The organism is Alkaliphilus pronyensis (genome assembly GCF_009017275.1).
GTDB classification, from domain to species: Bacteria; Bacillota; Clostridia; order Peptostreptococcales; family Natronincolaceae; genus Alkaliphilus_C; species Alkaliphilus_C pronyensis.
The window spans coordinates 1-42074 of the sequence record NZ_WBZC01000011.1 but is presented as its reverse complement, the minus strand read 5'-3'; the positions used below and the strand labels follow the sequence as shown (position 1 = coordinate 42074).

Below are 42074 nucleotides of genomic sequence, written 5' to 3'. Positions count from 1 at the left end.
TCTTCATTTGCAGTACCATGCCATGCCTTGCCAAAGGCTGTACCATGATCTACTGAGGTTCTTATTATTGGAAGTCCAACAGTTATGTTAACACCGCTGTGAAAACCTAGAAGCTTTAAGGGTATATGACCTTGATCATGATACATTGCCACAACCATGTCAAAACTTCCCTCAGCAGCCCTTAAAAAAACTGTATCGGGAGCTTCTGGTCCCTCTACCCTTATGCCCTCTTTTATTTTAGTCCTTATAGCAGGAATTATTTCTTTTATTTCCTCGTCTCCAAAAAGGCCCCCTTCTCCTGCATGTGGATTGATTCCTGCTACTGCAATTTTTGGATTTTCATACCCTAGCTTTAATAGGGTGTCATGGGCAAGCTGAATTACCTCTTCAACCCTTTTCTTATTAAGACCCTTTATAGCATTAAGTAATGAGACATGGGTTGAAGCATGGATAACCTTAAGCTTATCATCATATAAAACCATGGCATAGCTTTTAGCTCCAGAAAATTTTGCAAGAATCTCCGTATGTCCTGGATACAGGTGACCTGCAAGGTGCATAGCCTCTTTATTTAAAGGGGCTGTAGCAATAGCATCTATTTTTCCAGCTTTAGCTAATTCCGTTGCAAATTTTACGTAGTGAAAGGCTGCATTTCCAGCCATAGCTTGAACCTTACCAGGCTTCAGCTTTTCTATATCTACCTTTGCTAAGTCATATACATTAAGTAGGTCATTTCTAAAAACACAGTGATTCAAGTCTACCACCCTATTTAACCTATAGGCAGGAAAGTGCAGCTTAGACTTCAATAGCTCCATTACTTTAAAATCACCAATAACTATAATTTTCAAATTATTAATATTAATATTATTAAAGCTTTTTAATATTATCTCTGGTCCTATACCAGCTGGATCCCCCATAGTGACTCCAATTATTTTATCTTGATGCATAATTATCTCTCCTTAAGATACTCAACAATATTTACAAGGGCATCTTCCCTTCCAAAGCCCCCGGCCTTTGTGACTACGGGTAAATTACTGTAATCCTCATGAATAAAATATCCACATGGAATACCAGGAAGTATTTCTTTGTCTATTATAGTACCTAATGCCTTTACTCTTTCTGCCACCTTGATGGCTATATCTCCACCTGTTAAGAATAATCCCTTTATTCTAAGCTTTGACATTAGAACAGAAGTAAGCTTTCCAATGAATATTGCAATACTATCGCTTGTTTCATAGTTACTTAAGCCTAAACTCTTACCAATCTCAAATGCCCTCTCTACATCTATTTTTGATGTTGAGGTTCTAATAAGTACGTCCTTTTTTTCCTTTGAATAGGTTAAGCATAGGTTTACAAGTCTATTAAGCTCTATCTCCTCATTGTGGAAAAGTTCCTTCAAATTAATATCTACAATTTCTACCGGTAGCTCCTTTTGAAGATATTGGATTTGCTTTGTTGTAGTAGTACTTACACTTCCTGCAATCATCAGTATAGTCTCTTCTTCTTTAGTCAGCCCTAGTGGTATTGGAAGATATTCTGCTAATCCAGCAGAACCGATTAATACTTTATGACCTTTAATTTGAGAAACTACTTCTGCAATAATTTCAAGCTCATCATCCATTATAGCATCAATTACAACTATCTCCACACCCTGATCCTTTAGTTGATTTATTCTTGATATTAAAGCTTCTTTTCCTAGAATAACATGATTATGATTAATTATTTCTACCCTCTTATTTGTTTGATGGGTAATTATATCAGGTATATATGAATACTTAACTGGAGTTTTAGGATCCTTTGCATATTCAGTATTAGAAATTAGGACATTATTTACATAGATGAGTCCGTTTAATGTTGTCCTACCTGCCTTTGGATATGCAGGTGCGGCTATTGCAAAATCTATTCCTAATCCATCCATCAATCCAGCTATTTCAGCGCCAACATTGCCTCTAAAGGTTGAATCTAGCTTCTTATAAATATATAGATTAGCTTTTTCTTTAGATAGCTGCTTTCCAATGCTTTTAGTTTTTTCAAAGGCTTTATCCTTCTTATCAAATCTACTTTCCGTGTCTATTACCAGTACATCACATGCTTTACTGGTTTTTTCAATAGAATTTAAGTCTGTTATAACAATTGTTTTTAGGTTGCTTTTGCTAAATTGTACCCCTGTATCATTTGAGCCTGTAAAATCATCTGCTACAACTATTAACCTATTCATTAGAATCACCCTTTTCAAGATAATAATGTCAAAAGGGAGAGTAGCACCCTCCCCCTATTGTATTAGCTTTTTTCTAGTGCATCCTTGTTTTGCTTGTTTTTATTCCTCTTAGCCACATATGAGGTTAAAACTGGTGTTAGTAAGGCTGTAGTAATTGTTGACGCTGCAACCTGTGGTGTTGCTACTGTAGCTATTGCCTTTAAAGCAGGGTCAGCCATTGCTATTGCCATTGGAGTAGCAACTGCATTACCTGCTGTTGAGGATACAGATGCACCAGCAATTCCACTTCCTCCCGTTAGCTTATCTGTATAAATATTAAAGAAGCCACCAACGAATACCGTCATTAATCCAAGTAATACCCTGGTAGACCTGCTTTAATCAGCATAGCAAAATCTATTCCTGCACCAAGGGCAAAGGCAAAGAATGGAATAAGAACTGGGCCACCTGCAACTAAAAACTTCCTCATATTATCGTCAAGGTTACCTAGTATCATACCTAGAACTATAGGTACTATTACTGCTACTAAAGACATGAAGGGAATATTTGCTAAACCAGCTGTTCCTAATGCCACCATTGTTAAGAAGGGTCCGTCATTAATTGATACTACTGCTATTGCACCGATATCTGTTTCATCTCCGAATTCTCCTGTAAGGGCTGCATATAATCCACCATTACTATTAGACATAGCTGAAATAATTGCTAGTGATGATAATCCTAAGAAACCGTTTTCTCCAAAAAGCTTTGCTACTAAAAGGCCTAAGGCAACTGCAACAACAAACTTAGAAAGGGTTATGGCTGCCCCCTTCTTTAGGGCCTTAGGAGCTGCTTTTAAGCTAATTCCAGCCCCCATACAAAATAAAAACATACCGATTAAAGGACCGGCTCCATTCTTGAATAACGCTGTTGTAAAACCACCAATTTCAAGGACCTGTGGAAAGAAGGTGTTAATAAATGCCCCAAGTATCAATGGAATAACCATCATGCCACCAGGTATATTTTTCTATTGCAGCTTTAATTTTCATTACACTACCTCCCCTTTTAAATCTCTTTTAAATTATTATTAACTATACTTAGAAGGTATAGCCTATTCTAAATATTCCGAATTCTTTATGTCCTAAAATTTCTGCCTTGGTTAGCTTACCATTTGATACCTTTACTATCTCATCAAATATTTCCTGTCCTAGCTCTTGAATAGATACTCCTTCTTCTATTATCTTGCCTGCATTTATATCGATATTGTCTATCATTTTTCTGTAGGTCTCACCATTTCCTGTAATCTTTATAACAGGTGCTATAGGTGATCCTGTAGGAGTTCCCCTACCGGTGGTAAATAAGACGATTTGCGCTCCTCCAGCCAGCATACCAGTTATAGAGTCTATGTCTTCGCCAGGTGTATCCATTATATATAGGCCCTTGTTTTTACCTACTAGTTCACCATAGTCAAGTATTTCTTGTACGGGTGCTTTACCTGCCTTATAAATACATCCTAGAGATTTTTCCTCGATTGTTGATAAGCCACCCTCAATATTACCTGGAGTAGGTTGGCTGCCCCTTAAATCTTCACCCATCTCAATTGCTCTATTTTCTGTTTGATTAACAATTTCTATTAGCCTATTGGCAACCTCATCACTTACACATCTTTTGGCTAACAAATGCTCCGCTCCAATAAGCTCTGTTGTTTCAGAGAGTATTGAAATCCCCCCCCGTTCTATAAGTAAATCAGATGCTGCTCCTACTGCAGGATTTGAAGCAATCCCCGATGTAGGGTCTGAGCCGCCACATTCCAAAGCCAAAACTAATTCACCTACATCAAATTCTACCTTTTCTTGCTGTGACAAGGCCTGTGACATAGCACTTGCTAGTCTTGTTCCCTGTTGAATTGCCCCTAGGGTTCCTCCACATTCTTGAATAACAATAGCTTCAACAGGTTTTCCAGTTTTACTGATCTCCTCAGCCACTTCATTAGGCTTTATTTGCTCACATCCTAGTCCAATAACTAAAACTCCTCCAACATTTGGATTTTTCCCTAATCCAATCAGAGTTCTTAAGGTTTGCTTGTAATCCTCCCCAACCTGACAGCAGCCGTGCTGGTGGGGTAATGCTACTGACCCAGGAACCAAGTAACTAATCTTCATAGCAGTTTCACTTGCACAAATTGATGCTGGAATTATTGCTAAATGATTTCTTATACCATAAGCTCCGTTTTCTCTTTTATATCCCTTTATTTTCATGTTTTCACCTCCCTTCTAGCTTTTTATATCACCTCTACCTCTGGTGCTTTCAAGATTATGAATGTGTACATAATCACCTCTTTTAATATCACTAGAGGCTTTTCCAATAACTTCACCATACTTAATTACAGCTTCTCCTTTTTTAATGTCAGCTAAAGCAACCTTGTGATAGCAAGGAATATTGTTATTTACTGATATATCCATCCTTTGGCTGTTTTCTCCAATTGTAATAACATCCCCTGGAGCTACGTCCTGTACTATGGTGGCTACATTGTCCTTTGTATGTGCTATTATCAATCTCAACATATTAACACCTCCTTTTACTTTTATTAAAGCAAAATACATGCCATATTTATTATTTAATTATACTTTGGTACAGCCTTATCCCTATAGCAACCAATTTTTAAGGTAAATAAAAATAGTAATACTTTTAATTCCATAAAAAAAAGATAAAAAGCTTCTTTAATTGGAGCTTCTTATCTCAAACTTGTATATTTTTTATACCTTAATGTTTAATATTTATACGTCTTTTAGCTTATTATTGAGGGTTACTCTAGTAATTCTTAGTCTTTCTGCTGTTTTGGTTTTATTATAGTTTTCTTCTTCTAAAACCTGTTTTATTATTTTCAGCTCTATCTCCTTTAGGCTTCCTTCTAGTAAATTTACTTCTATCTCTGATTTATCGTCTGCTAAAAGGTCCTTAAAAACTAAAGCTGCACTTTCCTTTTTAGATATTTCCTCTTCTCCAACTATAACTAGTTTAGCAATTACATTTTCTAATTCTCTAACATTGCCATACCAGTAATATCTTTTTAAAACTTCAACCACATTATCACTTAATTTATTCATTGTTTTATTGTACAGCCTACTATACTTTTCTATGAAATGCTTCGCCAATACTTCAATGTCTCCTTCTCTTTCCCTTAGTGGAGGAATATTGATTATTAGGACATTAATTCTGTAATACAAGTCATTTCGGAAGCTCTTCCTCTTTACTTCCCTTTCCAAGTCCTTGTTTGTAGCAGATATAATTCTTACATCTATAGGGATTATTCTATCGTCACCTATTCTCATGACTTCCATCTCTTGAATAACCCTTAATATCCTTGCCTGTACTTTAATATCCATCTCACTTATTTCATCTAAAAATATAGTTACGCCGTGGGCCATTTCAAAAAGCCCTTTTCTTCCCCCCTTACGGGCCCCAGTAAATGCTCCCTCAGCATAGCCAAATAATTCACTTTCAAGAAGATTTCCGGGTATAGCAGCACAATTAATGGCAACAAAGGGCTTGTTTCTTCTACTACTATAATTATGTATTGCTTGGGCAAATACTTCCTTCCCTGTTCCACTTTCACCACACAATAAAATAGTAGAGTCGGTTTTTGCATATTTTTTCGATAGTTCAATAGCTTTTTTAATTATTTTACTCTCCCCAAGAATATGATCGAAGGTTTTTTTAGCAGTCAAGCCCTTTTTATGAAGCTCTTCTCTTATTCTTTGCTCTACCTCCTGTATCCTTGTTATATCTTGAAAGGTAACTACCACTCCCTTAACTTCACCCTCTACAATAATAGGAACTCTGTTGGTGGCATTTCCTGTATATTGAATATAACCTAGCTCTGGTTTACCTGTTCTTAATACATTTGGTATTCTGGTATTGGGTATTACATCAGAGGCCTTTTTATACATTACCTTATCTTTTGGTATCTGAAAGATTTTTTCTGCTACTGGATTATATAGAATAACCTCTTCATTTTTATTAACTGCTATTATACCTTCTTCTATAAAGTTTACGATTGTCTTATATCTCTGCTTTTTCTCACTTTCCCTTTCTATAGCTTCATACAGCTTTTGAGCTTCCTCATAGGCATTAATAATTGCCTCTTTACCAGATTTTATTAATTCGTATTCCATTCCCATACTATTGGCTGTTCTAACAGATATAGTATCTCCTATAATAACATCTATACCTAAATCATATGCCAGTTGCACCTTTTCAACAACCTCATGTTCAACATCTATTGGAAAATACTCTACGTTAAATCCCAGTATATCAGCTATAACCCTTGCTCCACTAATAACGTTGCCATATCCTATAACCGCTACCTTCTTTTTTGAGTATTTGTACTTGTTTAAAACCCTAAGAAGGTCATAGCCTGTTACTTTAATTTCAACTACTGGGATGTCCACCTGCTCTTGTATTACTCTGGCAGTGCCTCCTCTACTTATAACGATTTTTTTACCTTCCTTCTTGGCTTTTATTGCATTATTTACTCCTCGCTGCAAATCACCTACATAGGTATCTATGAATATACCCATTTCCCCCATTGCTTCATCTGCAATCTTTTTTAAATCTTCATATGGAGCTATAAAGGCAATTCTATCATACATCTTCACTCCCCCAATTCATACTCAGCTTACTATCTCACCAGAGTTACTAATACAGCCATTTTTTAAGGGAGATAAGTAAGGTAGTATTAATTAACAGAAATAATTTTAGCTTTCATCCTTTATGCTATTATAACTTGTATTTTCTATTTTTATCTATTAAATCCTCTATAGTTTTCATAATTTTCTTTAAATTGAGGAAGCTGATGGCAATAAACTATAGTAACGGAGGTTTTTATTCTAACTTAGCTTAAACTTTAAAACACTGTCCTGCATTTTCGAAGCAAGGGTAGCCAGCATATCGGCAGAGCTTGCTATTTCCTCCATTGATGCTGATTGCTCCTCTATAGCTGCCGAAGCCTGCTGGGTGCCAGCTGCATTTTGCTGAGCTATGGCCGATAAGCTCTCCATAAGAGTAGCTAACTGGTTTCTAATATCATCCATGTTTTTTGCTGAGGCTAATGACCTTTCCACAGTTGTACTAACCGTTAAAACCTCATTTACTATATTGCTAAACTCCTTTTCAGTCTCGTCTACACGAAGGGTTTGCAGCTTCATTACCTCCATAACCTTTTCCATAATCTCCACAGATTTCTTTGAGTTATCTTGTAGGTCTAAAAGCATAGTGTCGATTTCCTTCGCTGAGCTGGTAGACTGCTCTGCAAGCTTTCTTATTTCATCTGCAACCACAGCAAAGCCCTTACCTGCCTCACCTGCTCGTGCAGCTTCAATTGCTGCATTTAGAGCTAAAAGATTAGTTTGTCCTGCAATGCTTTCAATTAGTTTGCTAGCTTCTCCTATTTTTAAAGCACTAGAATCTGTAGCTATGGTTGTTTCATAAATTGTTTCAATAGAAGAGCTACTTTCCTTCACTATGGCGGTTAAGCTATTAACCATATTTAAGCCCTCATTTTTATGTTGGTTTAGTTTGTCCACCGCTTCTTGTAGTCTAAACATATCCTGTATATCCTCTTCTATAATGCTACTAAGTTCTTTTGTCTTAATTGCACCATTTTCTGTCTCCTTTGCTTGTTGATTAGAGCTCATCGCCACTTCTTCAATTGTTGTAGCCATTTCTTCAGCTGCAATAGATGATTGTTGAGTGGTAGCTGTCATTTCCTCTGAAGACACTGTCAACCGTTGAGATGAGTCGGCAATATCCTTTATCAATGTAACAAGGTTATTTTGCATAACCCCTAGAGCTCTGGCAATAGTACCTATTTCATCTTTATTTTTAATATATCTTGAAGCCTCTTTATTATCCATTGAAAGATCATAATTAGAAAATCTTTCTATAGTCTTAGACAAATTGGCTACGGGAATACCTATTTTTCTATTCAATATTGTAGCAATGATTATTACACTTATGATAGCTATAATTATAAAGCTAAAATTTATTATTTGAGCTGTTCTTTGTATACTTTTAATTTCCTGTTGAAGACTTGTGGTATGGTTTATTTTAGCATTTTGTAGCTCCTTTAGGTGGTATTGTACCTCCTCTACTGCTGGAATTGCATCTCTTTGGAAAACTAATAGAGCTTCATTCTTCCTATCAGCCTTAAAAAGATCAATTAGCTGATGTCCACTTTTATGGGCTTTAATATGGGGTTCCTCTAAAGCAATATACGCATCTCTATTATAGTCTTGTGGCTCGTAAGAATAATACCATTTACCTAAGTTACATTGGGTATGGTCTACAGACTCTGGTATATCTCCAGTAATAAACATTAGGCTAATATTATTCAGCCATCTTTAGTGGTCTACTTCCTTTTCAATTAGAAAGCTTATTTCATCCTTAGCCACAGCAATAGTATTGTTAAGGTTTTCAATTCTATTGGTGTTGATGGCTGTTACTGTTAAAATTGCTAACATAATAAACACAATTACTAAAAATGAAGTTACTAGTTTTTTAAAAATTGTCATTTTAAAACCTCCGCTCGTTTCAATTTAATTGTTGAATGATGTTGCTATTTAAATATACCATCCCTATAGCCATCCCAAACAAAAACTTGTAACATTTTGCATTTTTTTGTGTAAAATTGTTTTATATAGCAACAACTATTTACCAGCAGGAGAAGTAGTGTTTTTAGCAATAAAAAAACTTGTAGAATTATTACTACAAGTTTTTTATTGCTATTTCAATTGTATTTTAATCTTTAATGTAGCTACGCAAAACAGCATAATTAGAGGAGTGTAATCTACTATTTTATTTTGCTTTTGTGGCTTCCTCTGTAGCTACTGCTTCTGTAGCACCTTTTCCTTTAGATAATCCATAATGCTCTCTAATCTTATCTTCTACTTCATTCCAAATATCGGGATTTTCCTTTAAAAACTGTTTAGCATTTTCTCTACCTTGACCAAGTCTATGATCTCCGTAGCTATACCAAGCTCCAGCCTTCTTAACTATATCTAAATTTACTGCTGAATCAAGGACATCACCAGTTTTTGAAATTCCCTCTCCATACATTATATCAAACTCAGCCTGCTTAAATGGGGGCGCTACCTTGTTTTTAACAACCTTTACTCTAGTACGGTTACCCATAATATCATTGCCTTGTTTAATAACGTCTATTCTTCGTACATCTAACCTTACTGAAGCATAAAACTTTAATGCCTTACCACCTGTGGTTGTTTCTGGATTACCAAACATAACTCCAACCTTTTCACGTAGCTGATTAATAAATATAGCAGTTGTTTTTGATTTATTAACAGCACCTGCAAGCTTTCTTAAGGCCTGTGACATTAAACGGGCCTGTAGCCCAACATGAGAATCTCCCATTTCCCCTTCAATTTCTGCTTTTGGGACAAGGGCAGCCACAGAATCTATTACTATAATGTCTATTGCTCCACTTCTTACCAGTGCTTCTGCAATTTCCAGCGCCTGTTCGCCTGTATCTGGCTGTGAAACTATTAAGTCATCAATATTTACTCCTAGCTTTTTAGCATATGTGGGATCTAATGCATGTTCAGCATCTATAAAGGCTGCTGAGCCACCATTTTTTTGAGCCTCTGCAATAATATGTAGGGTTACAGTAGTCTTACCGGATGATTCAGGACCATATATTTCTACAATTCTTCCCCTAGGTACTCCACCTATACCTAATGCAATATCTAATTCTATTGAGCCAGTAGAAATGCACTCCATATTGGCCTTTGAATCTTCACCTAATTTCATTATGGAGCCTTTGCCAAACTGTTTTTCTATCTGATTAATAGCCATCTCTAATGCTTTCTTTTTCTCAATCATTTTAATACCAGAGCTATCTCTGGTTCACCTACCTTTCATTCTTTTCGAACATTTGTTCTTTTTTATAATTATATATTATTTAAAACAAAAGGTCAAATACTATTTAAATTTTTTATTGCTCATTATGTAAAATTTAACATTTGCTAATTATTGCTTTTCTTAATAGATTTAGTGCTGTTAAGGTTGTAAGGTTTTGTATTCTTCTGCGATTTCCCGAAAGTCTAAGCTGTATAACCTCATAATAATCTTTTAAATTAATACCCACAAAAACTGTTCCTACTGGTTTTGTAGCCGTACCCCCCTCTGGCCCAGCAATTCCAGTTATTGATATACCACAATTACATAAGGTTCTTTTTTTTAAGCCCTTTAGCATTGACATAGCAACCTCATAGCTGACAGCCCCCTGATGGCTTATTAACTCAGATGGTACAAATAAATCTCTAGTTTTCGAATTGTTGCTGTAGGTTATAAATCCACCTTCATATACCTTAGAAATACCTGGTATTGAAGTAAGCTTTGAAGCTAATAGGCCTCCTGTACAGGATTCAGCAGTTGCTAGGGTTAGACCCTTTTCCAATAGAGCTTTAAAGACCTCCTCCTCTAATGTACTGCCATCAATACTATATATATAATCACCTATTTTTTTTTCAATTTTATTGGTTAAATCTTTTAAAAGACCTGCACTTTCTAAATTAGTATCCTCTTCGGCAGTAATTGTTAAAGTAATATGCCCATCAAGAGCATAGGTTGCAAATGAAAAATTTTTATATTCTTGGATAAAATCCATTAGCTCTTCTTCAAGGGCAGACTCACCTATTCCAACAATTTCGTAGCTCTTTATAATTAAGCTTGAATTTCTAAAGCCTTTTAGCATAGGCAACACGTAATCATTAAACATAGGCTTCATTTCATTAGGTGGACCTGGGAGAACAAAAACTTTTTTACTATTAAACTCAACTAAAAAGCCTGCAGCAGTTCCATTTTTATTATCTATTATCTGGGAGCCTTTTGGAAAATAAGCTTGACGAAAATTATTAACAGGGCATTTTTTATGATTTTTTTCCAGAATGTCTATTATCTTTTTCTTAATTGATCCATTCATTTCTAAGGGGTATCCTATAGCATTTGATACTGCTTCTCTTGTAATATCATCTAAGGTAGGTCCTAGTCCCCCTGTTAATATCAGAATGTCGGAGGTGGATAATGCAAAATTTATAGAATTAGTAATGCTAATTAATTTATCTTCCACTGTAATTTTAATACCAACCCTATAACCATGTGTAATTAGTTTTTGTGAGATATAATATGAGTTTGAATCTTTTGTTTTACCATTAACTAATTCTGTTCCTATACAAATAATTGAAGCTAGCATTTTTTTACTCCTCTTTATGTATTTATTGCATCTAAAACAAAATGCCAATTTATATTGGCAATAGGGTGTTAATGTGTGTTAAATGATAATTACTATATTTTAATGCTTTAGAATATGTTTATTAATTTTAATATAATCAAGCCCTGAAATTACTGTAAAGATAACTGCTACCCATATCATTATAGTGTCGAATGGAAATCCCACTAGACTGAAGGGAAAATTATTAACTAAAACAGCTATAATTGCAACAATTTGTGTTATGGTTTTTACTTTACCCCACCAGCTTGCTGCTATTACCACTCCTTCGGCAGCTGCCACAGCCCTTAATATACTGATGGTGAATTCTCTAGCAATTATAATAACAACCACCCAAGCTGATAGCTTACCAAGTTGAACTAAGGATATTAAAGCTGCTGAAACTAAAAGCTTATCAGCCAATGGATCCATAAACTTACCAAAGTTTGTTACTTGGTTTTTCTTTCTTGCAATATATCCATCAAGAGTATCTGTAATAGCTGCTATTATAAATATACTTGCAGCAATTTCAACTCCATAGGGTATATGATTTAACAGAAAAAGCATAAATACAGGTACTAATAAAATTCTAAGTATAGTTAACTTATTTGCTAAATTCATCGAATTACATCTCCCATCAAGTCATATTCTAATGCTCCACTTATAATTACCTTAACTATTTCACCTATTTTTATATTTCTTGATGAATGTACATATACAAGTCCATCTATCTCTGGAGCGTCGCCTTTGCTTCTACCTATATACTCTTTACCCTTAACTAAAGTTTCTTCAACTATAACCTCCATCTCCTTGCCAATTTTTGATTGGTTCTTTTCGAGAGATATTCTTTGCTGTATTTCCATTATTATGTTCTTTCGGGTATCTTTTATTTCATCCTCAATTTGATTTGAGAGCTTAGCTGCTGGTGTACCCTCCTCTTTAGAATAAGAAAATACCCCTAGCTTATCAAATCTAGCCTCTTCAACAAAATCCTTTAACTCTTGAAAATGATCCTCTTCTTCACCAGGAAAACCAACAATCAAGGAGGTTCTCAATACAATATCGGGAATTTCACTTCTTATTTTTTTTATTAAATCAATTAAGTATTTTCTAGTTGTTCTTCTATTCATAAGCTTAAGTATAGCATCGCTGGAATGTTGAATAGGCATATCTAAATAATTGCAGATTTTATCGTTATTCTTTATGGTTTTAATTAAATCATCTGTAATCATCTCTGGATACCCATACAATAGTCGTATCCATTTTATACCCTCTACTTGACATAGCTTTTCTAGTAGATTAGAAAGCATAAATTCACCATAGATATCAATACCATAGCGGGTGGTATCTTGAGCAATAAGTATAATTTCCTTTACACCCTTTTTACTTAGCTCTTCTACTTCATAAATAATGTTTTCAATTTTTCTACTTCTATATTTCCCCCGTAGCTTTGGTATAATGCAGTAGGTACAAACATTATCACATCCGTCAGAAATTTTTACATAGGCAGTATGGGTAGGAGTAGTCTGAAATCTAGGTAATGCTTCGTCAAAAACTTGATCTAGGTTCCCTATCTTTGTAACCCTATTACCCTTCATAGCTTCGTGTATGGTTTCTACTATTGTATGATAATTGCCTGTTCCAACTATAGCATCCACCTCTGGTAGCTCCTTCAGCAGCTCATCTGGATACCGTTCACCAAGACACCCTGAAACCAGTAGGAGCTTTAACCTTTTTTCCTTAAGGCTTCCCAGCTCAATGATTTTATTAATTGATTCTTCTTTTGCTGCATCAATAAAGCCACAGGTATTAACAATTATTATGTCGGCATTGCTTTTATTCATAGTTAACTTATAGCCGTATTTATTTAATATTCCCAGCATTATTTCAGCATCGATTAGGTTTTTAGAGCACCCAAGGGATTCTACATATACTGTAAAGTTCATTACCTCGTCTTCCCTTCTATTTCTTTATAATATCTACTAATTACTTCTATTGCTTCTTCAATTCTATCATAATTTATTATAATGTCATAATCATATTTTTCGATAGAGAAGTTATAAAGAGGATCATAATAATGCTCCAATAAAGCCTCAGCTAACAGGTCATATTTTTTTTCATTAATAAGCTTAATGTAGCTTTGTACCTTCTCATGTCCTAATCGTTTTTTTAATTTATTGACAGCATCAATTAGCTTATGGTCATTTCCTTCTCTCTTATTTACATAATCATTAACAAGCCTATTTTTTCTATTATCTATACTTGTTTTTAATAGAACATGATGACCATTAATCATATTATTATATATAATTTTTGGAATTGTAACGTTTCCTAAGCGTTGACCTTCGCTTTCTATCACAATAGGCTTATCTTTACTTACTATAATCTCCTCTGCAATGCTATTTTCAAAGTTCTTTTGTGTTGTAATACCATTAAAGCCAATATTACCAAAAACAGAACCTTTATTTTGGGCTAGCTCCTCTAAGTTTATTGCTGGTATACCTTTTAGCTTCAGTTTTTCAATAATATCAGTTTTACCAACCCCTGTATGACCATGTATAACAATAAACTCTATTTTTTTTAAATCCATTAGACTTTTAAGAATAAAGCTACGATATTCTTTAAATCCACCCTGTAGCTGATATATTCCTTTTGCTCCTAATAAATCCATAAGCTTTACAAATGTGGTGCTTCTTAAGCCTCCTCTACTGCAAAACACTATTAAATTTTTTGAGTTTTTCTGCAGCTCCTTTACTTCCCTATAGAAGCTAGTAAGCTTAGGGGAAATAAAGTCCAAGCCTTTGATTTTTGCAGCTTCAGCCCCCTCTTTTTTGTAGCTTTTACCTACCTCTATCCTTTCATAATCATCTAACAATGGAATATTAATAGCCTTTGGTATAGTACCATTATTAAACTCATAGGATGACCTTACATCAATAATAGCCTTATCCTCCAGCTTAATTACATCTTCAATTTTTATTTGGTTCATCCTTAGCTTCACCTGATTCCCGTTTTTCATTACTCATTACTAATTACTAATTACTAATTACTCATTGATTTTAAGGTTTTGAATTTTAATTTTCTTTTTATGGTTTTTATTCTTTACCTACTTATTCCTTATTCCCTATTACATATTACTTGCTTTTATGGTTTTCAATTTTCAATTTTATCTTTGTCTTTCAACTTTACACTCTTAACTCTTAACTTTTAACTCTTAATTCTTAATTCTATGCTTGTCTTTTATCTTTTGATTTTTCCATTTTCCATTTTCAATTTTCAATTTTCCATTATATGTTTGTCTTTCAACTCTTAATTTTTAACTTTTCACTCTTAATTTTTAACTCTTAACTCTTAACTCTTAACTTTTCACTTTTAATTTTTCACTTTTCACTTTTAACTTTTCACTTTTAATCATCTTTTTATGTTTTTATTCTTTACCTACTTATACCTTATTACTTAATCCTTATTGACTATTACTTACCTATAAGGTCTTCACCCTTAATAAGCACCTGTCTTGGTTTACTACCCTCATGCTGCCCAATTATACCTTTTTCCTCCATTTCGTCAATTAATCGAGCTGCTCTGTTATATCCAATTCTTAATCTTCTTTGCAGCATTGATATTGAAGCCTGTTGGTTTTCTAAAACTAGCTCTACTGCATTATCAAATAGTTCATCAGAGCCATTCATATCTAATGTATTACCCTGATCTATTTTGCTAATAATCTCTGACTCATACAGTGGTTTTTCTATTTGATTTTTTATAAAGGCTATTACCCTTTCTACCTCTGCCTCTGATACAAAGGCCCCTTGAAGTCTTATTGGCTTATTGGCACCTATGGGGTAGAATAACATATCACCTTTACCCAATAATTTTTCTGCTCCTCCCATATCTAAAATTGTTCTGGAATCAGCTTGGGATGCAGTAGAAAATGCAATTCTCGATGGTATGTTGGCCTTAATTACACCAGTTATAACGTCTACAGAAGGTCTTTGGGTAGCTAATATTAGATGGAGTCCAGCTGCTCTAGCCATTTGTGCTAGACGACAGATTGCATCCTCAACATCATTAGCTGCAACCATCATTAAATCAGCCAGCTCATCAATTATTATTACAATAAAGGGTAATTTGTGCTCTAAATATTTTTCGTTGTAGGATTTAATATCCTTTACATGTCCATCTGCAAAAAGCTTATATCTTTTTGTCATCTCTTGAACTGCCCAGTTTAATGCACTGGTGGCCTTTTTAGGGTCTGTTACAACGGGTATCAAAAGATGGGGTATTCCATTGTACTGATTAAGCTCCACTACCTTAGGGTCTATTAAAATTAATCTTACATCCTCTGGCTTTGAATTAAACAAAATACTTAAAATTAATGAATTTATACAAACACTCTTACCTGATCCAGTAGCTCCTGCAACCAATAAATGAGGCATTTTACTTATATCTGTAACTACTGGATTACCGGATATATCCTTACCTAGAGCAAAGGGTATGTTGAACTTATTAGACTTGTAATTATTACTATCAATAACCTCTCTTAAGGTAACATTGGCAGCATCATCATTAGGTATTTCAATACCTATAGCTGCTTTCCCTGGTATTGGTGCTTCGATTCTTATTGCGGGAGCAGCCATATTTAATGCTATATCATCACTGAGATTTACGATTTTGCTTACCTTAACTCCAATGCTAGGTTGTAGCTCATAACGGGTTATTACAGGCCCTTTACTAACCTGTATTACCTTTGCATCTACCCCGAAATTTTTTAATGTTTCCTCTAGTACCTTTGCTTTTTTAATTATTTTTTTCTTATCATCCTTTGAAGCCTGTTGGTCTAATTGGTTTAACAGACCTATGTTAGGAAGTATGTATTCTATTTGAGTATCACTATAATTGCTAACGTCTAATTGTAGCTCTTCCTCCATTCCATTAATGGAGTTTTTTGATTTTATATCATCTATGCTTTTATCCTTTAGCTCTTCTTCAGCCTCTTTAATAGCTTCTGTAGTAAAATCAAGGACCTTTATCTTTTCTTCCTTTTCATCTAAATCTTTACCTACAGCAACTTCTAGTTTAATATCATCTAAATCATCTAAGCCATCATCAAATTTATTAGATTTTTTATTTGAAGAGACCATAACAAACTCACCTATAAACTCTCTTGAGCCTTTAAACAGCTTTAAGAAAAGATTCTTTACATTGCTTAATAAAGTTAATAGTGATATTTTTGTGTACATCATAGTAGAAATAATCAATATACTAATAACTATAATAATGCCACCTATTTCGCCAAAAAGCTTAACCAATAGGCCAGTGATCATATTGCCAATTAGTCCTCCCCCTATTCCTTCTTTTCCTAATCTAAAGCTTAAAGCTAATGTATTATTGATGGATTCACCAGCTGCACCCTCTATAATTAGTTTTATATCCCTTAAGGATACAATAATTAATAGGGAAATAAAAACTAAGCTAAAATACAGGATGCTACTCTTATTTTTCCAAAAGAAGGCGTTGCTTAATACTAATACTCCACACAGAATTATAATGTAGGATAATATATAAGCAGCTGTTGAGAATAATCCAGTTGATATATCCTTAATGAACTCACCAACTGATCCTGCTCCGGTTGTATGCATTGAAACAACTAAAATAAGGCCTATTGCTATTAAAAACACACCCTTTATTTCATGGTTAAACCTTGATAAATAACCTACTTCATCTGATTTTTTTCTTTTTGTTCTCCTACTCATTTTTATCACCCCGGAATTTAATCTGTTATGTCATGTTAATAATTGCGTTACCAATTATTGATTATTGCATTAAGTAAAGCGCAGATTTCTGCGCTCCATTTAATCTTGCTATTACCATTTTACAACATAATTTGAAAATCTACAAACCTTTACGGGGGAATTTTATATTGATTTAATATTAATTTTTAATGATTTGCTCCTCCCTTGCAGCTGTTCTATAGCTTATTAGCTCCTTTAGCTTCTTTAAGGAGCTTTCTAGTCCACCAACCTCGTTTATCAAGTTATGTTCTACTGCTTCTTTACCCACTAAAATTGTTCCAATGTCATTGGCAAACTCATCGGTTGAGTTCATTAGATCTATAAGGGTTTTTCTGTTTACTTTAGAGGTTCTCACAACAAAGTCTATTATTCTATCTTGCATCTTACTAAAGTAATTAAAGGTTTGGGGAACACCTATTACTAGACCATTCATTCTTATAGGGTGAATTGTCATAGTACCAGAAGGAGCTATAAAGGAGTAATCTCCTGAGGTTGCTAGGGGTACACCTATACTATGGCTGCCTCCTAAAACAAGAGTTACCTTTGGCTTCGACAAGCTATTTATTAGTTCGGAAATAGCCAAGCCCGCCTCAACATCACCACCAACTGTGTTTAGAACAACTAAAAGACCTTCAATTTTTGGATTTTCCTCCACTGCCACCAGCTGGGGAATGATATGCTCATATTTAGTGGATTTATTTTGTGGTGGAGATACCATGTGTCCTTCTATATGACCTATAATTGTTAGTATATGAATGTTTTCTTCCTTTTCAGGTATGTTATTTGTTCCTAATGCTGTTATGTTCATTAAATCTGAATTGGGATTCTGTTGCTGTTTTGGTAGTTCACTTGGATTGTCAGGATTATGCTGTTGATTGTAATTATTCCCATCTAATCTTATTTTGCCAAAATAATCGAAGCCTGTGAATTCTTTAGTCATAATTTCACCTCTATTTGTATTATATAGCTATATTTTTACCTAATCTCCGCCATATATTCTACAAATAAAAAACCTCTGTTTAGAGGCTTTATTGTTATAAAAAAATTTTCTTTTTTTCTTCATCCTCGACTTCAATTATAATCATATCATTTCCTATTTTTTTGATTGCCTCCCACGGAATTTCTAATAGTGTTCCATTAGATAAAAAGTTGAACATGCTTCTTTCATTAGGCACTAAAAGAGCTAATATTTTACCAGTTTTTTCATCTATCAGCATATCTGAGTCGCCTATTACTCCTAATCGGCTACCATTACATAAATTAACTATTTCTTTACCTCCTATTTCACTAAATCGCATACTTACTCCTCCTCCTTATGTATAGTAGTATATATATATTGTTGAGGAGAAGAAAACATTACTTTTAAATTAAGCATAGAAATTAAAAAAACCTCAACTAGCTTAATGGCTGAGGTTCTATAATACTACTTTATCATTAATTACTATTTTTAAATACCCTCTCAATTATATTTCCTTGATCCTCCTTACTTAAGCTTGCAATTGCTACAGAATCAAGCTGAATAACCTTTTCAATAACAGCTTCTATTTGCTCCATACTTATTCCATCAACTTTGTCAATAATTTCTTTTGGACTACTTATTTTACCAAGTAAAAGCTCTGATTTACCAATGCTAGTCATTCTACTGCTGGTGCTTTCTAAGCCTAAAATGTAATTTCCCTTTAATTGCTCCTTAGATTTTGTCATTTCAGCATTAGTTAAGCCATTAGCTCTTAAATTCTCAAGCTCCTTATAGACTAGTCCAGTAACCTCCTCAAGCTGCTGGGGGTTCATACCACCATATATAGTTAAAAGACCACCCTCCTTATAAAAGGATGGGTAAGAATAGATGGAGTAGGCAAGACCTTTTTCTTCTCTAATTGTTTGGAAGAGTCTAGAGCTCATGCTACCCCCAAGAATATTATTTACTACCATTAGTGGATATAGATCCTTATGTCCTAGAGAAGTTCCTTTAAATGCCATACATAGGTGGGCTTGCTCTACATCCTTTGTTCTATGAACCTTCTTAAAATTAAAATTTAAATCAAGGTTTTTTTGCTTATTTTCTTTATGATTCCAATTGGCAAACTTTTCTTCAATAGTGCCTAGGATTTCTTCTTCTTTAAAATTACCTGCTATAGCTATAACTGTTTTTTCTGGAAGGTAGTGTTTCTCCATGTATTCTCTTAATGCAGCCTGATCAATAGTATTCAATGTTTGAGCTGTACCTAAAATTGGTAGACCTAGTGAATTATTTTTAAACACTGTCTGTGACAAAAGGTCATGTACAAGGTCTTCTGGAGAGTCCTCATACATACTTATTTCTTCCATAATAACACTTCGTTCCTTATCAATATCTATTGGATCAAGCTTTGAGTTAAACAACATATCCGATAGAATATCAATTGCTAGCTTATAGTGGGAATCTAAAACCTTAATATAATAGCAGGTACATTCTTTACTTGTAAAGGCATTTATCTGTCCACCTACTCCGTCAATTATATCTGCTATGTCTAAGGCGGTTCTTGTTGTGGTGCCTTTGAATAGCATATGCTCTACAAAGTGTGAAACACCGTTTGTTGTAGTATCTTCATTTTTAGAGCCAGTTTCAATCCATATGCCAACTGAAATTGATTTAACATATGGAATATGCTCGGCAACTATTCGTAATCCGTTATCTAGAGTATATTTCTTATACATGTTTTCCTCCTGTATCTCTTATACATAGTTAATTTTTATATAATTTTCACTGTTATATTCATACATTATAATGTAGTTTTAAATTATATGCAACTTATTCATTGAGTATATTAGATACAGTTCCTATCTCTAATCCTTTTTCTCTTAGGGCATCTATTAGGCGTGGTAAAACCTTTGCAGTTTCCTGCATTGGATGCATTAGAACAATAGCCCCCTTATGATTTTCCTTATCCATTACCCTTTTATATATAACATCGCTAGTACTTCCTTTTCTCCAATCAATTGTATCTATAGTCCATAAAATTGTTTTATAATTATGCTTTTCTGCTGCTATCAATGTATTGGTGTTATATGCACCAGATGGTGGGGCAAAATATTTTGGTTTTTCTTCTGTATATTTCATAATCTCTTTTTCAGCATTTAAAATTTCTTCTTCATTTTTATTTAGTGATAGAGTACTGTAGTCCAAATGATAATAACCATGACTTCCAATTTCGTGACCCTCTTCTACAATACTCATAAATAAATCTGGAAACTCCTTAACCCATCTTCCAGTCACAAAAAAAGTTATTTTAACCTGTTTTTCCTTAAGAATTTTTAGCATTTCTGGTATTACTTCATTGCCCCAATCTACATTACAGGTGAAGGCTATGTAATCTAAATTTACTCCCTTATCTATAGGTTTAGTTAGATTATCAGTAGTCATTACAGAGGTTGTATCATCTCTTGTTCCCCAATATAGTAAGGCTGTAACCAGTAAAGCAATAATAATTATTAGCCCTATTATTACTTTGACTACATTTTTATTAACTATGATAATCATGTAATTCCCTCCTTTTAATTTGTAAAGCTGATAATATATTATTCTAAAATGCTTTACTTATTCTTATAATCTATATAAGGAGGCTGAAAATATAAAAAAAACATAAACCTTCTTTGGTTTATGCTTTCTCATTGTTTTTATCTTCTTTTTTAGGCTTTGGTAATAGAGCTTTTATTGATAGGCTTACCTTGCCCTGTTGGTCAATTTCTATAACCTTAACATCAATCTCTTGTCCTGTTGCTAGAACGTCCTCAACCTTATTGACTCTTTCGTGGGCTAGGTTTGAGATATGAACTAATCCTTCTTTTCCTGGTAGAATTTCTACAAAGGCTCCAAAATTCATAATCTTTATTACTTTCCCCTTATATGTTTCCCCCACTTCAGGTTCTCTCACAATATTCTCTATTGTTTTTAAGGCTTGATTACCTGATTGTTGGTCAGGAGCTGCAATGTAAATGGTGCCATCATTTTCAATATCAATCTTTACACCAGTTTCTTCAATAATTTTGTTAATTATTTTTCCTCCAGTACCAATTACGTCCCTAATTTTATCTGGATTTATCTTCATGTGAATTATTTTTGGTGCATAAGGTGATAGCTCTTTTCTAGGCTCTACTATTGCTTCCCTCATTTTGCTAAGAATATGTAATCTTCCTACTCTGGCTTGTTCAAGGGCTCTTTCAAGTATTGGCCTATCTATACCTTTAATTTTTATGTCCATTTGGATAGCGGTGATTCCATCATCAGTACCTGCAACCTTGAAGTCCATATCTCCTAGGAAGTCCTCCATACCTTGAATGTCTGACAATATAGCTACATTTTCTTCTTCTTTAACTAACCCCATTGCTATACCAGCCACCATCTTTTTAATAGGAACTCCCGCATCTAATAATGCTAAGGTACTACCACATACACTTGCCTGTGAGGTTGAACCATTTGAGCTTACAACCTCAGAAACTAATCTTATTGTATATGGGAATACATCTTTACTTGGTATCATAGGCTCTAATGCTCTTTCTGCCAAAGCACCATGTCCAATTTCTCTTCTTCCAGGACCCCTTAAAAATCTTGTTTCACCTACACTGTAGGGTGGAAAATTATAGTGGTGCATATATCTCTTAGATTCTTCTTCCCCTAAGCCATCTAATATTTGCTCGTCTCCTAGGGCTCCTAAGGTAGCAATTGTCAATACCTGAGTTTGTCCCCTTGTAAATAAGCCTGATCCGTGGGTTCTTGGCAAAATGCCAACTTCGGATGTAATTTTTCTTATTTCATCTGGTTTTCTGTCATCAGGTCTAACACCATCAATTGTAATCATTCTTCTAATCTGTTCTTTTATAATTTTACTTAGTATTTCATTTACATACTTTAGCTGATCCTCATATTTTTCTGTAAAAAACTCTAATGTTTCTTTTTTTACATTATCGATGTTTTCATTTCTTTCTGTCTTATCAACTGTTTTTATTGCATTAAGTAGCTTTTCAGTTGCATAGCCTCTAACTTCATTTTCTATATCACTATCTATTTCATCTACTACTATCTCTGTTTTAGCTTGTCCTACCTCAGCAACTATTTCTTCAATAAATGAAACAATTCTTTTAATCTCTTCATGTCCAAAGAGTATCGCATCTAATATTTCTACTTCTGTTAATTCATTTGCCCCTGCTTCAATCATCATTATAGCATCCTTAGTACCAGATACAACAAGGTGCAGATCACTCTTTTCTCTTTCCTCACTGGTTGGATTTATAACAAACTTCTTATCTACTCTGCCTACTACAACAGAACCTGTGGGCCCTTGAAATGGAATATCAGAAATTGATAATGCTATTGAAGATCCAACCATAGCAACTACATCAGGTGTAGCATCCTGGTCAACTGATAAAACAGTAGTAATTATTTGAACATCATTAAAGTAGCCCTTTGGAAATAATGGTCTTATTGGTCTGTCTATTAGCCTTGAAGTTAGTATAGCTCTTTCAGTTGGTCTACCTTCTCTCTTTATGAAGCCACCTGGTATTTTACCCACAGCGTAGTATCGTTCTTCATAATCAACACTTAATGGAAAAAAGTCTATTCCTTCCCTTGGTGATTTTGAAGCAGTTGCTGTTACCAACACTACAGAGTCACCATATCTAACTAAGCAAGCACCATTGGCTTGTTCTGCAACCTTACCAATTTCAACTTCCATAGTTCTGCCGGCTATTTCTGTCTTAAAAATTTTTACCATATTACTTATTCCTCCCTTCAATTAAATAATTTCCTATTTAATATTATTACCCTTTAAGTAATAAACATTCCTTTACATTGGTTATAGCATACCATTTAACATTAGACCCTTCATTTACCATCTAATAATTAAATAAGAGAGCGGGGAATAACCCGCTCTTACTATTTTCTTAATCCAAGTTTTTCAATGATTTCTCTATATCTTACAATATTCTTATCTTTAACATAATTTAATAGATTTCTTCTTTGACCAACCATCTTTAGTAGCCCTCTTCTTGAGTGATGGTCTTTTTTGTGAAGCTTTAAATGCTCGTTTAAATGATTAATTCTTTCAGTTAATAAAGCAACTTGTACTTCTGGTGACCCTGTATCACTATCATGGGTTCTATAGGTATCTATTACCTGTTGTTTTACTTCTTTATTCATAGTTTCACCTCCTCAATTATATATCCCCATACTCTAAGTAACCGTCGGTGAGTTCAAATTACCGAGAGTAGGTTCTTAACCTAAATTATTTTAACATAGTTTGCCTGCCTTGTAAATGCTTTTTTACATTTTCAACATCCACCATCATTTGCTCTACTAATTTTTCTGGATTTTCAAACTTATAATTATCCCTTAATCTCATAACAAACTGTATCTCTATAAATTTCTCATATAATGAACCCTTGTAATCAATAATAAAGGTTTCAATTGTGGTGTTTTCACCGTTGAAGGTAGGATTTGTGCCTACGCAGGTGGCTCCCATGTAGGTTTTTCCATCAATATCTACAAATGTTGCATAAACTCCATCCATTGGTATTAGATGAAAGGATTCTATAAGACTATTTGCTGTAGGATACCCTAAGAACTTACCTCGTCCCATTCCATGAACAATTTTACTATATATTGAGTAGTATCTTCCTAAAAGCTGATTTGCAAGGTCTATACAACCCTTTTGAATATATGCCCTAATACTGGAGCTACTGACCTTTTCATTGTGTAATATAACTGAGTCTATTACAAAAACCTGATATCCATATTTTTTACTAAGCTCTACTAATAATTCTACATCTCCCTGAGCTTTGTATCCAAATCTATAATCGAAGCCTACTATGGCAATTTTGCAATTTAATCTGTTCACCAGTATTTCCTTAACGAATAATTCAGGTGAGAGACTCATTATTTCATTATTAAACTCATCTAGGATAAGAGTTTCTACATTAAATTCTTCTAATATTTTCTTCTTCATTTCTATTGGAGTAATAACAGGTGGACCTTCACCCCTTAACATGTACTCTAGGGGATGATTTTTAAAGGTATAAACACAGGACTCTAAATTGTATTCCAAAGACTTTTCAACTAATGCTTTTATTAACCTTTGGTGTCCGATGTGTACTCCATCAAAGTTTCCTAAAGCAATTGCTTTTTCTCTATTGCTGTTAATAAGCTTATGTCCCTCTATTAGTTTCATTAATGACGCCCCTTTATGCAAAAAGCCTTTTAAACCGTATATTTCTTTTACCCTCTGAATTTTCTTCGACGGTTGCTATACCAATAAAGCTATCCTTTAGGTATACTCTTACAATTTCATCTTTATTTAAACTTATATTTTCAATAATATTACTTAAGTCTATTTTGTTACCATTTAATGCTGCTTGACTCATGGTATCCTTAATTGTAACCTTTGGTATGTTACTTAAGGGATAATCAATAGGAAAAAGCACACTGCTGATATCTTCAATTTCAGTAAGCTCCTCCAATAAAACAGATGAAGACAGCTGAAAGGGTCCTGTAGCAGTTCTTAATAGGAAAGACATTATACCTCCACAGCCTAAGGATTCTCCAATATCATTGCATAAAGTACGTATATATGTTCCCTTTGAGCAAACAACATCAAATATTATTTTATTTTTATCTAATTTAACAATACTTATATCTTCTATGTATACTTTTCTAGGTTTCCTCTCTACTTCTATACCAGCCCTTGCAAGCTCATAAAGCTTTTTACCCTCTTTTTTTACAGCCGAGTACATTGGAGGCACTTGATTGTATTGACCTATAAAGGATTTTATTGCAATTATAATATCATTAGATGTTAAGTTAACATCCTTTTTATCAATTATATTACCGTAGCTGTCTTGGGTATCGGTTTTTAAGCCCAATGTTAGCTCTGCTCTATATTGCTTTTTACTATCCAACAAAAACTGGGATATTTTTGTTGCTTGACCTATGCAGATAGGTAATACACCTGCAGCATTAGGGTCTAGTGTACCTGTATGTCCAACTTTTTTTGTTCTTGCTATTCTTCTAACCTGTGCCACCATATCATGGGATGTCATTCCAGGTGGCTTTAATAGGTTAATAATACCATTCAAGTAATCACCAACTTACTTTTGTTTTCTCTATTTCATTAAGAATATGTTCCTTAACATCATCTATTGCTCCCTCTAATACTGCACCTGAAGCCTTCTTATGTCCCCCACCACCAAATGCATTGGCTAATTTGTTTACATCAAAATCTCCTTTAGCTCTAAAGCTAGCCTTCACCAGGTTAACCTCCAGCTCCCTTAATGTTATTGCTATCTCTACTCCCTTTAAATCTCTAGCATAATTTATCATGCTATCGGTTTCTTCAGGATCGATTCCAAACTGCTCAATTAAATCCTTGGTAATATACACTATAGCAACTTTATCATTTGAATGAAGCTCTAAATTACTAAGAATGTAGCCTAAAAACTTCATGCTTTCTATAGAGTTGCTTTGATACAGGTTTAAGCTTATTTCGGCTGTGTCTATGCCTGCTTCTAGTAGATTAGCTGCTGTAATGTGGGTTTTAGGTGAGGTGTTATCATACTTGAAGCTGCCAGTATCAGTCATAATACCAACATATAGGTTTGTAGCTATGTCAGTATCAATTTCTATGTTTAATCGTTCTTTTAATAGGTAATAGATAATTTCACAGGTAGATGAGGCTTTTGTGTCAATTATGTTATAGTCACCAAAAAAGTCATTGCTTATATGATGGTCAATATTAACTATTCTTTTACTGTTCTTAAGTAGGGCTTTACTTTGGTCTAGCCTTTTTTCATCTCCACAGTCAAGTACAAATGTCAGCTCATAATTTTGCCACTTATTTAAGTCATATTTTATTAAATGATTTAGCCCCGGCAAAAACATATATTTACCGGGTATAATATCATTTACAAATATAGTAACCTTTGGATGTATTTTTTTCAAAGCTAAACCTAGTCCTAACATTGAACCCAAGCTATCACCATCAGGATTAATATGGGAGATAATTGATATAGATTTGCTTTCATCTATTAAATCCAACAGATTATTCATTTTCTTCTTCCTTAATTTTATCATCTTTATTTATTCTTGCTATTACGTTCTGTATTTCAAATCCCAGCTCAATAGATTTGTCAAGCTTGAATAAAATCTCTGGTGTATACCTAGATTTTATTTTATGACCTATTTCACGTCTTATAAAGCCACTGGATTTTTTTAAGGCCTCTATTGTGTTGCTTTGCTCCTCTTTATTACCAAATATACTAACATAGACCGATGCATATCTTAAATCTCTAGTTACCTCAACCTCTGTTATACTGGTCATGGGAGCAATTCTTGGGTCTCTTAGCTCATTACGAATCATATAGCTTATATGTTTCTTTATTTCTTCAGCTAAACGATTAACTCTAGGATTTGCCAAAACCCTCATCCTTTCTGTTATCTTTCTATCTCTTGCATTTTATATGCCTCTATTAAATCTCCCTCTTTTACATCATTATAATTATCTATACCAATACCACATTCGTAGCCTGTAGCTACTTCTTTAGCATCATCTTTAAAACGCCTTAATGAGCTTATGGTTCCCTCGTGTACTACAATACCATCTCTAACCAGCCTAATACTGGCATTTCTCAGTATTTTGCCCTCTACTACGTAGCATCCTGCAATTACACCTGCACCTGGTACCTTAAAGGTTGCCCTAACCTGAGCCTTACCAAGTTCAACCTCCTTAAATTCTGGATCCAGCATACCCTTCATTGCCGCTTCTATATCCTCTATGGCATTGTAAATAATTCTGTAGGTTCTTAAGTCAACCTCTTCTTTGTTTGCTAATGAGGTTGCTCCTGAGGTTGGTCTAACATTAAAGCCAATAATTATAGCATTGGATGCTGAGGCAAGCATTACATCGGTTTCTGTTATGGCACCAACTCCACCATGTATTGGCTTAATTATTACTTTATCATTAGATAGCTTATTTAATGACTGCTTTACCGCCTCAACTGAACCCTGCACATCTGCCTTTACAATAATGTTAAGCTCTTTAATTTCACCCTCCTGCATTTGACTATATAACGCATCTAAGGATATTTTCTGACTTGCCTTTAATTGATCTTCTTTAACTTTGTTTTTTCTATTTTCAGATATTGTTCGGGCGACTTTATCGTCCTTTACAGCCACCATTATATCTCCTGCCTTTGGTACATCATTTAACCCTGTAATCTCAACAGCAGTTGATGGAGTAGCAATTCTTACGGGCTTACCCTTATCATTAATCATTGCTCTAATTCTACCGTAGGTATTACCAATAACTACAGAATCTCCTACCTTCAAGGTACCGTTTTGAACTAAAACAGTAGCAACCGAACCTCTACCCTTATCTAATTGTGCCTCAATTACAACACCCACTGCATTTCTATTGGGGTTGGCCTTAAACTCCTCCACTTCAGCAACTAACAGTATCATTTCTAATAACTCATCAATATTAGTACCTTGTAGAGCTGAAACAGCAACTGATATAATATCTCCACCCCATTCTTCAATGAGGACACCATGTTCAGACAGCTCCTGCTTAACTCTATCTGGATTTGCACCTGGCTTATCAATTTTATTTATAGCTACAATAATTGGAACTTCAGCAGCCTTTGCATGGTTGATGGCTTCAATAGTTTGTGGCATAACTCCATCGTCAGCTGCAACCACTAGAATTGCAATATCTGTTGCTTTTGCACCCCTTGCCCTCATTGCTGTAAAAGCTTCGTGACCAGGTGTATCTAAAAAGACAATTTTCTTTCCATTTATTTTAACCTCTGAGGCTCCTATATGTTGAGTTATTCCTCCTGCTTCCTTTGCAGTTACCTTTGTCTCTCTTATGGCATCTAGTAATGAAGTCTTACCGTGATCAACATGGCCCATAACAGTAACTACAGGTGGTCTAGCCTTTAAATCCTCTTCATTATCTTCTTCAATAATTAAGTCATCTACATCCTCAACCACTTGTGATTCTTTTTTAACTACCTGAAAACCGAAGCCTTCTGCTATTTTTTCAGCAGTCTCGAAATCAATTTCTTGATTCATTGCAGCCATTACTCCTGCTTGAATCAACTTAGTAATTACTTCATTGATAGGCTTTTTAACAAGCTCTGCAAATTCCTTAACAATAATTTTATCATTAATTTCTATTGCTTTTGCTTCCTGATTATCATCAGTCTTAGTATCTAAAGCCTTTTTATCAACAGTATTCCTCTTATCTTGCTTTTGCTGTGAAGCTTTGTTATTTTTACCATTATTAACTTGCTTCTTCTTTTTCTGCTTAGTCTCTTCATGTAAATCAGTTTCTTCAGTTGATTCATTTACTTCTTTTTTGCTTCCTTTTTCATCAGAGCTAAACAACTCCATAACTAAATTAGCCTCTTCATCTTCTAGTGTACTCATATGATTGTTTACCTCTACATCTAGATCAGCTAATTTTTCAATTAATTCTTTACTGCTTAGTCCTAACTTTTTTGCCAGTTGATATACTCTTAACTTTGACAAGCTAATCACCCCCTATAAAACCTTCCTGATCGATAACTTCAATTAGCTTTACAGCAAAACCTTTATCCTTAATAGCCACCACTGCCCTTGGATTCTTTCCAATAGTTTTACCTAACTCTTCTTTAGTTCCAGTAAATCTTATTGGAATTTTACGAAAAGCAGTTTTATCTCCAAATAGCTTTTTTGTATTTTGGGAGGCATCTTCTGCTACTATCACTAGATAGGCTTTATTCTTTTTCACCTGACTCATACAGCCTACTTCACCAGAAGCAATGGCACCTGCCTTCATTGCAAAGCCTAATATACTTTTTATTTTATTATTCACCTTTATCGATCTCCATTATTAATTTTTCATAAACTTCATCTATTATATTGCATTCAAAAGCTCTATTTAAGGCCTTTGTTTTTTTTGCCTTTTTAAAACATTCTTTATCAAAGCATATATAAGCACCTCTACCATGGGCTTTTCCAGTAAGATCAACTTTTATCTCACCTTCTTTGTTTTTAACCACACGGATGAGCTGTTTTTTAGGCTTCATTTCTGTACAGCCTACACATTTTCTTAAAGGGATCTTTCTAGTCTTCATATGATCACCTCTATTCTTCCTTTACCTGACTTTCACTCTTAATATCAATTTTCCAACCAGTTAGTTTTGCTGCAAGCCTTGCGTTTTGTCCTTCCTTTCCAATTGCCAATGATAGCTGATAATCAGGAACTACAACCTTAGCTGTTTTGTCCTCTTGATTCACTACTGTGGAAATAACCTTAGAAGGGCTTAATGAGCTTGCAATAAATTCAGTTGGATCCTTACTATATTTAATAATATCTATCTTTTCACCACGTAATTCATCTACAATATTCTGGACTCTTGTTCCCTTTGGACCTACACAAGCTCCTACAGGATCTACGTTAGGCTCTTTAGATTCTACAGCTATTTTTGTTCTTGAGCCTGCTTCCCTTGAAATGCTTTTTATTTCAACAATTCCTTCATGAATCTCAGGCACCTCTAATTCAAATAATCTTTTTATTAAGCCTGGGTGGGTTCTTGAAACAACTATTTGAGGACCCTTTGTAGTTTTTTTAACCTCAACAATGTAGGTTTTAATTCTATCGCCATGCTTGTATTCTTCATTGGGCATTTGCTCTGTTGGTCCTAAAATGGCCTCTGTTTTACCTAGGTTTATGTAAACCATTCCTTTAGCAACCCTTGCAACACTTCCAGTAATAATATCTGATTCTCGGTTTATAAATTCCTCAAATACTACACCACGTTCTGCTTCTCTAATCCTTTGAACAACCACTTGCTTTGCTGTTTGGGCTGCTATTCTACCAAAGTTTTTAGGTGTTACTTCTTTTTCTACTATATCCCCTATTTCGTAGTTTGGGTCAATTTCCTTTGCTTCTGCCATTGAAATCTCCAGCAGCTCATCTTCAACCTCTTCTACTATTTGCTTTTGAGAGTAGACACTTACATCTCCAGTATCACGTTCAATTTCTACCCTTACATTTTGTGAGGTGCCAAAATTTCTTTTATAGCTAGAAATTAGAGCAGCTTCAATAGCATCTATTAATATTTCCTTGGAGATACCTTTATCTTTTTGAATTTGCTGCAGCGCCTCAATAAAATCTGTATTCATTTTTTAATCCTCCCCTTAAAATTTAATTGCTAATCTTACAATAGCAGCCTTATCCTTTGGTATCTCAATTAAACCAATCTTCTCAACCAGTAGTTTGATTATATTGTCTTCAAGGCCAAGCAATTCGCCTTCAATGGTTTTTTGTCCATCTAAAGGCTCATACAACTTAACTTCAACTAATTCGCCTTTAAATTTATAAAAGTCACTATTCTTTTTTAACGGTCTATCTATCCCTGGAGATGAAACCTCTAAATAATAATTATCTGGAATAGGATCTAGCTCATCTAGCTTGTTACTAAGCTCCTCACTAACCCTTTGACAATCGTCAAGAGTAATCCCACCTGGTTTATCTATATATACCCTTAAAAAACGATGGGGACCTTCCTTTTTAAATTCAATATCAACTAATTCAAAGCTCTCTGCTTTAATAATGGGTTGGATTAATTCATCTGTTAATTTTTCTATCTTATTTTGACCCATATTAAACCCTCCTATATTAAGTTTTTATATATATATTTTCAGTCAATAGAGCAGTATTTATTCCATATTGACCTACTAACAATACTAATGTAGTAAATTATGTGTATATGTAGAGATATTATACTTAATTATTTTAGATATTAACAAAGAGTGGGGATTTCCCACTCTCGCATAATATTATATGTGATTAACCTTAGTATAACACATCAAAAACCACCATGCAAGCTAAAATAGGCTAAGTTGATTGGTTTTGGGAATATTATTAAGGCAGCCATGATTAACTAAAGCTTCTATAGCTGTTTTTGTAATATTACTTCTTTCCTTTAGATTCTCAAGTGATATAAACTCACCGTTTTTTCTTGCCTCTACTATGTTTTTAGCAGCATTTTGTCCTACCCCTTGTAGTGACATAAAAGGTGGTAACAGCTTTCCATCTTCAACTCTAAAGCGTTCTGCATCAGAATTATATATGTCCACAGGTAATAAAACAATATTTCTTAAAAACATCTCTAAAGCAACCTCTAAAACCGTTAAAAGGTTTTTTTCCTTGGCAGTCATATCATTTCCCATTTCTTCAAATTCTTTAATTTTACTTTTAATTACTTCCTTTCCCTTTACTATTAATTCTGCATCAAAATCCTCCGCCTTTGTAGTGAAATATGTGGCATAGAAGGCTTCTGGATAGTGGACTTTAAAATATGCTATTCTAAAAGACATCATTACATATGCTGCAGCGTGGGCCTTTGGAAACATGTATTTTATTTTAATACATGAATCTATATACCACTGGGGTACATTGTTTTCCTTCATTAAGGATATGTCATCATCTGATAGACCCTTTCCTTTACGAACATTCTCCATTATTTTAAAGGAATTCTTTTTAGGTAACCCCTTTAAAATTAGGTAGTTCATAATATCATCCCTTGTTGAAATAACATCCTTTAATTCAGCAGTTTTATTTCTAACAAGCTCCTGTGCATTATTTAACCATACGTCTGTACCGTGGGAAAGCCCACTTATTCGTACAAGCTCTGCAAAGGTTGTTGGTCTTGTATCCAATAGCATTTGGCGAACGAATTTTGTACCAAATTCTGGTATACCTAAGGTGCCTACTTCACAGCCTAGCTCTTCACCATTTACTCCTAAAGCCTCTGTAGTTGTGAATATGCTTATTGTTTTTTTATCATCTAATGGAATTTCCTGTGCGTTAACACCGGTAATATCCTCTAGCATTTTTATAATTGTTGGAACATCATGTCCTAAAATATCAAGCTTTAGTAGTCTACCACTTATTGAGTGATAATCAAAGTGTGTAGTTATTACTCCCGAGCTAGAATCATTGGCAGGATACTGTATTGGACAAAACTCATGTATATCTCTATCTTGAGGTACAATCATTACACCTCCGGGGTGCTGACCTGAGGTTCTTTTAACACCAGTACACCCCATTGTTAAACGATTTATCTCGGCTTGAGAAAGCTGTAGATTTTTTTCCTCAAGGTATTTTTTTACAAAGCCATATGCTGTTTTGTCGGCTATTGTGCCTATTGTACCTGCCCTAAAAACCTTACCACTCCCAAAAAGCTCTTCGGTATATTTGTGGGCTTCACTTTGATATTCTCCAGCAAAGTTTAAATCTATATCTGGCTCCTTATCTCCCTCAAAGCCTAAGAAAACTTCAAAGGGTATATCATGTCCCTCCTTTATTAGCTGGCTAGAACACTTCGGACACTCTTTTTCTGGCAAATCGGCACCAGCGCCATAGGAACCATCTAATATAAACTCTGAATATTTACATTCACCACATATATAGTGGGGTGGTAGGGGATTAACCTCAGTAATATCACTCATGGTTGCAGCAAAGGAAGAGCCTACCGACCCTCTGGAACCAACTAAATACCCATCTGACATGGATTTGGTTACCAGCTTTTGGGCAATTATATACATAACTGCATAACCATTATTAATAATAGAATTTAGCTCTCTATCAAGTCTAGTTTGTACTATTTCTGGTAAAGGGCTACCATATATGCCTTCCGCCTTCTGGTAACAGGTTCTTCTTAATTCTACATCAGAGCCTTCGATTACTGGGGGAAAAGTTCCATTGGGTATGGGAGCAATTTCTTCTGTTTCATCAGCCAGACTATTGGGGTTATCTATAACAACCTCTATTGCTTTTTCTTCACCTAAATAATTGAACTCCTCTAGCATTTCTCCTGTTGTTTTTAAATAGAGTGGTGCTTGATTATCTGCATCACTAAAGCCTTGACCCGTCATTAAAATTCTTCTAAATACCTCATCTCTTTTATCTAAAAAATGAACATCTCCTGTGGCTATAACTGGAATATCTAATTTAATCCCTAGCTCTACTATTTTTTTATTAACTGCTTTAATGTCTTCTATTCCACCTACAATACCCTTTTCAATTAAGAAACCATTATTTGCAACAGGTTGTATCTCTAAGTAATCATAGTAGCTAGCTATTGCTTCAACCTCTTCGCCAGTGCGATTGGCTAAAACAGCCCTATAGAGCTCTCCACCTTCACACCCACTTCCTATAATCAGACCTTCACGATGTTTTGTCAATAGGCTTTTAGGAAGTCTTGGCTTCTTATAGAAGTATTTTAAATGGGAATCTGATACAAGTCTATATAGATTCTTTAAGCCAGTATAATTTTTTACTAATATTATTGCATGAAAGGTGTCTAGCTTTTTAATGTCCGCTTGCTTAACTAGCTTTTTATTCATTTCACCTAGGTTATTTATTCCCTTTGACTTCATCATTTCAATAAATTTTAAAAAAATCTCTGCTGTGGCAGTGGCATCATCAACTGCTCTGTGGTGGTTTTCTAACTTTATGTTTAATTCCTTAGCAACTATATTTAGCTTATGCTTTTTTAGCTTTGATAAAAGAAGTCTAGCAAGCTTTAAAGTATCCAAAGAAGAGTTATTAAGCTGATAGCCTAGTCTTCTTGCATTTTCTCTAATAAAGCCTATATCAAACTCTGCATTATGGGCTACTAATGGTTTATCCTCAATAAAGCCTAGAAATTTTTCCATAGCTTCATCTATCTTAGGGGCATTTTTAACTAGTTCATCATTTATACCTGTTAGCTCAACTATTTTAGCTGGAATAGGAACCTCTGGGTTTACTAAAGTTGAAAAATCTTCAATTATTTTTCCCCCATGAACCTTAACAGCACCTATTTCTGTTATCCTATCTTTTTTGTTGGAGAGTCCTGTTGTTTCTATGTCAAATACAATGTATGTTTCCTCAAGTCCATAGGAGTCCATACCTTCAATAATGTTAGCTTCATCATTTATTAGGTAGCCCTCCATACCATATATAACTTTAATACCAAATTTTTTGCCTGCCTCCATCGCCTCTGGAAAGGCTTGAACAACTCCATGATCTGTAACTGCAATTGCCCTATGTCCCCATTCTGCTGCCCTGCCAATTAAGCTAGTGGTGCTACTTAACCCATCCATGGAGGACATTTGAGTATGAAGGTGTAGCTCTATTCTTTTTTGAGGATGATTATCTAGTTCTATTGCTTTCTGGATTTTTATGATATCATTTGCCATTATTATATACTCTCTAACAAATTTATCAAATACTACATCTCCTCTTATTTGTAGCCATACACCCTTTTTAAAATGGTCTTCAATGTTTTCTGCTTGCTTTTTCCTCTCAAATATTTTAACTATAATTGAATTTGAATAGTCTGTAACATGTATTATATATAGCTTCTTACCACTATTTAATTCCTTTACTTCAGATGTTAGTATTTCACCCTCAACAATAATCTTTGCCATTTCTTCTCTAACGTTTGATAATGGAGTAATCTCTCCGCTAAAGCTTCTACCTAAAACAACAGGAGTATTTTTATTTAAGCTGCTTTGCTTTATTTCTTTTCTATTATCCTTTGATTCATTTTCATTTGAGTTATTAATAGCATTATTTATTATTTCCTCTGCTAATATATTGCTTTCCTTCTCTTTAAACTCTGTGTATTCCTCCATACAAAAGGCATTAGCCTTGTTAGTGGAGAATCTGCAACTGATTTTTTTATTAAAATCTCTTTTAAAATATTCCTCAATTGTTAAGTGTATTTTCCTCTCAACTGCTTTTTCATATATAAGCTCAGCATCAATACTTACTAAAAGCATATTATCCTCTAATCTCCAGTTAATACTATCTTCAATGCCTTTTGCTGCTGGTATAAATCTTTTGATAATATAAGCAATGTTTTGCCAATTCATTTCAATTAGCTGTAGAATATCTGCTTCAATGTTATAATTAATCTTTAACTCTATGTTATTTGTTAGCTGTAATTGATTTGAAGCAATATCAAGGGGTGACTCTAGTAAATGCCAATCTAATACAGAATCAGACTCTATAGTCATTTCAAGCCTTTTATTGCCTTTAAAGTACTTTATGCTTTCTATTTTATAGCTATATAGCCTTTCATTGGCTTTTATTCCTAAGCCCTCAAAAAAACTACCTAAGTTAAATCTATTCTCTGATTTCATAGTATACCACCTCTAGTTAAGCCATTCTAGTTAAACCAATACTTAATTATGTCCCTGTACATTTTAAACCTCCATTGGGTTCCCTTAAGAAAGCCTAGCTTTTCTTCTTTTGTAACATGACTTATATTTTGTAAAATAACCCATTTGGTTTTAATACCCCTTTTTCTTATTAGCTTTTTCAATGCCACCTCAATACTATAGCCTGAAGTATCCATCATTATTATTTCCTCCGCAAGGTAGCTATTAAAGGCTCTTTGTCCTGAAAGATTAGGTGCTATCTTTTGTGCCATATCTGTTAGTAATCTTCCACCTTTAAATATTCCAATGGTCATTTCAGTTTCCTTATTTTGGATGGGCTTAACTAAATGAAGAATATGTTCTTTAGTCAATCCAATTAGGTCTGCATCTAATAAAACTATGATCTCTCCGTTACATGCAGACAAGCCTTGCTTAACAGCCTCTGCCTTGCCTTTATTATAGGGTAAGGCTATTAATTCGATAGGATATCTGCCTGCAATCTGTGATGTATTATCTGTTGACCCATCATCTACTACAATTATCTGGCTAAAAATATTAGCAGTAACTATAGTGTCTAATACCCCTTCGATACGACCTTCCTCGTTGAAAGCTGGAATTATAGCGGAAATCCTCAATATAACACACCTCATTCTTTACATTTTTTCAATCTCCTGCAGTAAAACCTCTATAGCATCCTCTTCCTTTATTTTTTTAATTATTTCCCCTTTTTTAAAAAGTAATACAGAGCCTACACCTCCAGCAATACCTATATCTGCTTCTCTTGCCTCACCTGGTCCATTAACAGCACAGCCCATTATAGCAAGTTTTATAGGCTTTTTTAAGCCTCCAATCCTTTCTTCTATTTTGTTGGCAAGCTGTATTAAATCTATTTGACAGCGTCCACAGGTGGGACAAGAAATTATTGTGATTTCATTTTGTATAATACCTAAGGATTTTAGTATTTGTCTGCCTACTCTTACTTCTTCAACTGGATTCCCAGTTAAGGAAACTCTTATTGTGTCCCCAATACCTTTAATCAATAATGCACCTATACCTATTGCAGATTTTATAGTTCCAGCCCAAACGGTACCAGCCTCTGTTATACCCAAGTGAAGGGGATAGCCTACCTTTTCAGAAATCATTTCATAGGCCTTAACCGTCATAATTGCATCACTTGATTTTAAGGAAATAACCGTATCATAAAAATCTAGCTTTTCTAATATTTCTACATGATTAAGGGCACTTTCAACCATAGCCTCAGCAGTTGGATGTCCATATTTATCCAGTAGGTGTTTTTCTAGTGACCCAGCATTAACTCCAATTCTTATTGGTATATCCTTCAATTTAGCAGCCTTTACTACTTCCCTAACACGATTCTCATGACCTATATTACCAGGGTTTAGTCTTAGCCCATCAACACCCTGATTAATAGCCTCTAAAGCAATTCTATAGTCAAAATGTATGTCAGCAACAATAGGTATGTTAGTTCTATTTTTAATAATATTTAGATGATAAGCACTATCAATACTAGGTACAGCAACTCTAACTATATCACAGCCTGCATCTTCTAACTCGTTAATTTGCTTAACAGTAGCATCAACCTGCTTAGGATCTGTTGTTGTCATAGACTGCACAGAAACAGGATTGTCACCACCAACAAAAACATTACCACATTTTACTACTCTAGTTTTTTTACCCATATAATCACCCTTTGTATGACAGTAGACATAATATTATTATGTCTACTTGTAAAGTTATTTAGTTTAAACATTGTGTTTTTATTTTTCTACTTTCCATTTTCCATTTGCAATCGGGTTTTCTTTTATCTTTTATTTTTATCTTTTTCACTTTTAACTTTTCTTTTTCTTTTAATCTTTTAAGCTTTTAATCTTTTCATTTTTCATTTTTCATTTTTCACTTTTCACTTTTCATTTTTCATTTTTCACTTTTCATTTTTCACTTTTAACTCTTAACTCTTAACTCTTAACTCTTAACTTTTAACTCTTAACTATCTTTTCATCCTTGTTCCTCAAAACAGTCTCATATAGTCCTGATATGTAACAAAAATCATTAGCATTATCAGTATAGCAAAGCCAATCATATGAATCATACCCTCTTTTTCTGGATCGACGGGCTTACCTCTAAGTAGCTCAACAAAAAGAAAAATAATTCTGCTACCATCTAGTGCAGGTATAGGTAAAAGATTCATTATTCCTAAGTTTACACTTATTAAGGCTGCGAGAAAAACCACATTCAACCATCCAGCAGCAGCAGCTTGCCCTACAAGGTTAATAATACCTACTGGTCCAACCACCTCTGTAGGAGTAGCTTCACGGGTTATTAGTCCCCTTAGATAACCAATGATTTCACCCATGATTTTAAAAACATTTTGGAAGCTACTGGTGAAGGCTGTGATAAATGACCTTTCGTATTCAGGAATGATACCAATAATTATTTGTCCTGTTTCTTCTATTATTGGTGTTATATTTTTTTCTACAATTTCACCGTTCCTCATTACCTCAACCTTAATACTATTGCCTTCAGACCTATTTATAGCATCAACTAATTGTTGCCAGTTGTTAATTTCCTTGTTATCTATATATTTTACTTCATCACCAGCCCTAAGACCTACTAATTCAGCTGGCTTATCTTCAATAACCTCACTAATGGTTGTTGAAGGAGCTCCTACGGAATAAATGAATATAGTAAATAGCAGAATACCTAATACAAAATTCATGAAGGACCCTGCAATAAGTACAGCCATTCTTATTAGAACAGGTTTATTATTAAAGCTTCTTGGATCCTTTGAGGCTTCATCGGCACCCTCCATTCTAACGTAACCACCAATTGGTAAAGCCCTCAGGGTATATGTTGTTTCTTTACCCTTATGGTTAAAAAGCTTTGGTCCCATTCCTATAGCAAATTCGAGAACCTTAATATCAGATGCTTTTGCAACAAGAAAATGACCAAGCTCATGAAAAACAATTAACAAACCGAAAACCAATATTGCAGCAACTGCTGTTTGCATTTTTAACACCTACCTATTAGATTTCTGATTTTAACCAGTTTCTTACCCAATTATCTACCTCTAATACATCTTCTATAGAATTATATTGAAAGCTCTTATGTTTTATCATAGCTTTTTCTATATATTTTGGTATGTCATAAAACTTTATTTCCTCATGCAAATATTTTTCCACCAACACTTCATTTGCACCATTCACTACGCAGGGCATTGTTCCACCTATACGTAGGGCTTCGTAAGCTAGGTCTAAGCAGGGAAAAGTATCTGTGTTTGGTTGAAAAAAATCTAGCCTCGAAAGCTCCCTTAAGTTTAGCTTAGTTGTATTCCCTTTTTCTCTATTAGGGTAGGTTAAGGCATATTGTATTGGTAGTTTCATGTCGGGTGAACCTAGCTGTGCAATTATTGAGTTATCCTTAAACTCAACCATAGAGTGTATAATACTTTGTGGATGTACTACTACCTCTATCCTATCCATTTCCACCTCAAATAACCACTTTGCTTCTATAACCTCTAGGCCTTTATTCATTAGTGTTGCAGAATCTATAGATATTTTTTTACCCATATCCCAGTTTGGATGCTTAAGTGCTTCATAATATTTAACATCCACCAATGATTCTTTCGTTCTTCCTCTAAAGGGTCCTCCTGAAGCGGTTAGAATTAATTTAGATATGTTGTTATAGTCTTCACCCTGTAGACATTGAAAGATTGCAGAGTGTTCACTGTCAACTGGAAGTATTTGAACCTTATGGCTTTTTGCCTCTTCCATTATTAATCTGCCACCCACCACCAAAGTTTCCTTGTTGGCTAAGGCTATGGTTTTACCATTGCGAATGGCTGTTAAAGTAGGTAAAAGCCCTATACTGCCTACTACTGAGTTTAAAACTATATCACTTTCCTCAATAACCGCCAGCTCTAGTAGACCCTCCATTCCACTTAAAACAGCTGTATTTGACCTTAATCTGTCTTTAAGTTCCTTTGCTTTGCTTTCATCGAATACGGCTACATACTTAGGCTTAAACCTTTGTATTTGATTTTCCAGCTCATCTATATTCCCCATTACTGCTAATCCTACAATCTCCATTGAATCTGAAGCTGCTACTACCTCTAGGGTTTGTTTACCAATAGATCCAGTTGAGCCTAGAATTACAATTGATTTTTTCAATAGCTTCAACCTCCAACTGACATAATTAAAACAAAGTAATAAATAACAGGTGCTGTAAAAATAATACTATCAAAACGATCTAACACACCACCATGTCCAGGAATTATTTTTCCATAGTCCTTTATTCCAACATATCTTTTTATTATTGATGCTGTTAAATCTCCAGTTTGGGATAGGATACTGCCAAATAAGCCAATGCTTAATACTATGAGTAGATCATCTCTAAAAAAAATGTATCCAAAGGCACCACTTAAGGCTACGCTGCCTAATATACCCCCTACCGCTCCCATAACAGTCTTTTTAGGGCTAATGTTGGGGCAAAGCTTCTTTTTACCAAAAAATATACCTGTAAAATAAGCAAAGGTATCTGTACCCCATGCAGTAATAAACACTAACCAAATTGCAGTAGACCTAGGGTGATTACTTATTAATATTATATGTCCCAAAAGGGTGCTAACATAAAATATTCCAAATAATGTTGTAGATGCATCAATGATATTATACTGTGGCTTTATTAAAAGGACTATACAAGTAAGTACAATTGCCACAACATAAATAAAGGTTAACATGTAAGTGTATGTAAACTCCAAGTGAAACTGGCAAATAATTGCAATAGTAATTAAATAACCAATCCATTTTATAGGCTTTATATCTTTATTCTCTAAAGCACAATAGAATTCATATATACCAATTAATGAAATTGTCATAACAGATAGAAATAATAATGGTCCCCCGTATAGGACAATCCCTATCAAAAGTGGTACACCTACAATTCCGCTAATGATTCTTATAAGCATGCAGCTCTTCCCCCTTTTTAAATACCACCATATCTACGAATTCTATTTTGATAATCTTGAATCGCCAGTATTAAATCTTGACCTGTAAAATCTGGCCAGTATTTATCTGTAAACCAAAACTCTGTATAGGCACATTGCCAAAGGAGAAAATTACTAAGTCTATATTCACCGCTTGTACGAATTAATAGATCTGGATCTGAAATATTAGCTGTATCTAAATAGCTTGAAAAGACATTAGGCTGTAGGTCCTCTACATTAATCTTATTTTCGACTAAATCCTTATGTAGTTTTTTTATACCCCTGATAATTTCATTTCTACCACCATAGTTTAATGCTATATTTACAGCTAGTCCATCATTTCCTTTAGTTAATTCTTTAGCGTTATTGATTTCTTCACCAGCATAATCAGGCATTCCTTCTATGTCACCTATAGTATTTATTTTTACATTGTTTTTGTTAAGCTCCTCTACTTCCTTTTTTAAATACTCAACTAGCAGTTCCATTAAAGCAGAAACTTCTTCCTTTGGACGATTCCAGTTTTCAGTAGAGAATGCATATAGGGTTAAATTCTTAACCCCTATTTCAGATGCAGTTGATATTATATCTCTTAGTGCTTCTACTCCTGCCCTATGACCGAAGGTTCTGGGTAGCTTTCTTTTTTTTGCCCATCTCCCATTGCCATCCATTATTATTGCAATATGATTTGGTATTTTATTATTATCTATTTTACTACTATCGATAATTGTTTTCTTTTTAAAAATATTCATCATTTCCTTCACCTCAATCATTTTTAAACCCCCAAATACGGGGGCTTAAAAAAATGATATAACTAATTCTACTTTATTATCAAAAGCATTTTTCTGCCTAATAACCCGTCTGTGGTTAGTTTTATTGGTATTTTTACCGTAGCTTTCTATAATTATTACCTTTATTCCTAAAGCATGTAGCTTGGTAGTGGCATCTTCCACTAAAAAACCAGTTAAATCAGGTATTTCTCTCAATTATTAAACCTCCATGATTTCTACTTCTTTTTTAGCTACCATTTCATCTATCATTTTAACGTAGTTATCAGTCATTTTTTGCACTTCATCCTGTGCTTTCTTTAAATCGTCCTCAGTTAATAGTCCATCTTTTTGCTGCTTTTTTAATGAGTCATTAGCTTCTCTTCTTTCATTTCTAATGGCAACCTTTCCATCCTCTGCTGTTTTCTTAACAACCTTTAATAGATCCCTTCTTCTTTCTTCAGTTAATTGGGGTATATTTAGACGAATTATTTTTCCATCATTTGAAGGGTTTATGCCTAAGTCTGATGTCATAATAGCTTTTTCTATACTCTGCATTGATGACTTATCATATGGTTGAACGATTATTAATCTTGGTTCTGGTGCCGTTACTGATGCTATTTGCTTCAAAGGAGTCATTGTTCCATAGTAATCAAGAGATATTTTATCTAGCATAGCAGGGTTTGCTCTACCTGCACGAATGCTATTAAGCTCATCCTTGATGACACCAATTGTTTTTTTCATTTTTTCTTCTGTTTTTGTATGGGTTTCTAAATACATATAATCTCCTCCTTTATATAATTTTAATAGTTGTTTGCA

Annotated in this window: 37 protein-coding genes and 1 pseudogene; all 38 read right to left on the bottom strand. The window is 34.3% G+C overall.

Translation table 11 applies throughout. From position 1 onward, the window contains the following. Positions 1–944 (bottom strand): 4-hydroxythreonine-4-phosphate dehydrogenase PdxA (gene pdxA, locus F8154_RS03870; protein ID WP_151860282.1); only part of this gene is annotated, 944 nt, incomplete at its 3' end. A gap of 2 nt (positions 945–946) precedes the next feature. Continuing rightward, the gene (locus F8154_RS03865; RefSeq protein WP_151860281.1) at positions 947–2215 is read right to left on the bottom strand and encodes a four-carbon acid sugar kinase family protein; all 1269 of its coding nucleotides are present in this window, start codon (positions 2213–2215) and stop codon (positions 947–949) included. Between the two features lie 62 nt (positions 2216–2277). Then, positions 2278–3194 (bottom strand): annotated as a pseudogene (locus tag F8154_RS03860) (2-keto-3-deoxygluconate permease). A 91-nt stretch (positions 3195–3285) separates the two neighbouring features. Beyond that, the gene (locus tag F8154_RS03855; protein ID WP_151860280.1) at positions 3286–4446 is read right to left on the bottom strand and encodes a UxaA family hydrolase; all 1161 of its coding nucleotides are present in this window, start codon (positions 4444–4446) and stop codon (positions 3286–3288) included. Between the two features lie 15 nt (positions 4447–4461). Next, positions 4462–4752 (bottom strand): UxaA family hydrolase, encoded by a 291-nt coding sequence (locus tag F8154_RS03850; RefSeq protein WP_151860279.1) that lies wholly within the window; start codon positions 4750–4752, stop codon positions 4462–4464. A 213-nt stretch (positions 4753–4965) separates the two neighbouring features. Continuing rightward, a complete protein-coding gene (locus tag F8154_RS03845) occupies positions 4966–6840 on the bottom strand; it encodes a sigma 54-interacting transcriptional regulator (RefSeq protein ID WP_151860278.1) in 1875 nt (624 codons plus the stop codon). Positions 6841–7077: 237 nt separating this feature from the next. Beyond that, complete coding sequence (locus tag F8154_RS03840) at positions 7078–8583, bottom strand: methyl-accepting chemotaxis protein (protein WP_330577833.1); 1506 nt, start codon at positions 8581–8583, stop codon at positions 7078–7080. Positions 8584–8589: 6 nt separating this feature from the next. Then, positions 8590–8760 carry a hypothetical protein gene (locus tag F8154_RS15015; protein WP_192930148.1) on the bottom strand — a complete coding sequence of 57 codons (171 nt, stop codon included), beginning with the start codon at positions 8758–8760 and terminating at the stop codon, positions 8590–8592. A gap of 283 nt (positions 8761–9043) precedes the next feature. Next, positions 9044–10084: a recombinase RecA gene (gene recA / locus F8154_RS03835; RefSeq protein WP_151860276.1), complete on the bottom strand. Its 1041-nt coding sequence runs from the start codon at positions 10082–10084 to the stop codon at positions 9044–9046. Between the two features lie 133 nt (positions 10085–10217). Beyond that, entirely contained in the window at positions 10218–11456 is a 1239-nt protein-coding gene (locus tag F8154_RS03830; protein ID WP_151860275.1) for a competence/damage-inducible protein A, read from the bottom strand. A 99-nt stretch (positions 11457–11555) separates the two neighbouring features. Beyond that, the gene (gene pgsA, locus F8154_RS03825; RefSeq protein ID WP_151860274.1) at positions 11556–12092 is read right to left on the bottom strand and encodes a CDP-diacylglycerol--glycerol-3-phosphate 3-phosphatidyltransferase; all 537 of its coding nucleotides are present in this window, start codon (positions 12090–12092) and stop codon (positions 11556–11558) included. Next, complete coding sequence (rimO, locus tag F8154_RS03820; RefSeq protein ID WP_151860273.1) at positions 12089–13417, bottom strand: 30S ribosomal protein S12 methylthiotransferase RimO; 1329 nt, start codon at positions 13415–13417, stop codon at positions 12089–12091. Before rimO ends, pgsA begins: the two co-directional genes overlap by 4 nt. After that, the gene (gene mnmH / locus F8154_RS03815) at positions 13417–14490 is read right to left on the bottom strand and encodes a tRNA 2-selenouridine(34) synthase MnmH (protein ID WP_151860272.1); all 1074 of its coding nucleotides are present in this window, start codon (positions 14488–14490) and stop codon (positions 13417–13419) included. Before mnmH ends, rimO begins: the two co-directional genes overlap by 1 nt. A 454-nt stretch (positions 14491–14944) precedes the next feature. Then, positions 14945–17224 (bottom strand): FtsK/SpoIIIE family DNA translocase, encoded by a 2280-nt coding sequence (locus F8154_RS03810; protein WP_151860271.1) that lies wholly within the window; start codon positions 17222–17224, stop codon positions 14945–14947. Between the two features lie 178 nt (positions 17225–17402). Next, positions 17403–18203, bottom strand: a complete 801-nt coding sequence (locus F8154_RS03805; RefSeq protein ID WP_243141154.1) for a ClpP family protease — start codon at positions 18201–18203, stop codon at positions 17403–17405. 94 nt (positions 18204–18297) lie between these two features. Continuing rightward, positions 18298–18561 (bottom strand): YlmC/YmxH family sporulation protein, encoded by a 264-nt coding sequence (locus F8154_RS03800; protein ID WP_151860270.1) that lies wholly within the window; start codon positions 18559–18561, stop codon positions 18298–18300. A gap of 136 nt (positions 18562–18697) precedes the next feature. After that, entirely contained in the window at positions 18698–19960 is a 1263-nt protein-coding gene (locus tag F8154_RS03795) for a M16 family metallopeptidase (RefSeq protein WP_151860269.1), read from the bottom strand. A 94-nt stretch (positions 19961–20054) separates the two neighbouring features. After that, complete coding sequence (locus F8154_RS03790) at positions 20055–20783, bottom strand: polysaccharide deacetylase family protein (RefSeq protein ID WP_151860268.1); 729 nt, start codon at positions 20781–20783, stop codon at positions 20055–20057. A 118-nt stretch (positions 20784–20901) separates the two neighbouring features. Continuing rightward, complete coding sequence (locus F8154_RS03785; RefSeq protein ID WP_151860267.1) at positions 20902–23013, bottom strand: polyribonucleotide nucleotidyltransferase; 2112 nt, start codon at positions 23011–23013, stop codon at positions 20902–20904. A gap of 161 nt (positions 23014–23174) precedes the next feature. Next, positions 23175–23438, bottom strand: coding sequence for a 30S ribosomal protein S15 (gene rpsO / locus F8154_RS03780; protein WP_151860266.1), 264 nt, complete (start codon positions 23436–23438; stop codon positions 23175–23177). A gap of 85 nt (positions 23439–23523) precedes the next feature. Beyond that, complete coding sequence (locus tag F8154_RS03775; RefSeq protein ID WP_151860265.1) at positions 23524–24465, bottom strand: bifunctional riboflavin kinase/FAD synthetase; 942 nt, start codon at positions 24463–24465, stop codon at positions 23524–23526. Positions 24466–24478: 13 nt separating this feature from the next. Further along, complete coding sequence (gene truB, locus F8154_RS03770; RefSeq protein WP_151860264.1) at positions 24479–25369, bottom strand: tRNA pseudouridine(55) synthase TruB; 891 nt, start codon at positions 25367–25369, stop codon at positions 24479–24481. 4 nt (positions 25370–25373) lie between these two features. Next, positions 25374–26339 carry a DHH family phosphoesterase gene (locus F8154_RS03765; RefSeq protein WP_192930146.1) on the bottom strand — a complete coding sequence of 322 codons (966 nt, stop codon included), beginning with the start codon at positions 26337–26339 and terminating at the stop codon, positions 25374–25376. Continuing rightward, complete coding sequence (gene rbfA, locus F8154_RS03760; protein ID WP_151860262.1) at positions 26332–26715, bottom strand: 30S ribosome-binding factor RbfA; 384 nt, start codon at positions 26713–26715, stop codon at positions 26332–26334. The genes F8154_RS03765 and rbfA overlap by 8 nt, the downstream gene beginning before the upstream one ends. Positions 26716–26723: 8 nt before the next feature. Further along, positions 26724–28820, bottom strand: a complete 2097-nt coding sequence (gene infB, locus F8154_RS03755; protein ID WP_151860261.1) for a translation initiation factor IF-2 — start codon at positions 28818–28820, stop codon at positions 26724–26726. 1 nt (position 28821) lies between these two features. Next, complete coding sequence (locus F8154_RS03750) at positions 28822–29145, bottom strand: L7Ae/L30e/S12e/Gadd45 family ribosomal protein (RefSeq protein ID WP_330577831.1); 324 nt, start codon at positions 29143–29145, stop codon at positions 28822–28824. Then, entirely contained in the window at positions 29138–29407 is a 270-nt protein-coding gene (gene rnpM / locus F8154_RS03745) for an RNase P modulator RnpM (protein ID WP_151860259.1), read from the bottom strand. Before rnpM ends, F8154_RS03750 begins: the two co-directional genes overlap by 8 nt. A gap of 10 nt (positions 29408–29417) precedes the next feature. Then, positions 29418–30458 (bottom strand): transcription termination factor NusA, encoded by a 1041-nt coding sequence (gene nusA / locus F8154_RS03740; protein ID WP_151860258.1) that lies wholly within the window; start codon positions 30456–30458, stop codon positions 29418–29420. Positions 30459–30473: 15 nt separating this feature from the next. Beyond that, positions 30474–30938 carry a ribosome maturation factor RimP gene (rimP, locus tag F8154_RS03735; RefSeq protein WP_151860257.1) on the bottom strand — a complete coding sequence of 155 codons (465 nt, stop codon included), beginning with the start codon at positions 30936–30938 and terminating at the stop codon, positions 30474–30476. 225 nt (positions 30939–31163) lie between these two features. Further along, on the bottom strand, positions 31164–35471 hold the full coding sequence (locus F8154_RS03730) for a PolC-type DNA polymerase III (protein WP_151860256.1): 4308 nt from the start codon (positions 35469–35471) through the stop codon (positions 31164–31166). 26 nt (positions 35472–35497) lie between these two features. Then, on the bottom strand, positions 35498–36139 hold the full coding sequence (locus F8154_RS03725) for a glycosyltransferase family 2 protein (protein ID WP_151860255.1): 642 nt from the start codon (positions 36137–36139) through the stop codon (positions 35498–35500). Positions 36140–36142: 3 nt separating this feature from the next. After that, entirely contained in the window at positions 36143–37189 is a 1047-nt protein-coding gene (gene ispG / locus F8154_RS03720) for a flavodoxin-dependent (E)-4-hydroxy-3-methylbut-2-enyl-diphosphate synthase (protein ID WP_151860254.1), read from the bottom strand. A gap of 329 nt (positions 37190–37518) precedes the next feature. Further along, entirely contained in the window at positions 37519–38517 is a 999-nt protein-coding gene (gene rseP / locus F8154_RS03715) for an RIP metalloprotease RseP (protein ID WP_151860253.1), read from the bottom strand. Positions 38518–38533: 16 nt separating this feature from the next. Beyond that, positions 38534–39676, bottom strand: coding sequence for a 1-deoxy-D-xylulose-5-phosphate reductoisomerase (locus F8154_RS03710; protein ID WP_151860252.1), 1143 nt, complete (start codon positions 39674–39676; stop codon positions 38534–38536). A gap of 5 nt (positions 39677–39681) precedes the next feature. Next, complete coding sequence (locus F8154_RS03705; RefSeq protein ID WP_151860251.1) at positions 39682–40473, bottom strand: phosphatidate cytidylyltransferase; 792 nt, start codon at positions 40471–40473, stop codon at positions 39682–39684. A 17-nt stretch (positions 40474–40490) separates the two neighbouring features. Next, positions 40491–41240 (bottom strand): isoprenyl transferase, encoded by a 750-nt coding sequence (locus tag F8154_RS03700; protein ID WP_334296199.1) that lies wholly within the window; start codon positions 41238–41240, stop codon positions 40491–40493. A gap of 45 nt (positions 41241–41285) precedes the next feature. Next, a complete protein-coding gene (locus F8154_RS03695; RefSeq protein WP_151860250.1) occupies positions 41286–41474 on the bottom strand; it encodes a hypothetical protein in 189 nt (62 codons plus the stop codon). 3 nt (positions 41475–41477) lie between these two features. Next, positions 41478–42035: a ribosome recycling factor gene (frr, locus tag F8154_RS03690; protein ID WP_151860249.1), complete on the bottom strand. Its 558-nt coding sequence runs from the start codon at positions 42033–42035 to the stop codon at positions 41478–41480. Positions 42036–42074: the final 39 nt, after the last annotated feature.

Excerpts from the sequence above, each read along its gene's own strand:
- F8154_RS03865 (WP_151860281.1), bottom strand. The coding sequence starts at position 2,215 with ATGAATAGGTTAATAGTTGTAGCAGATGATTTTACAGGCTCAAATGAT.
- F8154_RS03855 (WP_151860280.1), bottom strand. The coding sequence starts at position 4,446 with ATGAAAATAAAGGGATATAAAAGAGAAAACGGAGCTTATGGTATAAGA.
- F8154_RS03850 (WP_151860279.1), bottom strand. The coding sequence starts at position 4,752 with ATGTTGAGATTGATAATAGCACATACAAAGGACAATGTAGCCACCATA.
- F8154_RS03845 (WP_151860278.1), bottom strand. The coding sequence starts at position 6,840 with ATGTATGATAGAATTGCCTTTATAGCTCCATATGAAGATTTAAAAAAG.
- F8154_RS15015 (WP_192930148.1), bottom strand. The coding sequence starts at position 8,760 with ATGACAATTTTTAAAAAACTAGTAACTTCATTTTTAGTAATTGTGTTT.
- recA (WP_151860276.1), bottom strand. The coding sequence starts at position 10,084 with ATGATTGAGAAAAAGAAAGCATTAGAGATGGCTATTAATCAGATAGAA.
- F8154_RS03830 (WP_151860275.1), bottom strand. The coding sequence starts at position 11,456 with ATGCTAGCTTCAATTATTTGTATAGGAACAGAATTAGTTAATGGTAAA.
- pgsA (WP_151860274.1), bottom strand. The coding sequence starts at position 12,092 with ATGAATTTAGCAAATAAGTTAACTATACTTAGAATTTTATTAGTACCT.
- rimO (WP_151860273.1), bottom strand. The coding sequence starts at position 13,417 with ATGAACTTTACAGTATATGTAGAATCCCTTGGGTGCTCTAAAAACCTA.
- mnmH (WP_151860272.1), bottom strand. The coding sequence starts at position 14,490 with ATGAAAAACGGGAATCAGGTGAAGCTAAGGATGAACCAAATAAAAATT.
- F8154_RS03810 (WP_151860271.1), bottom strand. The coding sequence starts at position 17,224 with ATGAGTAGGAGAACAAAAAGAAAAAAATCAGATGAAGTAGGTTATTTA.
- F8154_RS03805 (WP_243141154.1), bottom strand. The coding sequence starts at position 18,203 with ATGACTAAAGAATTCACAGGCTTCGATTATTTTGGCAAAATAAGATTA.
- F8154_RS03800 (WP_151860270.1), bottom strand. The coding sequence starts at position 18,561 with ATGCGATTTAGTGAAATAGGAGGTAAAGAAATAGTTAATTTATGTAAT.
- F8154_RS03795 (WP_151860269.1), bottom strand. The coding sequence starts at position 19,960 with ATGTATAAGAAATATACTCTAGATAACGGATTACGAATAGTTGCCGAG.
- F8154_RS03790 (WP_151860268.1), bottom strand. The coding sequence starts at position 20,783 with ATGATTATCATAGTTAATAAAAATGTAGTCAAAGTAATAATAGGGCTA.
- F8154_RS03785 (WP_151860267.1), bottom strand. The coding sequence starts at position 23,013 with ATGGTAAAAATTTTTAAGACAGAAATAGCCGGCAGAACTATGGAAGTT.
- rpsO (WP_151860266.1), bottom strand. The coding sequence starts at position 23,438 with ATGAATAAAGAAGTAAAACAACAGGTAATAGATACCTATAGAACCCAT.
- F8154_RS03775 (WP_151860265.1), bottom strand. The coding sequence starts at position 24,465 with ATGAAACTAATAGAGGGACATAAGCTTATTAACAGCAATAGAGAAAAA.
- F8154_RS03765 (WP_192930146.1), bottom strand. The coding sequence starts at position 26,339 with ATGAATAATCTGTTGGATTTAATAGATGAAAGCAAATCTATATCAATT.
- rbfA (WP_151860262.1), bottom strand. The coding sequence starts at position 26,715 with ATGAGGGTTTTGGCAAATCCTAGAGTTAATCGTTTAGCTGAAGAAATA.
- rnpM (WP_151860259.1), bottom strand. The coding sequence starts at position 29,407 with ATGAAGACTAGAAAGATCCCTTTAAGAAAATGTGTAGGCTGTACAGAA.
- nusA (WP_151860258.1), bottom strand. The coding sequence starts at position 30,458 with ATGAATACAGATTTTATTGAGGCGCTGCAGCAAATTCAAAAAGATAAA.
- rimP (WP_151860257.1), bottom strand. The coding sequence starts at position 30,938 with ATGGGTCAAAATAAGATAGAAAAATTAACAGATGAATTAATCCAACCC.
- F8154_RS03730 (WP_151860256.1), bottom strand. The coding sequence starts at position 35,471 with ATGAAATCAGAGAATAGATTTAACTTAGGTAGTTTTTTTGAGGGCTTA.
- F8154_RS03725 (WP_151860255.1), bottom strand. The coding sequence starts at position 36,139 with ATGAGGTGTGTTATATTGAGGATTTCCGCTATAATTCCAGCTTTCAAC.
- ispG (WP_151860254.1), bottom strand. The coding sequence starts at position 37,189 with ATGGGTAAAAAAACTAGAGTAGTAAAATGTGGTAATGTTTTTGTTGGT.
- rseP (WP_151860253.1), bottom strand. The coding sequence starts at position 38,517 with ATGCAAACAGCAGTTGCTGCAATATTGGTTTTCGGTTTGTTAATTGTT.
- F8154_RS03705 (WP_151860251.1), bottom strand. The coding sequence starts at position 40,473 with ATGCTTATAAGAATCATTAGCGGAATTGTAGGTGTACCACTTTTGATA.
- F8154_RS03700 (WP_334296199.1), bottom strand. The coding sequence starts at position 41,240 with ATGAATATTTTTAAAAAGAAAACAATTATCGATAGTAGTAAAATAGAT.
- frr (WP_151860249.1), bottom strand. The coding sequence starts at position 42,035 with ATGTATTTAGAAACCCATACAAAAACAGAAGAAAAAATGAAAAAAACA.